This is a genomic window from Rhodococcus sp. Ni2, assembly GCF_021352185.1.
Taxonomy (GTDB): domain Bacteria; phylum Actinomycetota; class Actinomycetes; order Mycobacteriales; family Mycobacteriaceae; genus Rhodococcus_F; species Rhodococcus_F qingshengii.
In genome coordinates, this window is the sequence record NZ_WOXZ01000001.1 from 1,425,612 (window position 1) to 1,476,592 (window position 50,981).

Below are 50,981 nucleotides of genomic sequence, written 5' to 3' on the forward strand. Positions count from 1 at the left end.
GCATGATCAGCCACTGTAGCGTTCCAGCAGACCCGGACAAACGAGCCGCCCAGCGCCGCGGTCGACTCCCCTGCCACCAACAGTTTCGAGTGCATCTCAGGCGTGTTGATGATGCGGTCGAGGCGCTTCGTCGCGTTGTCGGTGACCAGGAGAGTGCCGTCAGCGGTGTTGTCCGGTTTCGCGATCGTGAAACTCGGAGGGTCGGAGAACATCAGCGTCGCGGACGTGTGAGCCAAATCAGCAGCGATCGGAACATGCACCCGCCGCGTCGACTGTCCCTGATTCTGCCGGCGACCCCAGAACATTCGCGCAATCGCCCGAGAAACAATCCCGGAGGACGCCGGCTTCGGGTCGTAATCCCCGCCCCCGTACAACGCTGAAAGCTTCTGAGGGTCGCCTTCCCACCAGGCCGCGCACTCGTTGACGGAGGTGAACACCTTGTCGAACGGTTTCGGGGGCCAATCAGAATTCGGCAGAGGCAAAGCCATGAATGCCTCCTGGGCACTGTCAGCCGCTTGTCAGCGGAATGTATGTCTCCCAGAGTTTTTGGGGAGAGATGAGGCCGTAGCGTCCTGCGTCCATGAAGTGGTCGTCGATCTTGACGACCGTGTCTTTGCCTTTGTCGGACGCTTTGGAGTCCCACACGTATCCGGGGAGTTCGCGTAGAAAATTGGTGCAGCGGTCGGAGATCCTGATTCGGTCCAGCTTGAACAGTGACGCGATGGTCTGGATGCCGTCGTGCGAGTTCGTGGCGTGCGCTGTGCGGCCTACGCCGTCTTGGTAGAACTGGTAGGCGAGAACTTCAGCTGCCGGGTCGATGAAGATCCACTCGGGTTGGATCTTGTGTGGCTTCAGCCAGGCTTTGAACATTTCCGAGTGCTCAGCGGGAGTCGCTTTCGGCGGCGCCCATTCGTCCATCAGGTACAGCCGGTAGAATCCGTCGACAGCGGCAAGCCCTACCATGATTCCCGCTGTCGCGTTAGTCATACCGTGGTCGACGCCGACACCAAAGACACGTTCCATCCGCGGCAGTTCATCGTGAGGGATGACGTGCTTCGGTTCGTCGAAGTCTGAGTAGATGACACCGTCAGCAAGCGCCCACTGACCGAGGATCATGCGCTGGTAGAACAACCCGGAGTACGACGCCTTGCGACCCGCAACGTACTCAGCGGACAGGTTCTTGTTGTCGTCGAGCAGGAATGAGAAGCGGTGCAGGTTGATTGGGCGCTTGGGGTCTTCGTAATCGAGCATCTCGAAGAGGTCGCGCTTATCTTCGATCGTGCCGTCGTGCTTCAGCCACAGCTTCGCGCGGTCAAGCCACTTCTTCTTGAACCAGTGATGCGGCCCTTCGGGGTTGCAGGTGCACCACATGCGCGCCCCGTCGATGGACAGGCGCGAGTACAGCATGTCGAAGAACGATTCAGGCAGAGTCGCCACTTCATCGGCGTAAGCGCCGGCAAGGGTGAGTCCCTGAATTTTGGTTCGGGCTTGCTCGTTGTTCGCGCCGACCAGCAACACTTCTCGTCCACAGATGACCGCGGTACCGGAACCGAACTTGATCTGCACCATCGATTTCCCGAGCATTTCCTGCAAGGGAAGGATGAGGTTGTTGATGACAGTGCGTTGTGTTCGGCCGGCGAGGACGAATAGTCCTTCAGGTCCATCAATGCAGAATTTGGCGAAGTCCCACAATGTGCCAACAGTTTTGCCGGATCGGACGCTGCCGTCGAACGCGTTGATTTCGGCGGTGGATAGTTTCGCGGCTTGAAGGGCTTTGCCTTCGAGCCGGTTGAACTTACTCATCGTCGGTGCCGAGTTTGTCGTTCAGCCAGGCCTTGACATCGGAGACCGTGACATCGGTTTGTGCGTCCTTCGGGTACAGCGCGAGGTACTTGGCCCGCCGGTCCTGAATTTTCAGGGATCGGTCGATGGCTTGGAACATTCGGTTTATGTTCGCGTCGGTACGTTTTACGGTCTTTTCGAGTTCGCGATCGAAATCTTTTGCAGCGAGGTCGTTGTCGATGTTGGCGACGCGGATTGCTTCGCCCTCAATTTCGCGGACGGCGTCAACGGCAGTGATCACTTCGAAGAGTGGGCGCTGCATCAGGTCGAGTCGTTCCAACTCGAATTTGAGTGTGTGCGCTGCTGGTTCGGCTGTGATCTCTTTGATTGCTTCGTCTACGTCTTTGAAGGCTTGGGTGCGGCTGATTCCTAGTTCGCGGGCGATCTCCTGGTATGTCCAGCTGTCGCGGCGGAGGTCGAGTGCTTTGGCCATGCGTTCGCGGCGTTCGATGGTGATCGTGCTGGTTTTGTTGCCGCCTGGTCGTTGTGCCATGTGGTGCCCCTTGCGGGTGATCGACGCTCCTGGCGTCGTGATCCCCGGTTGGGGAAATGCTGGTTCCCTCCCGCACTTCGACCGCCAGCGTGTGTGGTGTGTGCGGGAGTGGGGAGGGAAGTGTGTGGCCTACCGGAAGTAGGTCGTGTGGTGGAGTGCGTAGCCGATGATGGATCGGAGTGGGTCGTGGTTGTCCCAGTCGCAGACGCCATCGGTTGGGATGCAGTGTGTTTCGACGGGGACGACGAATGGATCGCGTTCGCCGGTCATGGTTGCGCCGGGGAGGTTGAACGGGAGTTGCGTTTCGACGCCGGCGCCGGCCTGGCGTGGGTCGGAGTACAGGACTCCGGTTACGCCAACGGTTTCTGGTTCGGCGAGGACATCCCCTGCGATCCTCGCGCCCTGAGAGTAAGCAACGACGACAGTGCCTTCCGGTGCATCTGCGAGCGCCTCACGCAATTTCTGCTTCCCTGCTTCGACTGACTGGTTGTAGCTGGGCCACAACACTGTTGCCGGGTAACGGACGTAGGTGACGGTGTCGCCGGGTTGAATGTCCGGGGCGAGCAGTACTGCGCCACTATTTCCGGTGCCGTCGACCACGATCACGTTGCGGGCCTGGGCGATCCCACTTAACGAAAGCATCACCGCAACAAGCGCGGCCACAACAAGACCGCGCATGGCTGTCCCTACTTCACGATGAGGGGCGAAAAGGCGCCGTCACGACCCATAGCTAGGAGACTCTCGGCTGCCTCGTTCACCAAGTGCTCGATATGCTCTGGCCGGAAAACGCCTGCCTCGTCCAATTCCTTGCGAAACGCGATGAGCTTTTCGGCGGTGGTCTTGCAGGCGTCAGCCACAGTTACTCCCAAGTCGGTTATGGCAATCGGAAGATGAATACGGGGCCAACCGAGAACCCCGGCGTCCGGTAAGGGACACTCGCGGTATGAATTGGTGGCAACAAATGCCGTGGATCATCGCGCTGTCAGTAGCGTTTATTGGCCCCTTCATCGGGGGGATAGCAGCTATGTTCTTCCGGCGAATCGAATCTAGAGATCTACGGTCGCAATTAATCGCAGATGCTGAACTACGTACGGTTTTCACAGATAGCCCAGCGAGTGTGAAACTTCAGAAGTCGCTGGATATTCGGCTAGCCTTGTACATCGATGAGCTGGAGCGACAGAGTTCGGAGCCCGCCGGCTCCGCAGCCTGGCGAAAGATCGTTCGCTGCTTCGGCTTTCTGTCTATTGCTTCATCGGCTCTATTATTCGCGCTGATCATTTCGAATTCACCGCTGGCCGCGGATTCCGACAAGCCTGTGGCTGTCTTCATGCTCTTGGTTGGGTGGGCGTACTTGGGCTTGGCCAGACCAATCAGTCGGGCCCTCGCGAGAACCTTCGCCAGAGTGGACGGCCCGCCAATCTGGGAACTTCTGTTCAAATGGCGGGAAGCGCGAAGGCATCCAGCGCAACCGCCGATTTCCGCACCCACCAGCCCGACGACGCGTTGGGTACATCGACAAGCCGGAACGACGCTTCGCCGTCCGCAGTCAGATAACCCATCGTCGGATCAGTGTGATCGCGACGAGTAGCCACTCAAACACGCGGTGGCCAGATCCAAGTGCGCGGCGCGTTTACTTCGCCAGGCATTGGCTTAATCGAGTCGTGGGGTACTGCATATTCTCGGTAATCACCACCGAGACCCCAGACGAGTAGATCCACAGTGAAATCGTCAGGCAGCTCCGGCACCAAGTCTCCTGGCTTGCCCTTACCCGAGAGTGTGCCGTCTGGCGATGGTCCCCAGCGCCCGATCACGTCGAGGTTGGTGGTTGCACGGGTTCGGAGGACGATGGCGGGCGAGATGATGCCGTCGCCGTTCTTCGATGCATACTGAACGATCCGGCCTACTGAGGGCTGCACGTGTTTTTCCTTAGCTTTTTGTGTCTTCGGTCACCCGGAATGGGACTTTCGGTGGATTGTTTTCGCCACAGAGCTGCAATACGCTAGGTATTAGCTGCTCGGCCACAATCGGCCAAACTGGCCAGCGAGCAGCCCTGGTTGGTGCGTTGCTGGAGGTCATGCCATGGGGTCGTTCGCGACAATGTCCAACGAAGAGTTGGCGGATCTGTACTGCGCAGTGCGTTGCGAATACGTCGACCTGCGGGCGCAGGTGCCGTTTCCCGATCCCGAGTACTTCACAGCGCTAGATGAGCAGTCGAATCAGATTCACGAGGAAATGGCCGAGCGCGGAATGCTTGCCGAAGCAGCCTGAGCCGACGAAATGACATATCGAAGTGCAAACTATCCGACCGGTCGTGCATAATCCGCACATGACCGACACGTGGCTGCCACTAGGCGTTGATGAAGCTGATGAGAACTACTCCGTGCTCAATGAAGAAGTCACCGAGTGGTTGGAACCGTCATTGCTCATGTGGCTCTCAACCGCGCTGATTCGAACAAATCGAATGACGCCATCACCTGTCGACATGCAACTGGTTCAAGCTCTCGAACGCCTACTACACATCAGTTTTCCGACGGTCACAACAGGCACGTCGGCACGTGAGGCAGCAAAAAGGTTGTTCGCAAACATGCGAGGCGCACAACGCGAGTGGCAGCTAATCGATGCTGTAATCGCGTCAGGGTACGGAAATGTAGAGAAGCTCACGACCATTCTGCTTGAGGCTGGTTCGGCCTGGACTGTCGGGGAAAGGGTCGGAAAGCCGGGCCTTATTCGCCGAGTTAACGAAGGAACTGACGCCGCGATACGGGCAACGATCGCCAACCATGGGCATGCCGGCAAGCGACTGGCTCAGGCATACGATGCCGCTTATGGGGTTAGCCCCGACCCGTCCCGCGCCTACTCGTTGGCGGTCAAAGCGGTCGAAGACGCCGGCAAACCCATCGTGAGCCCGAACAATGCCGGGACGACGCTCGGAACAATGATCCGCGACATCGGGAGCACCACCAAGTGGAAGCTTCCACACACTCGCGTCCACAGGGACGCTGAACCACGCAATGTCCTGCTGGGAATGATGCAAATGTTGTGGACCGGCCAGCACGACCGCCATGGTGGAGCGACTCCCCCGCCGCCTCCTGTGTCTCAGGAAGAAGCGGAGACCGCAGTAATGGTGGCAGCTACGTTGGTCGAGCTGTTCTGCTCGGGGAAGGTAGTCAAGGACACGTAGTTTGCTGGCCGAGCATTCGTTTCTCGGTCATGCGTTCCTGACGTAGGAATCCGGTCCGCTCCCAATTGTGTTGGGCTGGAAAAACGATTGCGCCGTCAGCGGGAGTGTCGGTAGCTACCGATAGAATCTGAACCGAGAAGAATATTCTCTGATCGAGACATTCACTCGGTCACGACTTGTTTGGAGACTAATTTGGAAACTCACAGCTTTACGTTGACGCTGCCGACTCGCACGACGTTCGAGGACGTAGAGTCGATCGCCGAGAGGCAGATTGTGTTCCCGCACATGTCGCGGGAGGGCAAGAGTGGTTACGCCGACCTTCACGTCCAGACTCGGCTCAGCACGAATGAGCCTGGATTCTCGAAGTTCAGCGGCTCTTACAAGCTGTAGTCGTCGCTGTCGACCCGCTGGGGCCATCGGGGTTTCCTGCGGGTGACGCGCCTTACCAACTGGAACATGTCAGTATGTGTTAGCTCCCTGGTGCCATGATGTTGCAGCTACGCAGTGGATTTCAGCGGCTACGCCTGCACTCCTGCCGGGGCTTGCCCACCCATCATGCACATTGCGTCCCGTGTCCGTAGACGCACACTCTGTCACCACCAGCACCGGCCGCTAAACCGATGCTTTGCTCCGAATCCTGGGCTCGAACCAGGGACTCACCGGTTAACAACCGGGCACTCTGCCAACTGAGTTAATTCGGATTGTTGACCACTGATTCACGTACGCGGGCTCAGTGTCGAAGCCTCGATAGATTCAGTCGCAGGACTGAACTCGTTCATCTGGCCGGATTCGAACCGACAGCTTCCCAACTCGTAACGCCGAAGCGATTCGGACGGGCGACATGCACCATGCGTCAGCAGATGATCCAGGCAGTTCGTGGCATGCCCAGGCCGAGGCGGACCGCCCACATCCATGGAAGGGCAGCCCGCGTGGCAGTTTCATCCCGGAGGAGCCACTGCCAAGTTTTATCGTCCGTACGACGCCCAGTTTTGGGATTCGATGGACCGCTTCGTCGTCGGGATGCAGTCATGAGAGACACGCATGCCGGTAACGGTCACCGTGGCGGTTCCGGGCATCTTCCCGTTGTAGCCGCCAACGTCGATGGATTCCATCGTCAGTTCGGTGGAGAACGTAGCCTGAACTTCGACGTTGCACGCGGGGCAAGTCATGACAGGCTGCGTGATGGTGGACTTACCGGAGGCCATGTCTCGTCCTATTCATCGGCGCCGTACACCTGGTCTCGTGCGCGGCGTAGCGCTGCGATCATCCGGTTGATGCCGGATCGATCGAACGGGACACCGTTCACGTGAGGGCCGGGATCGGCGCTCTCTCCGGGCCTCGACCACCCGATGGTGACGACCGGGATGTTCGTGTCGCCCTCGACGGTTCGGCTGTCGTAGAACTTTTCTGCTGGCATCGTGCCATCTCATTTCTGTCCATCTCGGACTTCTGTCCAACTTTAGTAGGAAAAAAGTAAGGATTAGGTAATGCGTCCAGCTCGAAGCACCTAACCTATGCCGACATGCGCATACGAGGTGCGCAGCGATCAGGAGGTTAGTTTTGAGAGTCCCGGCTTACCACTCGTCCAACGCCACCGACCCGGACGTGCATCACGTTCACAAGGACTGCCCTCCCGGCGCCCTGATCCCGGCGCACAACAAGAGGAGTGGCACGGGCGGGTATCCGCTCTGTGGCAAGTGCAAGCAGATGAACTAGCGCCGAGCTAGCTAGGAACGCGCCGGATGGATTGGTCCGGCGCGTTCTTGCTGGATTGTGTGCCCCCGAAATTTCGTAAACTCACTGTCGGGGGTCAGTGGCCGGTTTGATACCCCAGCCGCGCAAACTGGACCCACACGAGGATGGGAAGTGAAACGCCCCGCCTCAACCGGTGGCCAGAACCGGGAAGCGGGGCGAGCTTTGGGATGTTTCGCTGCAATCAATCACATAAGAACAACATTACTCAGCGTCATACATTTACGCCGCGACCTGCGCGTTTGCGATCGATTGAATGCGTTCCCGTGCAGCAAGATCCGTCGCACGAACCATCTCAAGCAGCTTCCCCCGGTGATACATCCACGCCGATTCATCACGGCGCGCGAGACCGTCGACCTTGCCCCGCCAGTCCACCAACGTGCGGGGTTTGCGGCCGGTCACACCGATAGCCTCCGCTTCCGTAATCCAAACGCGCTCATAGCCTGTAGGCCACAGCTTGCGGTGCGCATTCCGGATCGGCATCCACCGTTCCAGAATGTTCACTAGATCCCAGTCCGGAATGTCCACACTGTAGAGATGTTCGATGCGTTGCCCGATCGTTCCCCTGCCTCGGAATCCGTAGATCCTTGACCAGTAGACGATTTCAGCGGACTCAGCCTGGATAGCGTCGACTGGATCGATGTTCAGCGGGGGGCGAGATGAAGGCTTCGCATGGGACGAACCGTCTTCGCTCCCCCGCCTGTGCGTCGGCGCGATGTGCTGCTGAATCTCCAACAACTGTCGAGGGGACTCACGAATCAACTCGATTACTGCCTGACGGTCATCGTCAGTCACGAGGCACCACGCACTTCAGGGCCTTGTGGGGAGCCATCTCAGAACGCCCATGCCGGGACACCCTGCACAGTAAAACTGGCACCTTCACGCGCACGCCGTCGCCGAAGACGATTATCTCGGTTTCGGTTTCACTGGGGTAGCCGTATTGCTTGGCATCCCCGATGCGCACATAGTTTTCGCCTGGCTTCTGCCAGAACACCAGATCGCTCACCGGCCACCCTCCACGATTTCCATCACGTACTCGAACACGTACTCGAAATTGGCTTTCAAGTGCTTCGCATCAGCGAGCGCGTTGTGCAGTCCCGCCGGCTGCGCGGGCATCTTCCCGATGCCAAGCCGATGGACTTCCTGCCGTAGATCATTCGTCCACATCGGCACATGCCTGGGGAAGTCCATCATCGTCCCGAACAACTGTGCCAGGCACACATGGTCGTAGGCGCCGAACCACGCCCACAGTTCTACTTGGTCGCGGTTATTGCGTGGCTTCAGGAACTCTGCGACTTCATCACGGATCTGGTTGCGACGCTTACGCATCGACTCTCGTTCGAGTTGCGGCACAACGTTCGCCATCAGCCAGTCATGCTTCACGATCCGATCCCACGGCGCTTCCACGGTCTCCGCATAGTATTCGCGGCCGTCCTCCGCAACGATGCCAATGGAAATCAGGTCGATCGTCTTACCGTCTTCGATGAACTCAGTGTCGTAGAAATAGCGCATGAACAAACCCTATGAGCGGAATGCTGCCGATCCGCAGATCCGTAGAAGTCAACGCCCACAGCTAGATTCCCCGAAGTCAACCCTGTGGGAGTTGAACCATCGACCTCATGTATCCCTCGTAGTAGTGGATCGGCATCATGTCGGTCCGATTATTCCGCTGCTGCTCGCACCACCAGAACGCGTCCTCGAAAGCGTCTGCCCATGATTCGAACTGCCACTGGTGAACAGTCCGCATGTCCCATTCGGCGAGCCCGAAGTAGCGTTGGAACCAATTGGCGCGCTTACGGACCGACCACAACTCACCCTCTTTGCGGACCACATACGTCACGGCCACGCGGTCATCTTCTTCAAGTGTTCGTAGTCTCGACTCATCTCGACTTTGACCTCCGCGCGTCCCGTCCACCGTCGTCCATCCGGTCGGTCGATCTTCAATGGCCGCCACTCCCCTGGCTTCACATACTCCCCGATGAAGTCCTGAAGCGACTGCCCCTCAGGCTTCGTCGCGACAAGATTCCAATCCCGGTCGAACAGCTGAACCGAACCCGAAGGCATTCCGCTGTCCAGCGGAACCAGCTCATTCACAGGACACTCAGATCAGACCAACGGCGCCGGGTGTGCTCCCCCACCAACATTCCCAACATCCCAGGCGGTGACCACACACCATACTGATTCAGCATGTACTCCGACGATCGTTCCGCTTCGAGGGCCGGCATCCCGAACAGAGAACGGCCTTCGAATTCGTTGGTGTAGAAGTGGTGGTAGTGCGCAACAAAATAGAGGGGGACAGCTCCGAGAGTTTCAGTCCGCCCGAGAATTTGGCGTTCGATGGCCGTCTTGGTGCGGATCTCGGTGGATCCACCTTTGCCTTTCTCGATGTAGCCGTGGGAGAAGTAGCTATTAACACCGGACAAGTTCACCAACACGGCAGGGTCGCCACCACCGATGGTCCAGTCGATGTGCGGGCCGCCGAAGGGTTCAGTCTCCTGGAACAGCTTCTGCACCTGGCGGGCGATGTGTGTGGATGCGTTGTCGCCTTGCGTTGTGACGGGTTCCTTCGATCCGTTGCGCGTCATCTCACCGTGGTTGGAAATGACTGACGACGCCGACAGTGGCAGGCCGAACGGAATAAGCTGACGGAACGTCCACACCCGCATGTCATAGTCGAGTTCCAACTGCCGGGACATGTTCAGTTCGATCGTGTGCGGCTGGTTGCCGTAGTTGTTGCACACTCCCTCCGTCTCGTCGCCCATGAACGCGACGTGAATACCGGACGGCTTGCGGCCCTGTGCGATCAGAGCTTCTATGGCCGCGACGTGCCCGAGGACACCGCGCTTCCAGTTCTCGACAGCCTGCTCGGTGTTCTTCTTCCCAAGCTGCGGATCCGCCACGAACACGGTGTACGTCGCCGCGAGGACAGTGGCCGTCTTCCGCTTCCTGGTTGGCCGGTCCTTCACTGACTGCAGGGCCTTGCGCCACGACTCGACCGTCGCCGCGGGGATCATGTCACGAGTGACGCGCCGGAACCGTGCACTGTACGAGTAGAGCTGGATGCTGTCTCGGCTGCCGTCTTTCGCGCGCGCTGACTGCTGCCAGGTGGACATGCGGACGGTGTCGTCGACTACTTCGAATTGTGTGGCGTCGAGGTTGAAGAGGTCGAAGACTCGGGTCCAGTCTCCGTTGAGTTCGCCTTCGATTACGACGTTGTTCACTTTGGCGCCGTCTGCGCTTACGTCGATAGTCCCTTTGCCCACAGGGTTATTCACAGGCTGTGCATCGAGTGTTGCTGCGAGGCTCACGGGGCTTCTTCTCTCAGTTGCAGTTTGATCGGCGCGAACTCCTTGCCGGTTGCGACGCGGAACGGTTCACACGGCCACGTGGCGTGGCATCGGTCGCAGAAGAACGTGGTGTGTGTGCCGACGCTGGTGATGTGCCCGGAGGGATGGAACTTCGAGTGATCCTCCGCGAGTTGATTGATCGTCTCGGTCTGCTCCTCGTAACGCTGCCGCCAGTAGTTGGCGTTTGACTCACCGCGGGCGTTGGCGTGCTTGAGGACTTCTTCGAGCCTGGCGATCCTGTTGCGGAGTTGCTTGCGCGTGAGTCTCACAGTGCGGCCTTTCGGTTTCGGCAGTAGTCGCGGAATGCGGTCGTACGTATTGTTAGGCCCCGCTCTCGGCATGCCGCATGCAGAACGGTCACCGGCCATCCGTGAGGATCGTCGCGGTTTCGGCGCAGGTACTCGTCGAAGTAGCCGCGTTCCTCAGCTGGCTGCTTCGACAGCCACACCTCCACCGACGACGTTGCAGTGTCGGCACGTTCCAATGTCGCTGCGAGGCTCACCGCGTTGCCTCCAGTCGTTTGATCTCGTCGTTGGCGTAGCGCGCTACTTTGCGGAGGTCGTCGATGCGGGTTGCGTAGAGCGCAGCTGTCACATCTTCGACACGCCTCTCAAAGTCCTCCACTGACTCAAGTGGAGGCATGGCTGCCGTCGGCTCGGGTCGCACCGGTTCGAAGGTGGGGTTGTCGCGGAAGAACTGCGCGTGAGGATGCTGCCGTAGATCGGTGGTTGCTCGCTGAACGTCAGTGGGCATGGGGTGTCCGTTCGTGGATGTCGATGGTGTGGGGTGCGCGTTCGGGGGTGTGCGCTGGTTCGAGAATGACTTCGGGATTGTCGGGGTCACCGATGCAGTACCGTCCGTCAGGCATGGCCTGGATGCGGTCGTAGTCGAGGTACCGCAGGTCTGTTGGTTCCGATTGCTGCAGCGGGTCCGGCATCGCGACCGCCGGCGGTTTGGGTTTCGGTTTCATCCGCAGGCTGCGGGAGGACTTAAACGGCGTCACCATGTGGAACTGCCTATCCGGCAAAGCTCCCAATCCACGCGCTCGACTGCCGCTTGCCATGTCCCGGTCCAGTTCAGGCGAACTTGCCACGACTCGTCTCCTTCTGTGGCAACAACTTGAACGCTCCACCGCGTGCCGTACTTACGGATGTGCCAACGAATGGTTCTCACGCTGCGCCGCCCCAGTCGTCGTCTTTGAAGATCGCGTAGGCGAGGATGGCGATCACGAATGCCGCGAAGATCCACGCGAACAGTTCCATCAGTTCCTCCAGCTGATTTCGAGCCACATGCGGCCCTTCTCGCCTTTGATGGCGGGATGGATGACGGGCATCCATTTGGACATCAGGTCGGGGGTGTCGTCGGCGGTGAGTCCGTAGTCCACCAAGCCGTCGCAACATGCTTTGAGGACGGGGACGAGGTTGTCGGCGTCACGTTTGCGATTGTTGATTGGCCGGTAGTGCAGACCGACAGTGACGTGCTCATGCCCGGTCGGCACACGGTGGGATCGCGCTTGCAGTTGTGCTGTCTTCCGCACTGCTGCTGTGATGCGGGCTTTCTCGGCCCAGTGCATCCTGTCGTTCATTGACAGTGGCGGCTTGTCGTACGGCAGGTGGACAACGTATTTCGTCCACCCCGGATTGAACGGAATGCTCATGGTTCGACTGTCACTTCGTCGGATGGTGCGTAGCTGATGGTGAGTCCGTTGCCGACGACCACCCGAACGTGTGAGTTCCCGACGTGCTGAACGTCTTTGATCAGGTATCGGCGCCGGTTCCACACCAACATCTGCCCACGATGCCCTCGACCCAACTCCGCCGCGGTCACTTGTACCCCTTAGGCGCCCAACCCGAATGCATCGGCCGGTTCGCTGCTGCTGCACGGTTCTCGTCGCCAAGGCCCTTGTAGTAGTCGCGTTGGAATCGCATCGGGTTCGCCTTGAAGTGTTCGAGGATCTTCGGTCCGGGCCATCCGTTGCGGTTCATGCGGATGATGGCGGGCAGTTCGTGTGGCGCTGTTTCGTCGTAGCCTGTGCGGCTGCCGTCGAGGCTGGGGTGGTTCGGATCCCATGCGCGCGGCTTGTCGGGGCTGAACTCGGCCGGATCATCGAAGGCGGTTGTCATTTCGTCACTTCCAGTTCGGTGAGGTAGCCGTCCGCCTGCAGCCGTTCGATGACGGCGTGCGCTTCGTCGAACTGGCTGTAGTCGGCTGCAGCGGTGCCGTCGCGGTATGCGCGTGCGGCTTGCATCGTCGCGAGAATGGCGTCACCGCGAGTCTTGGGATTGATCACTGGTCTTCCTCTTCAGATAGTTCGGGGTAGAACGTTCCGGCTTCGTAGAACAGCGGGCTCATTTGCTCGCCCTCGTCGTCGCGATTGAATGACAGCCAAGCTCTGACGTTTTCGGCTCTGCTGATGTACACGCAAATCGAGCCGCCGAGGCTTCCGTCTTCGATCACCTCACTGCGGAACGCTTCCGCCTCCGCGAGATACTTCTGCGCATGGTCAGGCCACTGTGTCCGGTCGTAAATGGCTTTGCGCATGGGTTCTCCTAGAAGAGTGCTGGCATTCCAGCGGTGAGGTTTTGGTGGTAGCGGTGTTTCTGGTAGCAGAGGGTGCAGATCCCGTTGGAGTGGTGCGGCGCATCGTATTTGCCGGGGGCTGTTTTCTGGGAGCAGAGTTTCCGCCGACAGGTTTTGCAGTTCTCTGGGATCGGTTGGCGTGGTTTGTATTCGCGGGATTCGATGACCGCAGTGAGCGCTCGGGCGGTTTTGTCGTCGCCTTCGCAGATGACGCCGGCTGCGATTACGTCGTCGGCGGGTGTTGTGGCGATCGCATCCAGCGTGGTTCCGGAAGTTAAGGCTGCGGTGGCGCATTCACGTTTGACTGGGCATATTGCGCAGAGGAGTCGTGGTTCTTCGGTCGCCCATTCGCCGGTCGCTGGTCGTTCGAATCCGTCAACACCTTTGCAGGCGGCTAGGTTACGCCAGGTTTCGGTGTTGAATGCCATGCATGTGATTCTGGCAGACTGCGCAACGCCGCGCAAGCAATGTGGTGCCGGCACGCACAAACTGTCGGCACCACATCACGGATTCAGGCGGCTCGGAGGGTTTGAGCAGCCCACTCCGACAACGCTTTCCCTGCAGCCAAACCGGCTGCCACATCCTTGTCGGTGTTCGCGATCGCGGTCAGCCAACCCATTACTTGCGCGTTCTCCGACTGCTTCCCGTTCAACACGGCAAGCTCGCTGCGCTGATTGAAGATCCGCGTTTCGAGATTCGCGATCTGGTCGTTCTTCTTCGCCAACTCGGCGTTCTGCCGCAACGTCAGTTCCCCGACCAGCGCCCCGAACCTCGTTGCCTCCGTCACCCCAGGGCCGGCGGCAGTCGACGGGCCAACAACGCCGCCGTCTGCGAACTTGATCCGCGCCACTGTCGGATGCTCCACTTCCACGCGGGATTTCGTGACCTCGGCACCGACAGTCGAACCGGAACCTTGCGCCTGCCACCATGGACCACGCTCCCAGTAGTGAACCTTCGACACCGCTGCGCCTGGTTCCGGGTCGGGTTCGGGCAGTAGCGTTTCCACTACCTTTAACAGCTCAGTCATCGCGAGCTGCAAGTGCGTAATCTCCCGATCGACTGTGCGCGCCCTGTAAGACGTGTCCAGGTAATCCGTCGCGATCTGCAGTCGAGGGTCCACAGGATTGCTCATGGTCGGCTCACATTCGGAATGATCGTTTCGGGTTTGAAGATCACCCGGTAGTGGTCGGTGCTCACGCTCGCACCTTCGAGCTGCTCCACGAAGTACGACACGTTGTCCGACAGGCCAAGGAAGTGCTTCTTGAACCCGCCGGCCGTTTTGCAGGTCACGTCGAGCTTCCCGCCATCGGGTTCGATGGAGCAGCGCCCCTCGATCGTCAGGAGATACTTGTCCGTGATCCCGTTGAAGAACACGATCCGACGGTCAATCTCGAACTGGTCGGCGGCTTTTGACAGGTTCTTCGATGCCACTTCAGCATCGGTGGAGCAAGCTGTGACCGTTCCGATTGCGAGTGCGGCGATGGCTGCGGCTGCAGCGACCCGCGCCTTCACTTGCCACCCCGCATAACGGTAAACTGCAGGCCACCGAGGTCGTACGTTTCGCCGTCCTTCCACCATGGGTCGGACTTGATGAACGGAATCAGAAACGGACACACCTCATCGGCGGCCTTGCGGGCTTCCTCGTCGGCGGCGATCTTCGCGTCGACACGCTCGTTGATTCGGTTGACTACCTCATCAGGCACACGCAGCACCGGGCCGATAACGAACGGCCACACTTCATCGACGATTCCATGCAGCGGCTCTTCGTCGTCTTCGTATGCAGTGACGGTTGCGCCAGCATCGTCTATTGCTGCGAGGAGTCGCGCGGCGGCCACGTCATGGTCGGAGTGCAGGGTCAGGATCCCGAGGTCTTCGAGGGTGTCCAACGCGTGGAACAGGACCTCGTGTGGCCGGAATGCGGTTTCCAAAGTTGCTTCAGCACAACAGGTATCAGTCATACAAAAACAGTAAGCCCGCACTTTCCCGAATCATCAGATCCGTAGAAAGCGCGGGCCACGCTGTGCGACTTCAGATCAGGGCTTGTATCCGTCTCGAATTGCCCCGATGGCGTTCGTTGTGACTCCAGCAAATTTCTGTATATCGAACTGGAACCCATCGGTCATCGCTTTTCGGCAAACGTTCGAGAATTCCATCACTTGCAGGTACGCGGTTTCCTGGCCGATGAGCAGAAGTGCCGCCCCCTTCGCTGTCACATCGTCGACCGCCTGTTGCGCACTCTCCAGACGGCCGGCATGCGTACGCAGATCAGGAGTAGTTCCGCCACGCAACGGCGACTGCGGGTCTCGCTCATCAATCCGCCCTAGAAGCTGGATGATCGCATCACGTGCGTCCATCACGGCGGGCAACGCAGCGCTCAACGCCTCATATTCGACCTGTCGTCGATGCTTCGACCTTTCAAGCTCTGCTGTGGCCTCCAGTTGCGCCTCGTGCTGACGCTGCTGCCTCAACGCGAGAACCGACTGGAGTCGCAGTTGCGCCCGTGTCGCACGAGCAGTTCGCCTTTGTGTGTAAACCACACCGAGGAACGCAATGCTGGCAGCAACGATCGCTAACACGCCAGCGGCGAGAGTTGCCAAGGGCTGTGTCAGGAACGCGTCGGAGGGCGGATCGGGCAGATTGTTGACGACGATCGACATTGGATCAGCTGGAAGATTCTCCGGACTAGGAACAACGGCCGGAGGATCCTGCACAAGAGACGGTTTCATTGGGGCTGGCTACGACCCGAAGCTGAGGCTGCCGGTTCCGCCTGGTTCGGGCTGGGTCACGGGGTCGCCGATCGTGAAGGGTGTTTCGGACAGTGAGAATGCGAGTCCGTCGTTGCTGGAGTTGGGGCCAGCGCACAGGACACCTGCGACGTACTTGCCGTCTGGCAGGTCGTTGATGATCGCTGTGCGGGTGTCGCCGGGGTAGACGTGAACGAAGTCGCCTTCCTCGTACGCTTCTGGGTTTGCGGGCGATACGGGTGTTCCGGTGAACCAGTTTTCGGGGTGGTTCGCGACATCGAGCGTCGGGTCGTTCCGCACTGCTGCGGCGGCGGCTTCGGTATGGACCCACGGTCCGACGCACTGTAATGAAATGGTGCTCTCGGGAGTTGCGATGGAGACGGAGGTTGTGGTTCCTACCGTCTCGATGGTGACCGCGGCAAGCGCCGGCGCCGCGGTCGCGGTAGCGGGAATGGCGAGGGCAGCGGCCGCGGTGAGTGCGCCGGCGATGGTGAGGCGTTTGAGTGCGTTGATCATGTGTCCTACTCTGTCGGTTCCAGAGAGAATACCAATCAGTTGGTAAATTAGGACACAGGTCGCACTATTCAGTGAGGATCGGCCGCTTGCCGTCTGCGATGCATTCGGCGAACTGTTCGATTCGTTCTCGGGCGAAGCTGCCTCGGCCCGCGTGCTTCAGTGTTGCTTCGACGATGGGTTGAGGCATGCGTCGGTGGGAGCGGTAGATGCTGTCGAGTACTGGTTGTAGTGCCCGGCGTGTGAGGTCTGAGATTTCAGGATCGGAGCCCCGGAATTCTACGGTGACCGTCTTCATGGTTGCCCCTCTGCTTGTTGGTCGAATGTCCAAAGCCTATCTAACGGTTTTCGGAAATGCACCCACGACCAGGGCATTAGGGCGTTAAGTCCCGTTTTGGGCTCTAATTCACTACTTCCGGCGGATGCGCCATCGTTCTTTGGGTTGATGGAAACAGCCGGAACGCATACCGCGTTCCGGCTGTTTGGGTTTCACGAGCTAGAACGGTGGCTCCTCGGCGCCGCCGAAGTTCCCGGACTGTTGTGGCGCAGTGCCCCACGGGTCGTCGCTGCTCTGCTGGGACCGCTGCTGCCCGCCGCCGTTGCGGTTGGCTTTGTTGACCTTGGCGGTGGCGTACTTCAGTGAAGGGCCGATCTCGTCGACTTCGAGTTCGACGACGGTCCGCTTCTCACCTTCACGTGTCTCGTATGAACGCTGCTTGAGCCGTCCGGACACGATCACGCGACAGCCACGCGTCAGCGATTCGGCGACGTTCTCAGCTGCTTCCTTCCAGATGTTGCAGCGCAAGAACAGTGCATCGCCGTCCTTCCACTCGTTCGCGTTCCGATCGAACGTGCGCGGAGTCGAAGCGACGGTGAAGTTAGCGACTGCGGCGCCGGCGGGCGTGTACCGCAGTTCCGGATCGGCGGTCAGGTTGCCGATCACGGTGATGATGGTGTCTCCGGCCATGGTCAGTTCTCCTCGGGTAGGTGTGTGATGTGTTGGGGTGGGTATTCGGCGAGGACTCCGGCGCCGTCGAGGTTGTGTTGTTGGCCGCCGGGTTGGCGCACCTGGAATCCGTGCTCGGTTTGCATCCAGTTGGTCCCGTCAGCGTCGGCCACGAGTGTTCCGATGGGGAGCGCTCGGAGTTCTTCCACAGTCCAAGCTCGGGGCAGGAAATAGGCAGTAGCTTCGCGGATGGCTACCTGGGTGAGGTCTGCCATCTGGTCGTCATAGTCGCCTTTAGGGGTTGCCTCCCAGGCTTTCTCGATGCGATCAGTCAACGCGTCGGTCATGGCTTCACTTCCTCTACGTCGTAGATTTCCCAGTCGTTGCTCATTTCGACTTTGTCCGCGCAGTGGTGGCAGAGGCTGCTCGGCGCGTCGGCATACGCTTTGTCGATGGCGTCGTCCAGGTTGTCGGCTTCGACATCGATTACTGCACTGACTGATTGATTCAGCACGGCATGGTAGGTCGCCATCAGTAGTCGCCTTCGTAGTTGATGGTGCGGCCGGTGGATTCGATGGTGTTGCAGATGGATTCGAGGAGTCCGTCAGCGTCGGACCATCCGGGAGCATCATTGGGCGTGGCGTACTCGGCAATCTTGTCGAGCGCTGCGTTCGCTTCGTCGAGCTTGCGTGTGTTGTGGACGGCGGCGAGTGTCGCGTGAACCTGAGCCTGTGCGACAAGGAAGTCTCGGTCCTGGAAGTACCGTTCTGCGCATTCGTCGATCACTGCGTGAGAGAGGAGTTCTTCGGCGCGGGCGTAGTGCTCGTCGGGGGTCATAGTTCTCCGCCTTGGGGGTTGGTTTGGTCGCCGCATTCGACGCAGGCTTTGTAGTCGCCGTATGCGTCGTTGGTGAGGTTCCAGAAGTCGCTGCACTTGTGTGTTTCACGTGGCGCGGCAGGGAGTTTCACGCCGCCCGCGAGGATTGCGCGTGCAATGTCGATGGGTTCCTGTTCCTGCAAGAGGGCGTCGTCGATCAGCTCGGCAAGGTCGAACTCGGTGAGGATCATCTGCATTCTCCGCATTCCGTCATTTGTTCTTCAAGCACTTCGATGCGGGCAAGTGCCGCCTTATGGAGCGCGCTCGGTGTCTGCTCGGCCGACTTCGCCGCGGCGATCACGAAGGCCCTGTTGGTTTCCGGGTCGTGCACTGTCATTTCGATGTAGTTGATCGCGGCTTCGTTGTCCTCGAAGGCCGCCCGTGCTGCGGCGCCCATCGTGCGACCTAGATAGGCGGTGGCATCAGCGCGCATCGATCCGTCTTTGTGAAATCCCCGCACGCACGCTTCGATTTCGGATTCGAGGTATGTCTTGGCGGCGCGAATCTTGGTTGCGGCGCGCTTCGTCTCACAGCGGTCGTCATGCGGGATTCGCATGGTGAGGTATCCGCTGTTGCTGGCTTTGGTTTCGATGACTGCGTTCGGCCAGAGGCATCCGAAGGCGCTGGTGATGGATGCAGCGACATCGAGCGGCAATGGTAGGCGCACTTCGATTTTGGTGTCGTTCACATCGATCTCAGTCATGCGAGGTGTCCTGCTGCCCATAGTGCCCACCCGCAAATGTTGAGGGTGACACAGTTGTCGGTGTCGAGGTTGTCGAATGCGAGGTAATGCGAGAGCGTTTCGGCCAGTTCGGAGAGTACACCGGCCTCTTCGAATGTGATTGTGGCAGCGACTTCGTCGGGGCCGTGCTCAATCGCCTTCACACCCCACATGTTGGTGACTTCGTTGACGGTGCACGGAACGTCGAGTGTCCACTGGTGGGGGGTGTTGGTAAGGAAGCCGGTTCCGATGGTGCGCCAACTTTCGTCCCATGTGATAGTGATCGTGAGGTTCGGATCATCCAATGGCACACCCAATGATTCGAGGGCTGCGCGTTCCTTGTGATCCAACTGCGGATGCCTGAGAGCTGTTGTCATGTTCCCTCTTTCAGAGAGGTGGTTGGTTCCAAAAATGTGGGGTGCCACTCTGGCAAGTGACACCCCAAGTATTGCGCAACGCCACGCACAAGTCAACGGTCCATGAGTTCCACCTCCACGAGTCTGTAGGTGCGTTCCATCCGCGCCAATGATTGCGCTTCACGGACTTTGTTGGGGTCGCCGGCGTTGAGGGCGCGCGCCGCGATGGCTTCGAGCTGTGTGAGCGCGGCCCGCTCCCCCACGCTGGTTGCCTCCTGGTTGGCGTCTGACGCCGCGAGCTCGATTGTCGCTGCAGTTCTCAAATCCATCGGAATCAAGTCACTTTCTGATTGATTGAATTAAGGTTCGATCATGAACTGGGCGGTGGTAATTCAGGTCGGTCTCTCTGCGGCCGTTGCACTGTGGGGAATTCCCGTGGCTTGGCAACATTGGTCACTCGAACGGCGCCTTTCGAATCAGATCGAACGGAATGGCAAGGTTCTCGCGCAATCCACCGGAGACCCCGATCTTCGATACAGTGTGGAACTCCTTCAACGCGAGATGAACGAGCTGATCATCCGGAGAGCGTCACTCGTCGTCTATCCCCCGGCACGAATTCCGTCTTTGACAGTGGTAGTCCTGGCTATCGTTGGTGGTTCTGTCGCATGGTGGGGAACCGTTACCACGGCATTCATTGGTTGGTTTGGGTTCATCGTCGTTGCGCCGACCTTGATGCTGTCGATTCTGGTCGCGCTGAGCATTCGCGATGATGCGCAAGAGCGAAAAGAATGGATTAAATCTGGAGGTCCTCTTCGTAGTTCTCATGCCACGCGAACTAGGACAAGATTCCTCAATCGACACGAGTGATGCCCACAGCTGCTAGCTCCGTCCATTCCAAAACTTCGAGGATGCGATCGGAGTAGGTGACTGAGATCCCGTGTGGCGAGCACCATCCCCGCATGTCGTGGGCGAGCTTCTCCACCCTGGCGATCGTGGCCTCAGCCTTCTCGGCGCGGTCGATTGCAGCGAGGCCGGCTTCGATTGCGTTGTCTCGCTGCTCGTACAGTTCCGCTATCCGCCCGTTGGTGTGCTGCTCCACCACCAACGCCACACGGTCAGCGATCGCGCCAATAGCCCTGCGACAGATCTTGCAGCCGCCGTCGAATGAATGCTCTTCGTGTGCCGCGTTCTCGTACTCGTTACCCCAGGTGTGCGAATTGAGATCCGCTGCGATGAGGTCGGTCAACCCCGGATCAGGCGCGGTCACGACGACACCTCGGATGTGTCAGCAGCGGCAGCCGCGGCGATCAACCCGGCCCCAATCTCGCGTGCATCGTCGGAAGTCATACGACCGTCTTCGAGGTAGCAGCGGACTTTGCCGGACCCGATGTGCGCGGTGATGATTCCGTCAGCCCATTCGGCGTCGCTACCCTCCATCCACGGCTTCGGCAGTTCAATGACGGCATGAGTTGCGGCGATCAGAACCGCGAGGTGCGCCGCGAACTCGACATACGGATCTGTCGTCTTGCAGTCATGGCTTATCCATGAGCATCCGAGGCAAGCAATGTGATTGAGGCATTCGGCTTTCAGGCTTGCGGGCACAACTCCACCCGGTCGGTGAGCTGCAAGGATCTCGATCAGGTTGCTCATGGTGTCTCCAATGCTTCGGGCTTGAGTGCGGCAGTGAGGTCGCGATACAGCCGCCAGCGATCCTCAGTCGCACACTGGTGGAAGCCTTCTTCTTCGGAGATGTCGTACTCTTCGAGGATTTTGAGGGCCTTGTCGACTTGTGCTTGGACTCGCTCGACAGCCACAACCAGGGCAGCAAGTTCCTGTAGCGCCTCAACTGTCCGACTCGCTGTCGTGACAACGTCTGGCGCGGATGCACCCATGACGTGTGCCCGACCGTAAAACTTGATCAGGTGCTCAACATCCACCCCAGTCACGCCGCCACCTGCGCCCATTCCCTCCGGAATGTTGCTCCTCAGGACGACCTCGTGGGTCTTGGACAGCACCTCCAGAACATGTTCGGCGTGGGACTCTGTGAGAGATGCATGAATGTCTCCTTCGTCCAACCTGAAATCGAACTCACCGCAATAGCAGCCGCCATCCATGTCGGTTTGATGCGCAGCCAAAACCTTGATCGCAGTTCTGGCATTGCGGTCCCTGATCATGCGACGCTCTTGACTGTCTCGAATAGCTCGTACTGAACGGCACATGAACTGCACATCGCTCCAGACTTCGAAGGCTTCCCCTCGCCATGCCCCCACGTGTCAAACGGCGGCTGATGCCCAGCAGCACGAACATCCCTCTGTAGCTCGTCGATCTGAGCCGCCACATCCGGGAACCAGATCCTGATCTCCTCCAACTCATCCGGTTTCGCGAACGCCCCACACAGGCACTCCCCCGACATGTGGATCAGGTCGGAGACTTCGTTCACCGGCACCGGGTTTCCTGCTTCGCGTTGCATTAGCCGGTAGGTGTTCATGTCCGGTTTCGTCCACATCGCCAGTGGGGACGCCCAGATCGTTGACCCTTTCCGCTCGTGCAGTGGGATCTCCGAGCGCCGTTCCGATTCCTGACGACGCCGGCCGGCGATGAATACGACTCGCTGTCTGCGTCCGTCGGTGACGAGTTCCCGCCTCGCCGCTTCGAGGCATCGCTCTTTGAGGCGGGTGTACATCTTGAAGTGCATTGCTGGGCCGGGGAATCCGCGTTCCAGCACGAGATCGCGGTACGAGGTGGGTGCGATCTTCTCGATCAGCGGCAACCCCATGTTCTGGCAGGTGTCGCGTACGAATTGGCGTGTCTGTTCGATGCCGATGGTGGTGTTGGCGTGGATGGCGTGTGTGGCTTGTCCTCGCATGATGTGGGCGAGGACTGTGCTGTCGTTGCCGCCGGAGAACAGTACGCATTTCGCTGCGATAGTTTTGCCGTTGCCGTGAATACGGATGGCTTCGTTGAGGATGTGGTCGGCTTGCAGGACGAGCCGCATCACACGTTCTTCTCGTTGAGGTTTGTTGAGTGTGGCGACGATGCTGGCTGGGGTTGGGATGTCGAGGTCGGGGTTGAGTGGGTCACCTTGGTAGGCGAGTTTCACGTCGAAGAGTCCTTCGCTCATGCTCACCCCTCCTCGGCCGCAACGAACGGGGCGAGGTTGGGATGGCCCGCTCGGCAAGCGCTCGTAATTCCACCCTCTGCGCAGCCGAACCACTCGATGTCTGATCGACGCAACCATCCATCGCCGTTCGCATCCCACACCTCGGACACCTCGGCGGGTACGTCGTTCAGGCTCGGCCACGTTCCGGTTTCGGTGGGGGCAATGGTTTCGGCTCGATTGGCGCAGTCTTCGAGGTCTTCGACGGTGCGCCAAGCATGTTCCCAGTCGCCGTCTTCGAGTGGATCGACCACAGCGAGCGCGGCACGGAGAGCGACTGCAGCGCCGCCGATCACGGACGCTTCGGTGGGGGCAGCTTTCTTCTCGTTCAACCTGGCCCGTAGATCGGCAGCGAGTTCCGGGTAATCGGTCTCGCACGATGCCGCATAAGCGGCGAGAGCGGCTCGGGCATGGGGATCACTGTCGTACGAGAGGACGAAGTATCTGCGCCCAAAGTTGCGGCCACCCTCTGCGTCTGAACCGTCAACCCTGCGAACGATGTACTTGTCGGTGAGGCCAGCAGAGTTGGTGCCGGTTTCGGTGGGGGCAGGGACAACCGGAGAGGAGGCGGGCCAAACGTAAGCCGGTCCGTCCTGGTCGTGTGCAGTGTGATCGCCGTCGTGACCGCTCGTCAGCGAGCATCCCCAGCCTTCGATCTCAGACGGGCAACGCTCCGCTTTCGTCTCCTCCTCGGCGGGTTCGGCTTTCACGAGCTGCGTTGCGCGGTGATTGATTACAGACAATGACCAAGTTTTTCCGCCGATGATTTGGGTAATGCGCATCGGCCAGTAGGCGCGAAACGGACGCTGATCGTCGAGGGCCACCATCGCGAGTCGTGTGCTGGTGTTCGGCAGGTATTCGCGGACGCTCATTGTTGGTTCCTTAGTTCGGTGTTGGTCTGCTGGCACAGACTGTGGAGGTACGAATGGATTTGGTTGCGGGCCTGGATTTCTTCGATGTCAGGCTGCATTGGATTCGTCTGTCATGTTGGTTCCTTTGGTTGCTCTGACAAGCTCGTTCAGGTTAGCAGAATGCGCGGCGTTGCGCAGTGTTATGCGGCTGCTAACTGTGGGTGTTTGATGGGCCATTCGGTGGTGACCGACGCAGCGCGAGCGAGGAGTTCGGCCTGTTCGTCGCCGGTTAGCTCCTCCGCTTCCTCACGCCAGTAGTTAGCGAGGCTGGTCTGCTGTTCCGCGTACCAGCCGGCCTGCTGATGCATGAGTTGTTCGGCGGGTTTCCCGGCAAGGTTGTAGCGGCGCAACAGTTTGTACGCCAACCGTGCGGCAGCGAGCGCGTCGGCTGCTGCCTCATGCGCGTTGTCGAGTGTGATGCCGTAGTGCGCGCACACGTCACCGAGCTTGCGGGAACCCTTGCGGTACTTGTCATGCCGCTTGTCGATGACAAACGGGTCGACGACGGGGCCGAGCGGTAGACCGCCAATGCTGAGACGTTCCGCCTCGGCGTGGACCATGGTGAGGTCGAAGCAGCCGTTGAACGCGACGACGATGTGGCCGGATGCCCACGCGGCGACGAGTGCCGTGGCGATTTCTTCGACTCCGGGTGCGTATTCGGCGCCGTGCTCGGCTGCGTGTTCGGTGGTGATGCCGTGGACTGCTGTGGCGCCGGCGGGGATGTCGATTTCGGGGTTGAGGAGCCAGTCGCGGGGTTGGATCTCCCCGGTTGCGGGGTTGATGAGTGATAGGTGCGCTGTCACAATCCGATCCGATAGCGGGTTCGGGCCTGTGGTTTCGAGGTCGAATGCGGCGATCGGCATATCCCCAATAGCGGTCATGCGGCTGCCTGCTGTTTGGTTCGGGCGGTGGGCATGGGGATTCCGAGCTTGAGGGCGACGCGGTTTCGGGCGTTGGTGACGTTGGCGGGGTGGTCGGGGAATGCGATGCCGCACATGACCATTCCGATTGGGGTGTTTTCGAGTGCGGCGAGTCCGCATCCTCGTTGGGATGGGCATCCTTGGCAGGCTCGTTCGGCTGCTTCGGCGCGGAGGGTGGGTGCTGTGGGGAGGTTGCGGGTTTCGTATTGGTAGGCGGGTTTGTTGCGGCATTTGGCGAGTTGCCGCCAGGTGTTGTTGGTCATGTGGGGTGTCCTATCGGGTGGGGTCGATGCGCCAGAGTTGGTCGGCGGTGACGTAGAGGTGGTGTGGAAGGCGTACGAGTGTGATGTCGCCGTTGGGCCAACGGGAGTCGACGATCCAGCGGCGCGGGTCGCCTGCGATGTGCACGCTGGTTCCGGGCGGGAAGTCGTCGGCGGTCTGCGTGTTACGTTGATACGCTTCGTCTTCGAGCCGGCATTCTGTCCCGACGTGGACTATGGCGTCGAGGATCCGTTCGGCCTCCGCGATGTTGTCGACGCTCATTCGATGACTCGTACGTCGAAGCTGTTGCTGCCGTTGGGTTCGATGGACAATTTCCCGATGCGGTGGCCGGATCCGTGGATGGTGAGGCAGTTTCGGTCTGGGTCTTCGCGGATGGTGATCTTGTCGCCGTTGTCGAACACGTAAACCTTCGGGACACGGATCATGCCGCCACCAACTTCTCTGCCGCTGCTTCCCGGTACTTCTGGATGCCCCACGCGATCGCGTAGCAGGCCATCAAGTAGTGGTAGTCCCACTCGTGGAGATCCCACTCCCAGGTGTCTGAGAACTCCCACACCTCCAACGAGCCCACGTCGGTGAAACTCCAGCGAGCGAGCGCATCACGAATCAGGGACTCGTCACCGAGGGTGAACTCGTCGAGCACCTCTTCGCGTAGTGATCGCCAGGCAGGGCTGGCCGGGTCCGACATCCAGTGGCGCTGTTCGAGGAAAGCCTCGATTATCCGAGCCTTGGCCTTGTCGGGCTCGTAGACGCGGGTCTGGACACTGCGGTTGGTGATCTTCTCCGCCCAGTAATGCGGGTTGATCCGCCCGCGGTCCATCGCGAAGAACCCGAACATGTCGTGCTCACGGGAGAACGTGAACGATTCGAGGTCACCGTCGATGCACAGGTGCCCTGGCCAGGTGACGAGGTCCCAGTGCATCATCGAGGTTCCGGGCTGAGCGAACCGAACGTGCCGGTACACGCCGTCATCGTGCAGGATCGTCATCTGATGCTCGGCGGTATCGCGATCGAACCATTCCTTGGGCGTCATGGCGCGTGTCATGCTGCGTCCTTTGCTGCGTTGCGTAGTGCTGCAATGACTTCTGTCGCGGTGCGGCCTAATGCGTCATTCCAGAGGGGGATGTTGTCGAAGCCGATTTCGGCGCTGAGTGCGTCTTCAGCTGCTGTCCAAACCTCGTATGCCCTGGGCGCTGCTGGCCCTTTCATGCAGTCGTTGGTGGCATCGTTGATCGCTCCGAGGGCACACCTGCATCCGGTCGCGCTGTTGCGGAGCTTCCCTTGGCCCCATCCGTCTTGTTCGAGGATGTCGGCGGCACGATTGAGAACTGCTGCTACTTCAGACATGGTTGGTTCCCTTTCGAGAGGTTGGGGTGCCCTGGCAGACACCCCAACCCGGATGGTTAAGCGTTGGAGGGGATTTCGAGGCCGCGTGCGATGCGCTCCGAGTGGAGCTGGGCGAGTTCCTTGGAGCTTTCCTGCGCTAGCTTCAGAGCGCGGGTCAAATCGTCGACGCGGCCTTCACTGGATGTGCGTTTCGCGCTGGCAGTAAACCGATCTCGCACAGCCCTAACGTCCTCGATCTTCGCGAGGAGTGCTTCGTTGGTCATGGTGATCAGCTCGCCGCGGCCAGTGTTTCGAGTGCCGCAAGGAGAGCATCAGGATCGCCGGTGCAGATGAAGCGTGCAGCTTCAGTTCGCGCGCTGTCGTATGCGTGCGCCTCATTCTCGATCTGGTGCAGCAGAATTACGTCGTTCATGTTGGTTCCTTTCGTTGTGCCGGACTGGCATCCGACACGACGATCATATGCGCAACGTTGCGCACTTAGCAATAGGCAAAACGCACTTCCCTCGAACCCTGTGAGCATCGAACTCGGCCGGCGTCTCAAACCGCACATGACAAGCCGCACAATGACACACACGCAAACCGAACCAGCTCGCACCACAACCACGACACACAGTCACGCAACATCACCCCACAACGTGAACTGCGCACTCTCCGCCTGCAACGTCACGCGACGAGTGTCCGCGTGATGCTCACGGTCGTAATGCAGATGACAGCCCTGACACATCGCTCTCAGGTTGTCGTCACCGCAGTCTTCCGGGGTGTGATTCAGATGCGCTGTTGTCAGGATGACCTTCGAGCCCGTGCCGTACGCCGCCCCACCGTGGACGTTCGGACATCGACCTTCGTGGGTGTTTCGACCGCATTCGCCGGCGCATTCGCAGCGCCCGCTAGCTCGGTCGAATCGGATGCGTTGGGAGATGGCTTTCCAGTCTTTCGGGTATCGATGTCGGTTCTCAGGTCTGATCGGCATGCTCGCACTGCTCGCTTTCCTGGCTGGTTTGGACGGTGACGAATGTTCGGGGCGTGTTGCGGGTATCGACATGCCGGAACCGTCAGAATCGATTTGCGGGCCGAATGTTCACCACTCCTACGTTCACCCCCAAATTCAGGCTGAACGGGATTCACGTACCTGCTCGGCCGCTTTCTTCATCGACTCCGATTCGCCTGTTCGCATCACTTTCCCGACGCCGGGGACGTGCCATGGCCACACTTTTCGGGCTGCTGCGTACTTCGAGAATCCCTCGCGCACATACTGTTCGAACTTCGGTTCGTCTGCCTGGTCGTATTGGCACGTTTTGCGGAACCAGGTGAGTGCGTCGGAGAGGGATTGCTTCTCGTAGTCACTGGGTTGCGTGTTCGCTTGCAGTTCTCGGAATGCCTGGTTTGCGATCGCGGCGACTGCGGGCCTGTCGGAAACTGTTCCGTTGGAGCGTAGTTCGTCCATGGATGGTTGCGTGGGTTTGAACGTTTTGATGATGGCGGTGACGTGTCCGGGCATGATTCGCTCGGTCGATGTCGCGAAGTGGATGCGGATCGCTTCTTCGGCTTGATCCATGTCCCAGCGCGCAATGTCCGCGGCGTGGTGCCAACTGTTTTCCATGATTCCGTCGATGTACCGGTTGTCGTAGGACTGGCACATCTGCAGCAAGGTCGTTATGTCGTCGGCGTGGAGTGTGGTCATGGTTGGTTCCTTCGGTTATGCGGTTGCCCTGGCAGGCGGTGCAAGTAGTCGGCTGACTGGGGGTTCGGCTTCGATGACGAGGTTGTCGCTGGCGGGGATCATTCCGAGGTTGCGGCGCTGCTTGTCGCTGAGCGGAATGCCTGCGAGTTGGAGAAGTTGGGCATTGGGAAAGTCCTTGCGTGATTCGCCTTGCGCGAACTTGATTTCGGCGGGAGTGAGCGGAACGCCGTTCGGGTGGCACGGGATCGATGAGTTTCCGTAACGGGAATCTCGGGCCTGACTGCGTGGCGCGAGCGGTCCATCTGCGTAGCGCTGTTCGTTCAACCATTTCTGGGCGTACGGGATGAATGTCTGCTCAGGGAGGTTCGGGTCGGCGGCGTATCCGCGGACGGCTTCGAGGAGCCTCTGTGTGCCGACTTGTCGGCGGGCGTTCTCGTAGGCTTTGAACGCTGCGCCCTTCGCTTCGCCGCGGGGGTAGATCTTCCACCACTCTTCGAATTCGGGGGTGTAGCCGTTGCGTTTCGGCTTCGCATTCGCCGGAGAATCCGGCAAGTCTTTTGATCTACTTACGTTAGTAAGTAGATCTATCTCTATCTCTGCTTGATTCTGCTTGAGGTCCTGCTTAGCAGCTGCTACACGTTCTGCTTCTACTTCTGCTTGCGCTGCCCTGTTCGCCGCCCGAGCCTGTCCGCCCTTCTGGCCTGCGGTTATCTTCGATTCTCGGGCCTTTTCGATCTCTGCGATCGTCTGATTGTGCTCGCAATAATCGTGAACTATCGCGACATTTTTTGCTTCGTCAATCGTAATCGCGCCGCAAGATTCCACCGAAATTCTGTTGCGCTTCGTTCCCATCTTGATCCAAACGGGCAGCGGAAGGAACCCGTCGTTGGGGTACTCGCGGCAGTGCATGATTGCCTTCACGATCAACCATTTCTGGCCGTCGGTAAGGTTCACATACTTCGGGTTGCGGTCCATATCGACGGCAAGGTTGATGAAGATCCGCTTGTCTTTCGGCACGGTTGGTTCCTATCGGCAGTGCTGGGGTGAGGTGGTGGCTGGTCCTGGCAAACCGGCCACCACCTCGGAGGGTTAGAGGCGGCGCAGATACCGGAAATAGTCTTCCCAGTGGGTGAACGGTTTCCCACACATCCGGCACAGCATGGGTGCGCGGAGGCTGCGTGCGAGTTCTGCGTGCTGGTCGCAGATTTGGGCGGTGATGTAGCCGGTCACGTCTTGCCCGATGCCTTGGCATCCGTGGGCGCACATTTCCCAGGTGGCGTTGTTGTTGCAGGGTGGCCATTGGGTGTCGTGGAAGACGCCGACCGTGCAGGCTGGCTGGTGCTCGTCTTGGCCGGCTTCGGCGGGGGCGACGGCGGTTTTGGACGTTCGTTCAACTGTTGTCATGCCACGTCACCATAATGCTCATGCCGCGTGGTGTCCCCGGCTTTCACCGCGGTGGGGATCCGGCCGAAGTGCCAACCGGAACCGGACTCGCAGAGGTACACGCCGCGCGGAGCATCACGAACCTGTTTGCGTGCCAGCTTCGCATGAGCCTTCTTCTCGAACGTCCGCTTCCCGCAGTGCTCGCAGTTCGACCACAGTCGGTGTCCGGGAGCGTATTCCATTCGCCGCCTGTGACGAATTCCCGGCCCCGCGGCCATCAACTCGCCTCCGATGCTGCAGCCCGCGCGGTCATGTCCGCCTTCAACTCTCGGATGAGACTGTAGACCGATTCACGTTCCGGCTCAGGCAGGAACTTCACCTGACCCCACAGCTCCCCCAACGCCTTGATGCTTTCCGCTGCGCGAGCCTTCGTAGCCAGTTCCTCCGCTGTCACCTGAGTGGCCTGCGACTGCTGCGCGCCAAACCGATCAGCAGCCGACTGCGACTGCTGCGCAGGCTGTTCCGGCGCAGCATCAGGCGTCGAATCCAGCGCCTGCAGCTCCCGCACCTTCGCAGTCTTCGGATCACACTTCAGTGCATCGAACACCAGCCACTCCAAAGTGAACTGCGGAGCCGGCTTCGGCTTATCGACGCCAGGACGCAAACCGTGATTCACCGAGCGGATACCCACGATCTTCGGGGCCTCGTCACGCGAAAGGCGCACCCATGCCGACACATCGAACGCGAGCGTCTTGTGTCCTTCGACCTTGTATTCCTTCTCATTCGGAATCGGCCGACCGTTGTTGTCGAGAGCGGCGACCATCTTCCCACGAGCCGTGACGACAACGATGCCGGGGAAAGTCATCAGCAGATGCATCAACCGGCCATGGCGATCGTTCGCGTCATTCCACAAATTCATCGCGGGCTTGATCTCCGCGTCCGGGTCTTCCTTGAGTTGCTTCATGGCGTACTTCGACTGGCGTGCCCGACCGCCGACCCAGTCCTTGAGCATGTCCCACTCGGCGGTCATTGAGTCGATGAGCAAGACGACAGGCTTCTCCCCTGCGTCGTGAGCTCGCTGCGCTTCCTGCCTCACGGCGGCGATCTGGCCGTGAATGTCGCGCCACGTTCCGTCGTGTTCGAGGACGAGGTAGTCCGCCCCTTCGATGGCCGCGTACTCGTCGGCCGCACCTTCGCCGAGGTCGAGCCAATAAGCTTGGCCGACCTTGTCGGATGCGGTGAACTCTGCGAGCGCCCAGGACTTCCCGGTCTTTTCGCCACCTTCCACGAGAATGAGCGGCCACGGTACAGCGCCGGTCGGCTTGCGTGTCTTGATCGATGTCATGCTGCTGTCCCGCTTTCGAAGTCGATGAGATGTGCGTGGAGTTTGTCGAGGTCCACCTCTTTGCGTGCCGGGTAGAGGGCGACACCCTTTTTCGTGGGTTGGCGTTGGGCGATCTTCTGCCCTCCGCACCACACTTCTTTCGCGTTGCCGACGCGGTCGAGGATGTTGGACTTCGCCTTATTTATCCGCGAGTCAACCGTTTTCGCATCGGCCTGCGCCGTGACCAGATCGATTGCGAGTTGCGGGTGGATCTCCCACTTACTGTCCGCTTCGATCTCGGGATGCTGTCGACGAATGATGTCGTAGTCGCCCTTCGACCCGTCGGCCGCCGGCGGGACACCTGCGAGCACGTTGTTGACGTAGAAGTCGAGGCAAACCGCTTCGAGCGCTGCGGCCTGCTCCGCGTTGTAGTGGACGATGTACACCGCAATGCCGTAGTAGGGAGTCCCCACGACGACGAATGCGCGGGCAATCGTCGGATCCGTCTGGCGGGCAACGTGCAATTCCCACAAGACTTGCACGTAGTAGACGAGTGGAATCTCGTCGGTGCCCGGTTTTCCGAATTTGAACCCGTGGCGGTCGGTCTTCAACTGGACGGTGACGTGCTCGCCGTCAGGAAGAGTTGCTAGATCGTCGGGCGTTGCCATTGCAGGGAATCCGAATGCGTCGGTGACGAACTGGATTTCCTCGCCGTGAAGGATCAGCTCGGGGTTGCGGTCATGCCACATCGCCCGGACGGCCGGTTCGAGGAAGTGCCCATCGCGCTGGATCTGCGAGGACGGTTCATCGTCGAACGGTTCGTCCATGAGTGCAGCGCGCATCGGTTCATAGACGCTTCGGGGTCCGCCCCAGTCTCCCGCGACGCCGTAAATCTTGGGGACTTTTGACGCGGATACGGTGAGCTGCCACGGTTTGGTTCCGGGCGTGATGATGGCGGTCATGCGTGCCACCCCATCGCGACTGCGATGTAAAGAGTGTTGTAGACGGTGGCATACAGGGCGCCGAGGCCGACGACCACCAGTACCGTGAGTGCCCACGTGGGGATCTCGTCGTAGTCCTGTTCTAGATCCTTCTCAGTCAATCCGAGTGCGGTATTGTCGAGGGGCATGTTTGGTTGGTTCCTTTCGTGCACGCCCGGCCCTGATTTCCTCCTGGCAGAGGTGGGTCGGGCACTTTTGGTTTGGGTGGGCTAGCTGGGTTCGCGGTACTTCGCTGGGACGTACGGGGTGGTGAATGCGGCGTCCACGTCGCGTGGCCGGAATCGTGGGGACTTTCCCACCATGACCGCGGGGATCACTCCGTCTGACACCAACGTCTTAACGGTGCGCGGGCTGAGTCTGAGTTTCGCGGCGAGCATCTCGTAATCCCAGAACTCACCGAGCGTGCATTCATGTGCGTGCGTTTCGATCTGTTCGGTCTGCATTGACTGGTTCCTTCCGTAGCTGGCACTGCGCATCACTATATGCGCAACGCTACGCAGTAGCAAGCAAAACAATGAAGAACGTCAACGCAATTCGTGCATCGACGCGTATCTGCAGGTCTGCGCAGTGAAACGCGCGTTAGACATGCGCAATATTGCGCCGCATACTGTTGCGCATGGGAAGACCGAAGGACGAATCGAGCGAAGAAAGCCTCGCGCTAGAGCTGTCCGCCTACGTGAGATCGGCCCGCGAAGCCGCCGGAATTAAGTCCATCCGCGAGGGCGCGCGTATCGCACAGATGGCCGAAGCGTCTTGGCGGAACGTGGAGAGCGGTCAAGCAGTCAAAGGTCATCCAGGGCAACGTAAATGGCTCAAGCCGACAGTCGACACCCTCAATCGGATAGCCGATGCACTCGACATTTCGCGCGAGGAAATCCTGAAAATTGCCGGAAGTCACGTCACGTACGTCAACAGACCGGATACCATCAGAGCTGCCGCGACCCGAACCATCGACGTGAGCGATCTATCTGATGCAGATATCGAGCTGTTAGAACAGTACGCAAATAGAATGCGGCCGAACAAAGGCAAGAGGAAACGAGCATGAGCGCACTACGTGAAGCAGACCCCGGCGGTGTACCCAAAGTGTGCACGGTCCCGATCAGTGGCCGCCACGGCACGCTCGACGCAGGAAGGAACCTGATCCTGCTCAGCGACAAGCTGTCTGTTCGCGAAGCTGCATTCGGTGAGGCCCACCTCAGGTTTCATGCGTCGACGCGTGGTGCGGGTGATTGCGAGGAGGCTAACCAGGTCGCCGCGATTCACCTGATCCCATCCGTGCGGTTGATGGAAGTCGCGTTGCGCGAGTCCGGTACCGCGGTTGGCGCTGCGGATGAGCTTGGCGTTGCGGTGCACGTACTGTCTCATCGCATTGAGGGCCTTGCGGTGATCGACAGCATTCTTGCGGCGAGCTTGTGGTGCGAGGTCGATTGGCCCGCAGATGGGGAGATGCAGGGATTTGAATGCGTTGTTGCCGATATCAGCGTCGAACACGCGTCGAGGGTCAGATCGAGCCGTAGGGCAGCTTAGTCAGAGAAACAAAAGTGGCCCCGAACCCTTAACTCAGAGTTAAAGGTTCGGGGCTGTTTTTGTATGTCAGGCGATCTGAACGAGGTTGTCGAGCTTTCCGAGGGCGGCACGGGCCGTGTCCTGGTTGAGGTGTGCATATCCGGCCGTGATGAGGACCGACGAATGCCCAAGGATCTGTGCGATCACTTCGATGGGGACGCCAGCTTCGAGGAGCAGTGACGCGGTGGTGTGCCGCGCGGCATGCAGAGGCACCTTGGGTGCGTTCGCTGCTGCGAGCGCGTCCGCCCAAGCCTCGGAGTCTTCAGCCGCTCCGACTGGTCGGCCGTTCTCCCCAACCCAGACGAGATTGTAAGGGTTTGGTGCAGATCGGAGCTTGTGTTCCTTCAGCGCTGCCGCGAGCGGCGCGATCATCGGAATGTAGCGGATGGAGCGCGTAGTTTTCGGTCGTGTGAGCGCTCGCACGGGATCGCCTATGTCGATCATCATGAATCCTGGGGCCACATCCCACTTGCGCTGTGGGCAGGTGGACGTTCGGCTGGCAGCTTTACCGCACGGGAATTTGCCCTCCGCTGACTTAGGGCCGCAACCGTGAACGCTGGGGACACGCTGCAATTGCCACGAGATATCGATGAGATTGTTCTCGAAGTCGACGCGGTCCCAGGTAAGGCCGAGGCATTCCCCTTGCCTAGATCCGGTAAGTAGCGCCATTGCCCACCGTGCCGCCCAGGGAATGTTGTATTTCGCGGCATTGGTGAGAACTTCGCGTGCTTCGTCGGAGGTGAGTGAGCCGCGCGACTTCATGATGACTTTCGGCTTGTCTACGATCTCGCACACATTCTCTTTGATGAGGCCTTCACTTTTGGCGTCTCTCAGTGCGCGGCCGAGGATGTTGTGCGCTATTTCTGCGGTTCGGGTGGATTTACCGGCTTCGATGATCGCTTTGTGCATTGCTCTAACGTCGGCCGGTTTCAGGTCTTTGAGTGATCTTCCGCCGACGTGTGGGGTGACGTTGTTTTTGATTGCCGATTTGTAGACTTCCCAGACTCGGGGTCGCACGCGCGGTTTAGCGATGGTGTCGACCCAGTGGTCGAGCCATGCGCTGACTTTCATTCGGCTTTCGTCTTCGAGGTTGCCGGCGGCGATATCGTCCCGAAGTGTTTCGGCCTTTTTGATGCATGTTCCGTAGTCTTTGGAGGAGACGGTTCGGGCGAGCCGCTTGCCGTTCGCTGCGGTGCCGACGTAGAAGCGGCAGACCCAGACGCCGTCTTTCGTCTTGTGTGGTTTGGGGACTCCGCGGGGTAGTTTCGCCATGTGGTTGGCTCCTGTTTTGGGCGCTCTGGCTGTGCGCATTTCTGTGCTCAATGACTTCGCATCGACGTGCTTGATGATTGCACGGATAGAGTACGTTGCGCATCGTTTTGCTGCCACTATAGCGCGTAACCACTGCGCAATGTCGCGCATATTTCAGATGATGAAGCTGAACCGCGGGTTCGGATTGGTGATGGTGAAGGTGATCGCATTGTCCGCTGCGCTCACCGACACCGGAGGCGGGAGAATCGCCGGTGATGCCGACGCCGACGCCGGAGTCATGACAACCAGTCCCACGACGGCGGCCGACGCCGCGACAATGCTTCCGAGAACGCGTTTGAATCCACGACTTCGCATTTCCGAACCTCCAGGCAAGTCGGTCAGATCACCAGATGCCTGAAGAATAGACCGCTCAGTCGGAAAATTGGGGAGACAGACGGTGAGCTACCCGAAAAGTCCTTCGAGGCTGCCGCTGCCGAACAGGTCGCTCAGGCTTCCGGTATTGATGCCGCTGAACGGTCCACCGATGACAACGAGGCTCGGCACGCCAGGAACAGGCTTACCCAACGTCTCCAGATCGAGAAGATCGGAGCAGGCACCGAGCACGGCGTAGGTTCCGTCCGGAACATCGGTCACGGTGTTGGTGACCGTCTGCCCCTTACCGACGGCGAACAGTGAGGACGGGTCGGTGATCTTGGGGTACACCACAAGGTTCGGATCGAGCAGCTTGAGCGGATCATCAAGCACGGCAGCAGAATCCGCGGCGTTGACGACAAACGCCTGGCACAACGGGGCAATGCCCGTGTTGTTGTTCGTGATCGTCAGTGCCAGATCGTTTCCGGTCACCTTGTACGAGACGACCGGTGGGACCACCTCGGCCGACGCAGTTGCAGGATTGACCATCGCGACGCCTGCCGCGGTTGCAGCGGCGACTGCCACGGTTCCCACGACGCGACGTACTCCACTCGTGCCCAGCTTCATCGAGGATCCTTTCGTACTGCGCCTTGAGTTCGGCAACAGTGCGCAGCCTAGATCGGATCTACTGACCGAATTGCGTGAATAGTCCCGGAGGGAGGCCGTGCCCGAAAGATCGGGACAAACGTCCCCTTCTCGAAGAGCTCGCTGTTCGACTCAGTTCCCACTGGAGACGAAGGGCGTTCGCACCGGTCCGCCGACCGAACCGTGCGGTGCTACCAATCCACGCTTTTCGAGGATCGGACGCACACCCTCACCGAACTGATACGCCTCTTCGAGATGGGGATAGCCCGACAATACGAAGTGATCCAGGCCGATCGCCGCGTACTCGGCAATCCGATCAGCCACTTCTTGGTGCGAACCGACCAATGCGGTGCCTGCACCCCCTCGCACCAATCCGACGCCGGTCCACAGGTTCGGCGCAATCTCCAGCGACCTCGCTCCGACGCCCTCCTTGTAAGCCGAACCGCCGCCGTGCAATTCGAGCATCCGACGCTGACCTTCGGAGCCGGATCGCGCAAGACTCGCCTGAGCCTGCTCGACGGTCGCCGGATCGAGCGCACTGAGCAGCCGATCCGCTTCTGCCCATGCCTGTTCCGAGGTGTCCCGGCTGATGACATGCAGACGGATTCCGTAGTCGAGGTGACGACCTTGAACTTCCGCGAGGTCGCGAATCCAGGCGATCTTGGCGGCAACAGCGGACGGCGTCTCACCCCAGGTGAGATACGTATCCGCGTAACGCGATGCGACGGTTCCGGCCGCCGGCGACGATCCACCGAAGAAGATGGGCGGTACCGGATCCGGAATGCGCTGCAGCGTAGCCTTTTCCACGTTGACGTACTCGCCGGAGAAATCAACCGGACCGTTACCGGACCACAACTGGCGGATCACGTCGAGGAACTCGCCGCATCGTGCGTACCGTTGGTTCTTGTCGAGGAAGTCACCGAACGTGCGCTGCTCGTGGTCCTCCCCGCCGGTCACGACGTTGAGCAGCAGACGACCACCCGACTGCCATTGGAAGGTAGCGGCCATCTGAGCGGCCAGCGTCGGGCTGAGCAATCCCGGTCGCAGAGCAACCAGAAACTTGAGCGTCTCGGTGGTCTCGACCATCATCGCTGTCGTCAGCCATGCGTCTTCGCACCACGCGCCGGTGGGTGTGAGAACGGCCTCGAAGCCGTTCGTCTCGGCGGCCGCGCCGATCTGATTGAGGTACTTCAGCGTCGCCGGACGATCACCGGACATCGAGCTGCCGTGTCCACCCGCCATCAGATTCCGGGAATCACCGTAAGTAGGCAAGAACCAGTGGAAGCGCAGTGACACGGTGATTCCTTTCGTCGACGAACAGGCAGAACTCTTCTGTCATTACAACCACAGTCCACCTCGAAGAACAGGGTTGAAATCACCCTGATCGCTGGGGGTGCCCACTTTCGGCTCCGGCGATACCTTCGTGAATTTGCACCGCGACCCGGGGGCTCCGATGACCACGTTTGCCGAAGTCGAGCACAATTCACCGTTCTCGAACGAGACCGACGACGAGCGGCGATCCAGATTGAGAACCGTCGTCGCCGCGAGCCTGCTCGGCACAACGGTCGAGTGGTACGACTTCTTCCTCTATGCGACGGCCGCGAGCCTCGTCTTCAACCAACTGTTCTTCCCCAACCAGAGTTCCTTTGTCGGGACCATGCTTTCTTTTGCGACCTTCGCAGTCGGCTTTCTCGTTCGCCCCATCGGTGGAGTGGCGTTCGGTCACATCGGCGATCGCATCGGGCGCAAGAAGACGCTTGCTCTCACGATGTTCATCATGGGTATCGCGACGGCGATGATGGGCGTTCTTCCGACCGCCGCTCAGATCGGAGTCGTTGCGCCGATTCTGCTTCTGCTGCTTCGTATCCTGCAGGGATTTGCTCTCGGTGGTGAGTGGGCCGGAGCTGTTCTCTTGGCGGTCGAACACAGTCCGGAGAAGAAGCGTGGACTGTTCGGCAGCATCCCGCAGATCGGATTGGCTCTCGGGTTGGCATTGGGCACAGGAATGTTCGCGCTGCTTCAAACAGTCTTCGACGACGACCAGTTTCTCCGTTTCGGCTGGCGCATCGCCTTCGTCCTGAGCCTGGTGCTCGTGATCGTGGGGTTGGTGGTCCGTTTGAAGGTCGACGAGACGCCGGCATTTCAGGCCGTTCGCGACCTCGAACAGCGCTCGTCCGCCCCGCTCAGGGAAGTCTTTCAAGGAAAAGCCGCGCGAAACACCGTACTGGGCATGTTGTCTCGCTGGGGCGAGGGCGCCGCGTTCAACACCTGGGGCGTCTTTGCAATCACGTATGCAACCAAGACGCTGCATTTCGAAAAGGTTCCCGTACTTCTTGTGGTCACCGTGGCCGCAGTAGTGATGGCGATCTTGCTGCCGTTTTCCGGTTTACTCACCGATCGGTTCGGCCCGCAACGGGTCTACATCGTGGGCATCGCCGCGTACGGCCTCGCGATCTTCCCCGCCTTCGCACTGTTCGGTACCGAGAATCTCCTGCTCTTCGGAGTCGCGATGGTCGTGGTCTTCGGAGTGATTCATGCCTTGTTCTACGGTGCCCAGGGAACCCTGTATGCGAGCCTTTACCCTACAGAAATCCGGTACACCGGGTTGTCGGTCGTCTACCAGTTCTCGGGTATCTACGCCTCCGGCGTCACACCTCTGATTCTGACGGCACTGATCGGCGCCAGCGGCGGTTCACCGTGGCTGGCTTGTGGATATCTGGTGGCCACCTCGGCGATCAGCGTCGTCGCCACTGCGGCGATCAGGAAGCGTGATCTGCATCTGTAGCGATCACACCTGAATATTCACTTCTCTTGGACATTTACTAGATACGCATAGAAATACCTGCGAAGAAGAACAGATCGAGATACGCCTACGCATCGGATACATCGGTGTATCGTTTGGGGTCCCACCCTGACGGAGGCGCCGATGACGACTGGAACGGACAACTCGCCGGCCAAGCGTGTCACCAAACGCCGTGGTCAGACCCGGCAGCGCCTGCTCGACGCGGCTGCAGATGTCTTCTCCGAAGCCGGGTTCGGGCACGCCACGGTCGAGCAGATCTGCGAACGCGCCGGATACTCCCGAGGCGCGTTCTACTCCAACTTCGATTCACTCGACGAATTGTTCTTCGCGATGTGGGAGCAGCGATCCGCAGCAATGCTCGCCGATCTGCGGTTGGCGACGGAGTCGATCACCGCCGGTAACACCGTCGACATCCATGCCGCTGTCGCCCGGATCGTGGCGGTGGTTCCGGTCGACCCGCAGTGGTACCGGATCAACGCGGAATTCACAGCCCACGCGCTCCGCAACCCGGCACTTCGCAAAGCCCTTGCCGACCGTGAAGACGCGATCCTTCGCACCCTGTTGCCCATCATGGAGTCCGCACTCAGCGACGTCGGGCGAACAATCGTCGGCGACCCGACGGCGTTGGGACGGGCATTGGTTGCAGTGCACGACGGCACCAGCGTGCAGTGCCTCGTCGATACCGACACCAACGCCGCCTTTGCACTGCGCCGCGATATCTTCACTCGAATTCTGCTGTCCTACAGCGAAATAATCCAGAACAACCAATCGGAAGAGGAGTTGTCGTGAGCGAACAAGCTGACGTCATCGTTGTCGGGGCAGGGCTGGCGGGACTGGTCGCCACCTACGAACTGACGCGCGCGGGCCGCAAAGTCCTTGTCGTGGAACAGGAGAACGCTGCCAACCTCGGCGCGCAGGCATTTTGGTCTCTCGGCGGACTCTTCCTCGTGAACAGCCCCGAACAACGCCGACTCGGCATCAAGGACTCCCTCGAGTTGGCGATGCAGGACTGGATGGGCACAGCGGGATTCGACCGCGACCGCGAAGATCACTGGCCGCGTCAGTGGGCCAAGGCGTACGTCGAGTTCGCGGCCGGCGACAAGCGTCAGTACCTGCACGATCTGGGGCTTCGCCTGATGCCGAATGTCGGCTGGGCCGAACGCGGCCGCGGAATGGCTCTTGGACACGGCAATTCGGTGCCGCGCTTCCACCTCACCTGGGGAACCGGCCCCGGCGTGGTCGATGTCTTTCTGACCAAGGTGATTGCGGCCCAGAAGCGCGGACTGGTCACGTTCAAGCACCGCCACCAGGTGGATCAGTTGGTGGTCACCGACGGCGCGGTCACCGGTGTACGCGGAACCGTCCTCGAACCTTCCAGTGATCTGCGCGGCGTGAAGAGCTCGCGCACCCCCATCGGCGAATTCGAGTTCGCCGCACAGGCCGTCGTGGTCACATCCGGTGGAATCGGCGGCAACTACGAACTGGTGAAGAAAAACTGGCCCGAGCGACTCGGCAAGGCACCCAAGCACATGCTGACGGGAGTACCGGCGCACGTCGACGGGCGCATGCTCGAAATCACCGAATCCGCGGGCGGAAACATCGTGAACCGCGACCGCATGTGGCACTACACCGAAGGCATCCAGAACTGGAATCCCATCTGGCCGAACCACGGAATCCGAATCATTCCCGGACCGTCCTCGATGTGGTTCGACGCCACCGGCAAGCGTCTGCCGGTCCCCAACTTCCCGGGCTTCGACACGATGGGAACTTTCAAGTACATCCTGGACAGCGGCCACGAGTACACGTGGTTCATCCTCGACCAGAAGATCATCGAGAAGGAGTTCGCACTCTCGGGATCGGAACAGAACCCGGACTTCACCAACCGCGACTTCAAGCTCCTCCTCGAACGAATCAAGAAGGGCGCGCCGGGACCGGTCGAGGCGTTCAAGCAGAAGGGCGCCGACTTCGTTGTGCGCAACAACCTTCGTGATCTGGTCGACGGCATGAACGCCCTCACCGACGAACCGCTCCTCGACTACGAGGACATCGAGCGCGAGATGATCGCCCGCGACCGCGAAGTCGACAACAAGTACAGCAAGGACTTCCAGGTCACCGCCATCCACGGTGCCCGTAATCTGTTGGCAGACAAGATCGTGCGCGTCGTTGCACCGCACAAGATCCTGGACCCCAAGAACGGCCCACTGATCGCGGTCCGGTTGCACCTGCTCACACGCAAGACTCTCGGCGGCTTGGAAACCAACCTGGATTCGCAGGTCATCAAGGCCGACGGCAGTGTCTTCGACGGCCTGTACGCAGCCGGTGAAGTCGCGGGCTTCGGCGGCGGCGGAGTCCACGGTTACAGCGCACTCGAGGGGACCTTCCTCGGCGGCTGCATCTTCTCGGGCCGCGCAGCCGGACGAGCATTGGCGCGCGACCTGTAGCCCCGAAATCAGGCGAGCGAATGCGTGACCAGAATGTGGTGGGCACGTATTCGCCGCGCCTCGTGCACGGATTGATGGTGGTGATGGTGCGTCGGCCCGCGCGCGTGGCGGACCAGATCGTGAACAGTTCGGATGACGGTCGGCATTGCGACCCTCCCTCAGGAGATTGTGACTGCTGCTCTTGCCTGTGGAATCACTGTCTGGACACCGCCACTCGCGCCACCTCCTCCGGATCGATGAGGTGGGTATGGTCGTCGTCACCGACATCGATCTGCACGACGTCGATACGTGCGTTGAATGTGGTTGCGCCACTGTAATCGACACTGACAGGCATGCCGTAGTCATCCCCGATGTCGGTGGTCTCGTCCGCGGAGAACACCATCGGTTGCGTCTGCTCGACGCGACCTGAGCCCACTTCGCGACCGTCGTGATAGATCGTGACCCCACCGCCTCTCGCGAGACCACCTCCGTCGTAAGTGAACTCAGCTCTGATCTGGTGTGATCCTGCCGGAATGTCAACGTCGGAAGCGATGACGAACTCGGTCATGCCCAATAGGTTGTAGACGAATTTGGCGCGGCCTTCCCGCGCGTAAAGTGCCCAGCCACCAAATCTGCCTCCCTGCGCGATCATCACACCGTTGGCAGTAATGCCATCCGCGACGTCGACTGCTGCCGTGACACTGAATGATCGGTTCTTGATACTCAGCACGCTGTGCTCGCTCAGCCGTTTCATTCCGGGAAACAGAACCTGTCGATTCCCGGACACCAACTGCGGACGCCCCGCGATGTGAGGGTTGAACCTCTCGAATCTTCGGTCGTCGATCGGAAGCACGTTGTACTTGACTGCTTCGATCAACCACAAGCGTTGCAGTGCAGCGAGTTTCTCCGGCAACTCGGCCGCCAAATCTTTGGACTGCGTCCAATCCTGAGACCCGTCGTAGAGCTCCCACACGTCGTCGTCGAGAGCGGGGAGTGCCTCCGCGAAAAGCCACGGAGTGCTGTGCCTGGTGACCGCACTCCAACCCTTGTAATAGATTCCACGGTTGCCGGCCATCTCGAAGTACTGCAGATCGTGACGTTCGGCGACTTCGGCGTCGTCGAAGGTGTAGACCATGCTGGTCCCCTCGATGGGTGATTGCTGGACGCCGTTGACAAAGGTCGGTTCCGGTAGTTTCGCGACTTCGAGGATCGTCGGTGCAACGTCGATGACGTGGGTGAACTGCGACCGCGTCTCCCCCTTGGTCCGAATCCCTGCAGGCCAGTGCACGATCGTCCCGTTACGGGTGCCACCCCAGTGTGACGCAACCTGTTTCGTCCACTGATACGGCGTACACATTGCCCACGCCCACCCCACGGAATAGTGGTTGTATGCGTCCTTGGTACCGAATTTGTCTTTCACTTCCGCCATGAACTCGGGCGTCTCGATGGCGGCGAGTCCGTTGAAGTTGGCCATCTCGTTGAAAGCGCCGTTGATCGTCCCCTCTGCGGATGCTCCGTTGTCTCCGATGATGTAGTACACGAGGGTGTTGTCGAGAGCTCCGAGTTCTTCGATCGCATCGACAAGCCGGCCGACATGGAAATCGGTGTGTTCGAGAAATCCTGCATAGACTTCCATTTGGCGTTCGAGGACGGGCTTCATCTCCTCACTCATGTCCTCCCACGCCGGAATGGCCTCGGGACGCGGGGTGAGGACCGCATCCGCGGGGTGAGGACCGCATCCGCGGGAACGACCCCCCGCTGCTTCTGCTGCTCGAGAATCGATTCGCGTTGAGCGTCCCAACCTCCTGCGAACCGGCCCTCGTACTTGTCGGCCCACTCCTTCGGAACATGGTGCGGTGCATGTGTGGCGCCGGGTGCAAAGTAGACGAAGAACGGCTTGTCCGGAGCCAAGGACTTCTGCATCCGAACCCAGTCGATCGCGTGATCGGCAAGGTCTTCGGTGAGGTGGTAACCCTCCTCCGGTGTCTTGTCCGGCTCGACAGGCGCGACGCCCTCGTACAGCGCCGGGTAATACTGGTTGTTCTCCCCGCCGATGAATCCGTAGAAATGCTCGAATCCGCCTTCTCCCGTTGGCCACGACGTGAACGGTCCCACCGGGGATGTTTGCCACGGCGGAACCTCGTGACACTTGCCGAACTGCGCCGTCGAGTATCCGTTGAGTTTCAACGTCATCGGCAGTGCGGCTTTGGTATTCGGCCGCAGGCCGGAAAGACCAGGAGCCGAGGTAGCGGTTTCGGTGATCGATCCCATGCCGACCGAATGATGGTTGCGCCCGCTCAGAAGAGCGGCGCGGGTCGGAGCACACAGTGCCGTCGTGTGAAACCGCGTGTACGTGAGCCCATTACTTTGCAATCGCTCAGCAGTCGGTGTGTCCGCTGGTCCGCCGAAGGCACTGCTCGCGCCATATCCCACGTCGTCCAACAGGACCACCAGAACGTTGGGTGCGCCGGCCGGCGGTAGTAGCGGAGTGATCGGCGGAAACTCGGTGTCCGGATCCTTCGCGTCGTACGTCACCAGACCAAGATGTTGTCGATCCGGAATCGGTAGTACGGCGCGGCTCTGGTCTGTCGGATCCGTCATGACGTCTCGCCTTCTGTCTCTCACGTGGCTCTTTCAAGCGTTTCAGGATCACGACGACGTCGACATCATCCGTTTCGGGTGAAGGCGCACCATTGCCGCAGCGTGGAGGCTTGAAGTGTGGATCAGCCCGGACGTTTCGCTCCCACCCCGATCGGGCATGCCTTCCTCGTCCCCCAGCGCCGTGTACGTGCCGGCCTGACCCAGATCCTGTGCGTCGTCGTGGGACTGGCTGCCGGACTGGGGATGCCGTACGTCCGGAGCGGCCCGATGATTCCTGCCCGTCAGGTCAGCGAGATGCTCGTTGCCCTCGGACTGGGGCTATTGGGTGTAGTGGCAGTGATCTTCTCGCTGCTGTTCCTCGTCGTCCAATGGGCCGCGACCACCTTCACCCCTCGCTTGTTGTTGTTCCGCGACGACCCCATCGTGTGGCGGACGTTTGCCTTCGCGATAGGCCAGTCGGTTTTCGACATCACGGCGGCGCTCGCCATCAGCAACGAAACGGATGTGTCCGTGGTTGTGCCAAGTCTCGCAGTGCTGGCGCTCTTGGCCACGCTGACGCTGATCAGGCTGCTCCAGCTGCGCGCATTCTCGGCCATCCAGTTGGCTCCTGTACTGACCACGATCTCGAGTCGTGGCCGAGCAGTCTTCGCCGCCGTGTACCCCACCACCGATCTGGAGTTGCCTCCTCTACCAACACTTCCGGTGATCACGACAATCGAGTGGCATCGACCGCCGGCCGTTCTGCAGCAGATCCTCGTCGAAGATCTGCTGCAGAACGCCCGGAACTGCCGATCCATGGTGGTCCTCCGAGTGTCGCCGGGTAGCACGCTGCGAGACGGATTGCCGCTCGCCGACGTCTACGGCGGACCCATGCCCGCCAACACGATCCTTGACGCCTTGGTCAGTGGGAGTGAGCGGACCTTCACCCAGGACCCCCTACTCGCGATTCGGTTGTTGGCTGACATCGCGCTCAGAGCGCTCTCACCCGCTATCAACGATCCTGCGACGGCCGTGCAGGCTCTGGACGAGATCGAGGACCTCCTCTCTCTGGTGGCCTCCGTACGCGCAGATTCGATCCGGGCCGTCGACGAGCGTGGTGATCTGCGTGTGGTGATTCCACTGCCCGACTTCACGAGCTTCGTCAGAACCGGACTGGACGACGTCATAGCCTCGGCATCGAACTCGCCACTCGTTCTGGGCCGACTTCGCGACCTACTTTCGCACGTCGCCGCCCAATCGGAGTCTCGGAACCGCGATATTCTCGCCAAGCGCGCTCGCTGGATTGATCAGCTGTCACAAGGCTTCCCGCGACTCGAACCCCCGTTGTGAACCCGTACAGATTTGCGGGCCATCGCGTCAAAGCATCGTCAAGATCAGTCTCAGAGCTACGGGAAATGACGATACTGACTCGGTGAGACATGCAGTGATACTCGGACACCGTGGAGTCATATCGTCGACCATCCGCGCCGGCGGCGAACCTGAGAAGCAAAAGCTCTCCGTCGCAACCGGACTGGCGGGTCTGTCGCTCGACGCGATGGCCTCGGTGTCGTACGGTCCAGAGGCCATCGTGTTGGTGTTGGCCCTCGCAGGCGGCGCGGGGATCGGCTTCACCGTGCCGGTGACGATCGCCATCGCAGTGCTGCTTGTGGTCCTGGTGGCGTCGTACCGCCAAGTGATCGCCGCATTTCCCGAAGGCGGTGGCGCCTACGCCGTCGCAAAGAAGCATCTGAGCCCGCGGGCAAGTTTGACCGCCGCCGCGTCGTTGATCGTCGACTACACCCTCAACGTCGCGGTATCGATCGCAGCCGGTGTCGCGGCTCTGACCTCCGCCTTCCCCGCACTTCTCCCCCACACGGTCTGGATCGCACTGGCGATACTCGGCGGCATCACGGCACTGAATCTGCGGGGTATCGCAGATTCCGCGCGGGTATTCATGTTGCCCACCGTGATCTTTGTCGTCAGCATCTTCACGGTGATCGGTGCCGGACTGCTTCGGGAAAACCCTGCCGCCGCAACAGCTCCCTTTATCGTCGACAATGCACACACGATCGGCATTCTCCTTCTGCTCAAGGCATTTTCGAGTGGTTGCGCCGCATTGACCGGTGTCGAAGCCATCGCCAATGCCGTACCCAGTTTCAAGAAGCCTCGCGTGCGTAGCGCTCAGCGCGCCGAAGTAGCTCTGGGAATCCTTTTGGGCACCATGTTGATCGGCCTTGCCGTGTTGATCGAGAAGTTCTCACTGGCCCCAGTCCCTGGAACAACGGTCCTGTCGCAACTCACTTCCGCTGCCCTCGGAAATGGTGTGGGCTACTACGTCGTCCAATTCTCCACTGTGATTCTGTTGGCGTTGGCCGCGAATACCTCGTACGGCGGACTCCCCAATCTGATGCGAATCCTCGCCGACGACAACGTGCTCCCACACCGCTTCAGCCGAAAGTCGACGCGCGACGTCTTCACGTACGGCGTCTTGTCGCTCGGCGGCGTCGGCGCTCTCCTGCTAGTCGGATCGGGCGGAAACATGAACACCTTGGTGCCGCTGTTCGCCATCGGTGTGTTCATCGGATTCACGCTCGCGCAGTTCGGCATGGTGCGGCACTGGCTCGCCGAACGGACACCGGGCTGGGAATGGCGATTGGCGCTCAACGGTTTCGGCGCAGTGTTGACCTCGATCGCAGCAGTGGTGACCACCGCCATGAAGTTCACCGAGGGAGCCTGGCTGATCGCTCTCGCCCTCCCTGCGCTCGTCCTCGGTATGGAACGCATCCGGGGCGCATACACGCATATCGGTACACGGCTGACCGTTCAGAGTGAGAGCGATTCTCCGTCAATCGGATACAAACCAGCGGTGCTCGTGCCCGTATCCGAAGTTACGTCACTCTCCACCCGCGCGATGGCCGCAGCAACAGCGATGTCTTCGCAGCCCATCGCAATTCGAGTCTGCCTTGCCCACGAATCGACGACGGACTTCACCCGCCGATGGCAAGCCCGACATCCGAATTCGCGTTTGATCGTCATCGAGGACACCGAGAATTCGGTGGGGAACACTCTCGCTCGATACGTCCGTATGCACTTCCCCCACCGAGAGACCTTTGTCGTAGTCGCCACCATCGACCCGGCAACCAGATGGCACCGGTTCCTCCCGAGCCAACGGACCGACGAGATCGCTCATGCACTGCGCAAACACACCGAGGCCGTGGTGTGCCAAATTCCGGTCCGGATCGATCCGGCTCACCGCGATCCCGCCCTACGCGCGTAAGCAGACGCTCAGAGCGAAGTCCCGAACAGCATGCCGAGCAGATACGTCGCGCCGGCAGCGCCGTAGCCGATCGCAAGTTGGCGTAGAGCCCTCTTGAACGGCGGCCCGCCCGAGAGCAACCCGACCACAACGCCCGTCGTCAGCAACGCGATCCCCACGAGAACAGATGCGACGATCAGAGCCGTCATGCCTTCCAGGCCGAACAGATACGGCAGCACCGGAATGATTGCGCCCGAGGCGAAGAAGCAGAAACTTGCCGCCGCTGCGCCCAACCCGGTTCCGACGGCTTCATGGTCGTCGACAACGTCCGCGGCGCCGAAGGTGCTGTTCGCGAGGACCTCGGCGGCGCGCTGGTCCGCTTCCTCGGCGGACATACCGCGGGCCCGGTAGACCAGGGCCAATTCGTTCGCGTCGACGTCGAGCAGGCCGACAGCTTCGCTGGCAGCCGGACCAGGATTGGACGCTTCCAACAACTCTCGCTGCGAGCGGACTGAAACGTACTCGCCGGCGCCCATCGACAGGGCGCCGGCCAGAAGCCCGGCCATGCCGGTGATCAGAACGATCTGGTTGGAGACGCCGCTACCGCTGATGCCGAGTACAAGGGCGAGATTGCTGACCAGGCCGTCGTTGGCTCCGAAGACGGCGGCACGAAACGTCCCCGAAAGTCTGTTCCGACCCCGAGTGGCCAAGGCCCGCACCACTTCTTCGTGGATCTTCTCGTCCGCGCCCATCGATGCAGTCGCGTCGGCGTCGTTGGGATACGGGGATCGCGTCTCCGCGCGCTGCGCAAGAGCGAGCACGAAGACGGAGCCGAAGCGCCTGGCCAGAAAGCCCAGTATCCGAGTGCGGATATCGCCGCGAAGTGGTTTGCCGACGTGATCGCCGAGTAGCGCTCGCCAGTGCGCCTCGTGTCGCCCCTCCGCGTCGGCCAGTGCGAGAAGGATTTCGCGCTCCTCGCCGCTGCGCCTACTCGCGAGGTCTCGGTAGACGGCGGCCTCGGCTTGTTCGTCGGCGAGGTATCGTCTCCAGCGCTTGACATCTCGCGGGTCTGGATCGGGTCGTGCGGCCGGAACTGTGGACATCGTGTTCCCCTTTCCGGTGAGGCGGTCACGCTTCGAGTACGCGGTCCATCCACGTCGTCAGATCGTTGATGACGTCGTCGCGGTTGGTCTCGTTGAAGATCTCGTGCCTGGCGCCCGGATAGGTGTAATAGGTGACGTCTTCGATCCCCGCCGAGTTGTACCGTTCGACTGCGACGTCGGTACGGCTCAGCGCGGCGTTGAGAGGATCCGAGGTGCCGACGAAGACCAGGATCGGAAGGTCTTGTCGCACGCCCTCGACGTCGACGAACCTCGGTCCCGCTGCGATAAGTCCACCCATGCCGGCGTCGTCCAGGCTGAAACCGCACAGCGGATCGTTGATGTACAAATCCACCTGCGCTTCGTCACGGCTGAGCCAGTCGTGCGGAGTACGGGCCGGTTCGAATTCCGCATTGAACTGGGCGAGGACGTCCGGGCCCTCGTTGACGAGGCTCTCGATCAGTTGATCGACCGCGGTGGTCCCCGACAGTGCGACGGCGTCGATCAGGTGCGAATGATCGAGGATGTACTGCTGCGAAGCGAACGAACCGAGGCTGTGGCTGAGCAGTACGACGGGCAGGCCGGGGTGTTTGTCGCGGATGATGCCCGTGAGGGTCACCATGTCTGCAACCAAGCGGTTCCAGCCGTCGTCGCCGATGTTGCCTGGGCCGGCGTGCATGCTCTCACCGTGGCCGCGGTGGTCCGCCGCGTAGACGTGGAAACCGCGAGCATTCAGGGCTTCGGCAACGTGTGCGTAGCGTTTTGCGTGCTCACCCATACCGTGCGCGAGTTGAACAACCCCTCGAGGTTCCTGCTCGGTGGGCCATTCGTGGACATGAATGACCACTCCGTCGTCGCTGGTGAAGGTGAACATGCGCTACTCCCGGTGATCGCGATCCGGACAGGTCATTTCTCATGCTAGATCCGCAACGGCAATCCATCCGGGAAGTAGGTCCTGATCACCGGCGAGCCTGATTCGTTTCTGCACATCCGGCTTCAAACTCGGATATACCGGACACGGATGTTCGGAAACAGTTGTCGACCAGCCTGAGGAGTACAGAGCGATGAATTCGAACCGCATGCGCAACGTCGGCTTGTTGGCGGCTCCACTTGCTGCTCTCGCCCTTCTCAGCGGTTGCGGCTCGGATGAAACGGGAACGGCCGAGAGTTCACCGGCACCCGCCTCAACGACGACCGCCTCTGCGCCGACGACCCAGACCGGCACCGCTTCACCTTCGACGACCCATACCGATCACACCCAAACCACAACCTCGACGGCACCCAATCCCGAAGGCTGCGCGATCGGGGAACTGAACGTCACCCTCGGCGAGTCGAGTGGCGCCGCCGGTTCTGTGGAGCTTCCGGTGGTCTTCACCAACACGGGCGGCCGCACGTGCACGCTCGACGGTTTCCCCGGCGTCTCGTATGTCACGGGAGCGTCCGGAAGCGAAGTGGGTGCTGCAGCCGGCCGCTCCGGATCCGGTTCACTCGTCTCCCTTGCCCCTGGCTCTGCCGCAACGTCTTTGGTGCGAGCTACGAACGTCGAGAACTACCCGGCAGATCAGTGCGGCCTGACCGACGTTGCGGGACTGAGGGTTTACCCACCCAACAGCTACGACTCGGTCTTCCTCGCCTACCCCACCAAGGGTTGCTCGATGACCGGCGCGAACATCAACCAGCTGACGGTCGCGCCGGTCGCCCGCTGAGTCACGGCTTGAGGCGTCGTAGACCCCAGAGCGCCGGCAGGAGGAACAATCCCGAAAGGAACAGGACGAGTGCAGCTTCCGTGAATTGGAAACGCCAGAACCGATCATCCGAGTGGTAGCGAACTTCGTAGTGGTCGACCCCGTGCTGCCGCAAACAAATCTCCATCTCTCTGTTCTGCTGCGCTGAGAGCACATCCATGCGGAGGCTGTACTCGGCGCCGGTCTCCTCCGGGCGCTGGTCGTACGGGTCCTCATCGCCTGATCCACCCCACGTGCACTCGTCGTATTTGACGTCGACCCAGTTACCTCGGAGGTCGACATATCCCTGCGCGAGTTCCCAATTGACCGCGGGGATACTGGTATCGCTCGAATAGTAGGAACTGAATCCGGCGACGGGTGACGTTCGGACACTCGGCTCGGCGTAATCGGGTCGTGCAACCAACTGAAATGCTGCCAGGATCGCAACAACACCGACCATCGTGATCGCCATTGCGCCGATCGAACTACGCACCAGCAAAGCCAGTGCTGCTCCGAGCATGAGTGCCATGAATGTGTATGCACCCAAGACCAGTCCGCTGGATTGAAAGAGCGGATACGACAGGTTCGATATCTCGACGAAAGTCGAACGCCCGGCAACAAATGCATACCGGGAGTTGTCCGGGAGAGATCGAGCCCATTGCAGTGCAAATCCGAGCAATGACGAAGCCACAGAAATCGGCAGGAAGACGATTAACACCCGGGTCCAGAACCAACGAGTCCGACTGACCGATTGAGTAAGCCCCAGTACGTGTGTTCCTTGTTCGACATCCCGCGAAAACACGGTGACACCGATCAACACGCCGAGGAACACCGGCAGAGCAGTAGCAACCACTGTCGTCAGTGTGAGAGCAGTCTCTGCCGTGCAGATAGCGGTGATGTCATCGAAGCAACTGAGAGGCGATCCGAAGAGTTGGGCTTGTCCGCCGCTCTTGATGATCGCACCACTCGACAAGACAATGACTGCTAATGCCGCGAGGAATCCCAACGACACAACGAGCGATGTCCGGTGATGCCGCCACGTAACCCAGATCATGCCGCCACCATCGTTTCTGCGCTCAGGTGCCCGAGCACCACGTCGTCGAGAGTTGCGTCGTCGATCACCCAGCCGTCCCGAGGGCTCGGACGCATTCCCTCCACCACGTGAGAATTCGACCGCATCCCCTTCTCGGTATGAATGACCGCACCGGCGCCGACCACGTCCGAGGGATCGCCGTCCCCGATCAATACGTAATGGGCAGCGATCAATTCATCCAACGGACCGGACAATCTCGCGTTTCCGCCGCCCAGCAGAAGAAGTCGATCCGAGACGTCTGCCAATTCGGAGACGATGTGTGAAGACAACAGAACCGTGGTGCCGTACTCGGCAACGTCTTCGAGCAGAGTGGTCGCCACAGACCGCCGCGCCACGGGATCGAGATCTGCCAGAGGCTCGTCGAGTAGAAGCAACTGCGGCCTGCGTCCGAGCGCCAAAGCCAGTGCAACCCTGGTTCGTTGACCTGGTGACAGAGTCTTCGCCTTCGCATCGAGAGAAATTCCAGCGCGCTCCACCAGATCCAGAGCGTACTTCGCATCCCACTCGTCGTTGGTGTATGCGCCGAATCGAAGAAGTTCTGCCACAGTGAATTTGGGGTACAGGGGCTTGTGCTGAGCGAGGTACGACAGGCCTGGGCAGATGCCGTCCTGATCCGGCGTGCTGCCCAGGACGGTGATCGAACCGTGGTCAGGCATCGTCAACCCGACCGCCAAGGACATCAGTGTGGACTTGCCCGCTCCGTTCACCCCGACCAGGGCAGTGATGCTTCCTGTCGCGACCTCGAATGTGCAGGCGTCGAGCACCTTCTTCTTGCCGAAGCGCTTGTCCACGTCCTGCATTGTCAGTGCCGATT

At 60.2% G+C, this 50,981-nt stretch carries 80 protein-coding genes, 1 tRNA gene and 1 pseudogene (2 of these 82 cut by a window edge); 10 read left to right on the forward strand and 72 right to left on the reverse strand.

Translation table 11 applies throughout. From position 1 onward, the window contains the following. The 7 genes from GN300_RS06875 to GN300_RS06905 form a co-directional block, all read right to left on the reverse strand. On the reverse strand, positions 1-488 hold the 5' end (the start) of the coding sequence (locus GN300_RS06875) for a phage portal protein (protein ID WP_082845725.1). Its footprint begins 1,114 nt before the window's first position; 488 of the gene's 1,602 nt are visible here — the first part of the coding sequence; the start codon lies at positions 486-488; its stop codon lies off the left edge, out of view. Positions 489-507: 19 nt separating this feature from the next. Continuing rightward, the gene (locus GN300_RS06880; protein WP_063315687.1) at positions 508-1,803 is read right to left on the reverse strand and encodes a PBSX family phage terminase large subunit; all 1,296 of its coding nucleotides are present in this window, start codon (positions 1,801-1,803) and stop codon (positions 508-510) included. After that, positions 1,796-2,335: a hypothetical protein gene (locus GN300_RS06885; protein ID WP_063315686.1), complete on the reverse strand. Its 540-nt coding sequence runs from the start codon at positions 2,333-2,335 to the stop codon at positions 1,796-1,798. Before GN300_RS06885 ends, GN300_RS06880 begins: the two co-directional genes overlap by 8 nt. 129 nt (positions 2,336-2,464) lie before the next feature. Beyond that, entirely contained in the window at positions 2,465-3,013 is a 549-nt protein-coding gene (locus GN300_RS06890; RefSeq protein ID WP_063315685.1) for a PE-PPE domain-containing protein, read from the reverse strand. 8 nt (positions 3,014-3,021) lie between these two features. Beyond that, a complete protein-coding gene (locus tag GN300_RS06895; protein WP_156511724.1) occupies positions 3,022-3,192 on the reverse strand; it encodes a hypothetical protein in 171 nt (56 codons plus the stop codon). Between the two features lie 576 nt (positions 3,193-3,768). Next, positions 3,769-3,927 (reverse strand): hypothetical protein, encoded by a 159-nt coding sequence (locus tag GN300_RS06900; RefSeq protein ID WP_156511723.1) that lies wholly within the window; start codon positions 3,925-3,927, stop codon positions 3,769-3,771. Then, positions 3,928-4,251 (reverse strand): hypothetical protein, encoded by a 324-nt coding sequence (locus GN300_RS06905; RefSeq protein ID WP_197487717.1) that lies wholly within the window; start codon positions 4,249-4,251, stop codon positions 3,928-3,930. A gap of 163 nt (positions 4,252-4,414) precedes the next feature. Here GN300_RS06905 and GN300_RS06910 point away from each other — a divergent pair, with 163 nt between their 5' ends. Further along, positions 4,415-4,603 carry a hypothetical protein gene (locus GN300_RS06910; protein WP_063315683.1) on the forward strand — a complete coding sequence of 63 codons (189 nt, stop codon included), beginning with the start codon at positions 4,415-4,417 and terminating at the stop codon, positions 4,601-4,603. Between the two features lie 58 nt (positions 4,604-4,661). Further along, positions 4,662-5,516 (forward strand): hypothetical protein, encoded by an 855-nt coding sequence (locus tag GN300_RS06915; RefSeq protein WP_156511722.1) that lies wholly within the window; start codon positions 4,662-4,664, stop codon positions 5,514-5,516. 628 nt (positions 5,517-6,144) lie between these two features. Here GN300_RS06915 and GN300_RS06920 read toward each other — a convergent pair. From GN300_RS06920 to GN300_RS07075, 32 genes are all read right to left on the reverse strand, one after another. Further along, positions 6,145-6,217, reverse strand: a tRNA-Asn gene (locus GN300_RS06920). A 264-nt stretch (positions 6,218-6,481) separates the two neighbouring features. Next, entirely contained in the window at positions 6,482-6,721 is a 240-nt protein-coding gene (locus tag GN300_RS06925; protein WP_063315680.1) for a hypothetical protein, read from the reverse strand. Between the two features lie 8 nt (positions 6,722-6,729). Beyond that, positions 6,730-6,933 carry a hypothetical protein gene (locus GN300_RS06930; protein WP_063315679.1) on the reverse strand — a complete coding sequence of 68 codons (204 nt, stop codon included), beginning with the start codon at positions 6,931-6,933 and terminating at the stop codon, positions 6,730-6,732. 557 nt (positions 6,934-7,490) lie between these two features. Then, on the reverse strand, positions 7,491-8,063 hold the full coding sequence (locus tag GN300_RS06935) for a hypothetical protein (protein ID WP_063315678.1): 573 nt from the start codon (positions 8,061-8,063) through the stop codon (positions 7,491-7,493). Next, positions 8,056-8,274, reverse strand: coding sequence for a hypothetical protein (locus GN300_RS06940; RefSeq protein WP_063315677.1), 219 nt, complete (start codon positions 8,272-8,274; stop codon positions 8,056-8,058). The genes GN300_RS06935 and GN300_RS06940 overlap by 8 nt, the downstream gene beginning before the upstream one ends. Next, positions 8,271-8,780, reverse strand: coding sequence for a 3'-5' exoribonuclease domain-containing protein (locus GN300_RS06945; RefSeq protein WP_063315676.1), 510 nt, complete (start codon positions 8,778-8,780; stop codon positions 8,271-8,273). Before GN300_RS06945 ends, GN300_RS06940 begins: the two co-directional genes overlap by 4 nt. 76 nt (positions 8,781-8,856) lie before the next feature. Continuing rightward, on the reverse strand, positions 8,857-9,114 hold the full coding sequence (locus tag GN300_RS06950) for a hypothetical protein (RefSeq protein WP_063315675.1): 258 nt from the start codon (positions 9,112-9,114) through the stop codon (positions 8,857-8,859). Then, the gene (locus tag GN300_RS06955) at positions 9,105-9,362 is read right to left on the reverse strand and encodes a hypothetical protein (RefSeq protein ID WP_063315674.1); all 258 of its coding nucleotides are present in this window, start codon (positions 9,360-9,362) and stop codon (positions 9,105-9,107) included. The genes GN300_RS06950 and GN300_RS06955 overlap by 10 nt, the downstream gene beginning before the upstream one ends. Then, on the reverse strand, positions 9,359-10,576 hold the full coding sequence (locus tag GN300_RS06960) for a hypothetical protein (protein ID WP_233405584.1): 1,218 nt from the start codon (positions 10,574-10,576) through the stop codon (positions 9,359-9,361). Before GN300_RS06960 ends, GN300_RS06955 begins: the two co-directional genes overlap by 4 nt. Beyond that, complete coding sequence (locus GN300_RS06965) at positions 10,573-10,884, reverse strand: hypothetical protein (RefSeq protein WP_063315673.1); 312 nt, start codon at positions 10,882-10,884, stop codon at positions 10,573-10,575. The genes GN300_RS06960 and GN300_RS06965 overlap by 4 nt, the downstream gene beginning before the upstream one ends. After that, positions 10,881-11,117: a hypothetical protein gene (locus GN300_RS06970; RefSeq protein ID WP_063315672.1), complete on the reverse strand. Its 237-nt coding sequence runs from the start codon at positions 11,115-11,117 to the stop codon at positions 10,881-10,883. Before GN300_RS06970 ends, GN300_RS06965 begins: the two co-directional genes overlap by 4 nt. Next, complete coding sequence (locus GN300_RS06975; RefSeq protein WP_063315671.1) at positions 11,114-11,368, reverse strand: hypothetical protein; 255 nt, start codon at positions 11,366-11,368, stop codon at positions 11,114-11,116. Before GN300_RS06975 ends, GN300_RS06970 begins: the two co-directional genes overlap by 4 nt. Beyond that, the gene (locus GN300_RS06980) at positions 11,358-11,708 is read right to left on the reverse strand and encodes a hypothetical protein (RefSeq protein WP_156511720.1); all 351 of its coding nucleotides are present in this window, start codon (positions 11,706-11,708) and stop codon (positions 11,358-11,360) included. The genes GN300_RS06975 and GN300_RS06980 overlap by 11 nt, the downstream gene beginning before the upstream one ends. A gap of 168 nt (positions 11,709-11,876) precedes the next feature. Beyond that, positions 11,877-12,272 (reverse strand): hypothetical protein, encoded by a 396-nt coding sequence (locus GN300_RS06985; RefSeq protein ID WP_063315669.1) that lies wholly within the window; start codon positions 12,270-12,272, stop codon positions 11,877-11,879. Beyond that, complete coding sequence (locus GN300_RS06990) at positions 12,269-12,442, reverse strand: hypothetical protein (RefSeq protein ID WP_156511719.1); 174 nt, start codon at positions 12,440-12,442, stop codon at positions 12,269-12,271. Before GN300_RS06990 ends, GN300_RS06985 begins: the two co-directional genes overlap by 4 nt. After that, positions 12,439-12,738, reverse strand: coding sequence for a hypothetical protein (locus tag GN300_RS06995; RefSeq protein ID WP_063315668.1), 300 nt, complete (start codon positions 12,736-12,738; stop codon positions 12,439-12,441). Before GN300_RS06995 ends, GN300_RS06990 begins: the two co-directional genes overlap by 4 nt. Further along, positions 12,735-12,905, reverse strand: coding sequence for a hypothetical protein (locus tag GN300_RS07000; RefSeq protein WP_156511718.1), 171 nt, complete (start codon positions 12,903-12,905; stop codon positions 12,735-12,737). Before GN300_RS07000 ends, GN300_RS06995 begins: the two co-directional genes overlap by 4 nt. After that, positions 12,902-13,156, reverse strand: a complete 255-nt coding sequence (locus GN300_RS07005) for a hypothetical protein (protein WP_063315667.1) — start codon at positions 13,154-13,156, stop codon at positions 12,902-12,904. Before GN300_RS07005 ends, GN300_RS07000 begins: the two co-directional genes overlap by 4 nt. Positions 13,157-13,164: 8 nt before the next feature. Beyond that, positions 13,165-13,623 (reverse strand): WhiB family transcriptional regulator, encoded by a 459-nt coding sequence (locus tag GN300_RS07010; protein WP_082845724.1) that lies wholly within the window; start codon positions 13,621-13,623, stop codon positions 13,165-13,167. 83 nt (positions 13,624-13,706) lie between these two features. Beyond that, positions 13,707-14,222 carry a hypothetical protein gene (locus GN300_RS07015; RefSeq protein WP_156511717.1) on the reverse strand — a complete coding sequence of 172 codons (516 nt, stop codon included), beginning with the start codon at positions 14,220-14,222 and terminating at the stop codon, positions 13,707-13,709. Between the two features lie 101 nt (positions 14,223-14,323). Continuing rightward, a complete protein-coding gene (locus GN300_RS07020; protein ID WP_063315664.1) occupies positions 14,324-14,707 on the reverse strand; it encodes a hypothetical protein in 384 nt (127 codons plus the stop codon). After that, positions 14,704-15,153, reverse strand: a complete 450-nt coding sequence (locus tag GN300_RS07025) for a hypothetical protein (protein ID WP_156511716.1) — start codon at positions 15,151-15,153, stop codon at positions 14,704-14,706. Before GN300_RS07025 ends, GN300_RS07020 begins: the two co-directional genes overlap by 4 nt. Positions 15,154-15,228: 75 nt before the next feature. Continuing rightward, positions 15,229-15,852: a hypothetical protein gene (locus GN300_RS07030; RefSeq protein WP_063315662.1), complete on the reverse strand. Its 624-nt coding sequence runs from the start codon at positions 15,850-15,852 to the stop codon at positions 15,229-15,231. Positions 15,853-15,930: 78 nt separating this feature from the next. Then, positions 15,931-16,455, reverse strand: a complete 525-nt coding sequence (locus GN300_RS07035) for a hypothetical protein (protein ID WP_063315661.1) — start codon at positions 16,453-16,455, stop codon at positions 15,931-15,933. Between the two features lie 493 nt (positions 16,456-16,948). Continuing rightward, entirely contained in the window at positions 16,949-17,419 is a 471-nt protein-coding gene (locus GN300_RS07040) for a single-stranded DNA-binding protein (RefSeq protein ID WP_063315659.1), read from the reverse strand. A gap of 2 nt (positions 17,420-17,421) precedes the next feature. Further along, a complete protein-coding gene (locus tag GN300_RS07045; RefSeq protein ID WP_063315658.1) occupies positions 17,422-17,745 on the reverse strand; it encodes a hypothetical protein in 324 nt (107 codons plus the stop codon). Beyond that, a complete protein-coding gene (locus tag GN300_RS07050; RefSeq protein WP_063315657.1) occupies positions 17,742-17,930 on the reverse strand; it encodes a hypothetical protein in 189 nt (62 codons plus the stop codon). The genes GN300_RS07045 and GN300_RS07050 overlap by 4 nt, the downstream gene beginning before the upstream one ends. Next, entirely contained in the window at positions 17,930-18,235 is a 306-nt protein-coding gene (locus GN300_RS07055) for a hypothetical protein (RefSeq protein ID WP_063315656.1), read from the reverse strand. The genes GN300_RS07050 and GN300_RS07055 overlap by 1 nt, the downstream gene beginning before the upstream one ends. Then, positions 18,232-18,465: a hypothetical protein gene (locus tag GN300_RS07060; protein WP_156511715.1), complete on the reverse strand. Its 234-nt coding sequence runs from the start codon at positions 18,463-18,465 to the stop codon at positions 18,232-18,234. The genes GN300_RS07055 and GN300_RS07060 overlap by 4 nt, the downstream gene beginning before the upstream one ends. Further along, the gene (locus tag GN300_RS07065) at positions 18,462-18,998 is read right to left on the reverse strand and encodes a hypothetical protein (RefSeq protein WP_233405585.1); all 537 of its coding nucleotides are present in this window, start codon (positions 18,996-18,998) and stop codon (positions 18,462-18,464) included. Before GN300_RS07065 ends, GN300_RS07060 begins: the two co-directional genes overlap by 4 nt. After that, the gene (locus GN300_RS07070; protein ID WP_063315653.1) at positions 18,974-19,372 is read right to left on the reverse strand and encodes a hypothetical protein; all 399 of its coding nucleotides are present in this window, start codon (positions 19,370-19,372) and stop codon (positions 18,974-18,976) included. Before GN300_RS07070 ends, GN300_RS07065 begins: the two co-directional genes overlap by 25 nt. Before the next feature lie 92 nt (positions 19,373-19,464). After that, positions 19,465-19,680, reverse strand: a complete 216-nt coding sequence (locus tag GN300_RS07075) for a hypothetical protein (RefSeq protein ID WP_156511713.1) — start codon at positions 19,678-19,680, stop codon at positions 19,465-19,467. Positions 19,681-19,723: 43 nt separating this feature from the next. Here GN300_RS07075 and GN300_RS07080 point away from each other — a divergent pair, with 43 nt between their 5' ends. Continuing rightward, positions 19,724-20,218 carry a hypothetical protein gene (locus GN300_RS07080; protein ID WP_063315651.1) on the forward strand — a complete coding sequence of 165 codons (495 nt, stop codon included), beginning with the start codon at positions 19,724-19,726 and terminating at the stop codon, positions 20,216-20,218. On the opposite strand, the gene GN300_RS07085 is transcribed toward GN300_RS07080, so the two are convergent. From GN300_RS07085 to GN300_RS07190, 22 genes are all read right to left on the reverse strand, one after another. Further along, complete coding sequence (locus GN300_RS07085; protein WP_063315650.1) at positions 20,202-20,618, reverse strand: hypothetical protein; 417 nt, start codon at positions 20,616-20,618, stop codon at positions 20,202-20,204. The genes GN300_RS07080 and GN300_RS07085 overlap by 17 nt on opposite strands. Further along, the gene (locus GN300_RS07090; RefSeq protein ID WP_063315649.1) at positions 20,615-21,001 is read right to left on the reverse strand and encodes a hypothetical protein; all 387 of its coding nucleotides are present in this window, start codon (positions 20,999-21,001) and stop codon (positions 20,615-20,617) included. The genes GN300_RS07085 and GN300_RS07090 overlap by 4 nt, the downstream gene beginning before the upstream one ends. Beyond that, positions 20,998-21,525 carry a hypothetical protein gene (locus GN300_RS07095; protein ID WP_063315648.1) on the reverse strand — a complete coding sequence of 176 codons (528 nt, stop codon included), beginning with the start codon at positions 21,523-21,525 and terminating at the stop codon, positions 20,998-21,000. Before GN300_RS07095 ends, GN300_RS07090 begins: the two co-directional genes overlap by 4 nt. Then, positions 21,522-22,472, reverse strand: coding sequence for a phosphoadenosine phosphosulfate reductase family protein (locus GN300_RS07100; protein WP_063315647.1), 951 nt, complete (start codon positions 22,470-22,472; stop codon positions 21,522-21,524). The genes GN300_RS07095 and GN300_RS07100 overlap by 4 nt, the downstream gene beginning before the upstream one ends. 2 nt (positions 22,473-22,474) lie before the next feature. Next, positions 22,475-23,380: a hypothetical protein gene (locus GN300_RS07105; protein WP_063315646.1), complete on the reverse strand. Its 906-nt coding sequence runs from the start codon at positions 23,378-23,380 to the stop codon at positions 22,475-22,477. A gap of 179 nt (positions 23,381-23,559) precedes the next feature. Further along, complete coding sequence (locus GN300_RS07110) at positions 23,560-24,300, reverse strand: exonuclease domain-containing protein (RefSeq protein ID WP_082845723.1); 741 nt, start codon at positions 24,298-24,300, stop codon at positions 23,560-23,562. Further along, on the reverse strand, positions 24,297-24,602 hold the full coding sequence (locus GN300_RS07115; RefSeq protein ID WP_063315644.1) for a WhiB family transcriptional regulator: 306 nt from the start codon (positions 24,600-24,602) through the stop codon (positions 24,297-24,299). The genes GN300_RS07110 and GN300_RS07115 overlap by 4 nt, the downstream gene beginning before the upstream one ends. A 10-nt stretch (positions 24,603-24,612) precedes the next feature. After that, positions 24,613-24,882, reverse strand: a complete 270-nt coding sequence (locus GN300_RS07120) for a hypothetical protein (RefSeq protein ID WP_063315643.1) — start codon at positions 24,880-24,882, stop codon at positions 24,613-24,615. Beyond that, on the reverse strand, positions 24,879-25,046 hold the full coding sequence (locus GN300_RS07125; RefSeq protein ID WP_156511712.1) for a hypothetical protein: 168 nt from the start codon (positions 25,044-25,046) through the stop codon (positions 24,879-24,881). The genes GN300_RS07120 and GN300_RS07125 overlap by 4 nt, the downstream gene beginning before the upstream one ends. Continuing rightward, entirely contained in the window at positions 25,043-25,666 is a 624-nt protein-coding gene (locus GN300_RS07130) for a hypothetical protein (protein WP_063315642.1), read from the reverse strand. The genes GN300_RS07125 and GN300_RS07130 overlap by 4 nt, the downstream gene beginning before the upstream one ends. Continuing rightward, positions 25,663-25,968: a hypothetical protein gene (locus GN300_RS07135; RefSeq protein WP_063315641.1), complete on the reverse strand. Its 306-nt coding sequence runs from the start codon at positions 25,966-25,968 to the stop codon at positions 25,663-25,665. Before GN300_RS07135 ends, GN300_RS07130 begins: the two co-directional genes overlap by 4 nt. Before the next feature lie 56 nt (positions 25,969-26,024). Further along, the gene (locus GN300_RS07140) at positions 26,025-26,231 is read right to left on the reverse strand and encodes a hypothetical protein (protein WP_063315640.1); all 207 of its coding nucleotides are present in this window, start codon (positions 26,229-26,231) and stop codon (positions 26,025-26,027) included. A gap of 5 nt (positions 26,232-26,236) precedes the next feature. Further along, on the reverse strand, positions 26,237-26,380 hold the full coding sequence (locus tag GN300_RS07145; RefSeq protein WP_156511711.1) for a hypothetical protein: 144 nt from the start codon (positions 26,378-26,380) through the stop codon (positions 26,237-26,239). Between the two features lie 201 nt (positions 26,381-26,581). Further along, positions 26,582-26,938, reverse strand: a complete 357-nt coding sequence (locus GN300_RS07150; RefSeq protein WP_063316030.1) for a hypothetical protein — start codon at positions 26,936-26,938, stop codon at positions 26,582-26,584. A gap of 135 nt (positions 26,939-27,073) precedes the next feature. Then, on the reverse strand, positions 27,074-27,649 hold the full coding sequence (locus tag GN300_RS07155; RefSeq protein ID WP_063315639.1) for a hypothetical protein: 576 nt from the start codon (positions 27,647-27,649) through the stop codon (positions 27,074-27,076). A gap of 15 nt (positions 27,650-27,664) precedes the next feature. After that, positions 27,665-28,666, reverse strand: coding sequence for a hypothetical protein (locus tag GN300_RS07160; RefSeq protein ID WP_063315638.1), 1,002 nt, complete (start codon positions 28,664-28,666; stop codon positions 27,665-27,667). Positions 28,667-28,738: 72 nt separating this feature from the next. Beyond that, positions 28,739-29,053, reverse strand: a complete 315-nt coding sequence (locus tag GN300_RS07165; RefSeq protein WP_063315637.1) for a hypothetical protein — start codon at positions 29,051-29,053, stop codon at positions 28,739-28,741. Continuing rightward, on the reverse strand, positions 29,050-29,274 hold the full coding sequence (locus GN300_RS07170; protein WP_063315636.1) for a hypothetical protein: 225 nt from the start codon (positions 29,272-29,274) through the stop codon (positions 29,050-29,052). The genes GN300_RS07165 and GN300_RS07170 overlap by 4 nt, the downstream gene beginning before the upstream one ends. A gap of 35 nt (positions 29,275-29,309) precedes the next feature. Further along, complete coding sequence (locus tag GN300_RS07175) at positions 29,310-30,377, reverse strand: AAA family ATPase (RefSeq protein WP_063315635.1); 1,068 nt, start codon at positions 30,375-30,377, stop codon at positions 29,310-29,312. Further along, complete coding sequence (locus tag GN300_RS07180) at positions 30,374-31,318, reverse strand: hypothetical protein (protein ID WP_063315634.1); 945 nt, start codon at positions 31,316-31,318, stop codon at positions 30,374-30,376. The genes GN300_RS07175 and GN300_RS07180 overlap by 4 nt, the downstream gene beginning before the upstream one ends. Continuing rightward, the gene (locus tag GN300_RS07185; RefSeq protein ID WP_156511710.1) at positions 31,315-31,485 is read right to left on the reverse strand and encodes a hypothetical protein; all 171 of its coding nucleotides are present in this window, start codon (positions 31,483-31,485) and stop codon (positions 31,315-31,317) included. Before GN300_RS07185 ends, GN300_RS07180 begins: the two co-directional genes overlap by 4 nt. A gap of 81 nt (positions 31,486-31,566) precedes the next feature. Beyond that, positions 31,567-31,800 (reverse strand): helix-turn-helix domain-containing protein, encoded by a 234-nt coding sequence (locus tag GN300_RS07190; protein ID WP_156511709.1) that lies wholly within the window; start codon positions 31,798-31,800, stop codon positions 31,567-31,569. Positions 31,801-31,973: 173 nt separating this feature from the next. Here GN300_RS07190 and GN300_RS07195 point away from each other — a divergent pair, with 173 nt between their 5' ends. Then, entirely contained in the window at positions 31,974-32,402 is a 429-nt protein-coding gene (locus GN300_RS07195; RefSeq protein ID WP_063315632.1) for a helix-turn-helix domain-containing protein, read from the forward strand. Between the two features lie 5 nt (positions 32,403-32,407). On the opposite strand, the gene GN300_RS07200 is transcribed toward GN300_RS07195, so the two are convergent. The 5 genes from GN300_RS07200 to GN300_RS07220 all read right to left on the reverse strand — a co-directional run bounded on the left by GN300_RS07200 (position 32,408) and on the right by GN300_RS07220 (position 36,487). Continuing rightward, positions 32,408-32,848 carry a hypothetical protein gene (locus tag GN300_RS07200; protein WP_063315631.1) on the reverse strand — a complete coding sequence of 147 codons (441 nt, stop codon included), beginning with the start codon at positions 32,846-32,848 and terminating at the stop codon, positions 32,408-32,410. Between the two features lie 102 nt (positions 32,849-32,950). After that, positions 32,951-34,345 (reverse strand): site-specific integrase, encoded by a 1,395-nt coding sequence (locus GN300_RS07205; protein ID WP_082845722.1) that lies wholly within the window; start codon positions 34,343-34,345, stop codon positions 32,951-32,953. A gap of 3 nt (positions 34,346-34,348) precedes the next feature. Continuing rightward, positions 34,349-34,549, reverse strand: a complete 201-nt coding sequence (locus GN300_RS07210; protein ID WP_233405586.1) for a hypothetical protein — start codon at positions 34,547-34,549, stop codon at positions 34,349-34,351. An 87-nt stretch (positions 34,550-34,636) separates the two neighbouring features. Further along, positions 34,637-35,173 carry a hypothetical protein gene (locus GN300_RS07215; protein WP_007729952.1) on the reverse strand — a complete coding sequence of 179 codons (537 nt, stop codon included), beginning with the start codon at positions 35,171-35,173 and terminating at the stop codon, positions 34,637-34,639. Between the two features lie 150 nt (positions 35,174-35,323). Then, positions 35,324-36,487, reverse strand: a complete 1,164-nt coding sequence (locus GN300_RS07220; RefSeq protein WP_042447073.1) for an LLM class flavin-dependent oxidoreductase — start codon at positions 36,485-36,487, stop codon at positions 35,324-35,326. Positions 36,488-36,644: 157 nt separating this feature from the next. On the opposite strand from GN300_RS07220, the gene GN300_RS07225 reads away from it, so the two are divergent. The 3 genes from GN300_RS07225 (at position 36,645) to GN300_RS07235 (ending at position 40,435) form a co-directional block, all read left to right on the forward strand. Continuing rightward, positions 36,645-37,976 (forward strand): MFS transporter, encoded by a 1,332-nt coding sequence (locus tag GN300_RS07225; protein WP_063316029.1) that lies wholly within the window; start codon positions 36,645-36,647, stop codon positions 37,974-37,976. Between the two features lie 141 nt (positions 37,977-38,117). Then, on the forward strand, positions 38,118-38,783 hold the full coding sequence (locus tag GN300_RS07230; RefSeq protein ID WP_063315629.1) for a TetR/AcrR family transcriptional regulator: 666 nt from the start codon (positions 38,118-38,120) through the stop codon (positions 38,781-38,783). Then, a complete protein-coding gene (locus GN300_RS07235; protein WP_003940084.1) occupies positions 38,780-40,435 on the forward strand; it encodes an FAD-binding dehydrogenase in 1,656 nt (551 codons plus the stop codon). Before GN300_RS07230 ends, GN300_RS07235 begins: the two co-directional genes overlap by 4 nt. A gap of 8 nt (positions 40,436-40,443) precedes the next feature. Here GN300_RS07235 and GN300_RS07240 read toward each other — a convergent pair whose 3' ends face one another. Both GN300_RS07240 and GN300_RS07245 read right to left on the reverse strand, forming a co-directional pair. Next, positions 40,444-40,581: a hypothetical protein gene (locus tag GN300_RS07240; protein WP_156511708.1), complete on the reverse strand. Its 138-nt coding sequence runs from the start codon at positions 40,579-40,581 to the stop codon at positions 40,444-40,446. 47 nt (positions 40,582-40,628) lie between these two features. Then, positions 40,629-43,015 (reverse strand): annotated as a pseudogene (locus tag GN300_RS07245) (arylsulfatase). Between the two features lie 117 nt (positions 43,016-43,132). Between GN300_RS07245 and GN300_RS07250 the strand changes: the two are divergent. Both GN300_RS07250 and GN300_RS07255 read left to right on the forward strand, forming a co-directional pair. Beyond that, entirely contained in the window at positions 43,133-44,344 is a 1,212-nt protein-coding gene (locus tag GN300_RS07250) for a DUF2254 family protein (RefSeq protein ID WP_063315628.1), read from the forward strand. 94 nt (positions 44,345-44,438) lie between these two features. Further along, positions 44,439-46,271, forward strand: a complete 1,833-nt coding sequence (locus GN300_RS07255) for an APC family permease (RefSeq protein ID WP_063315627.1) — start codon at positions 44,439-44,441, stop codon at positions 46,269-46,271. An 8-nt stretch (positions 46,272-46,279) separates the two neighbouring features. On the opposite strand, the gene GN300_RS07260 is transcribed toward GN300_RS07255, so the two are convergent. Both GN300_RS07260 and GN300_RS07265 read right to left on the reverse strand, forming a co-directional pair. Then, positions 46,280-47,353 (reverse strand): VIT1/CCC1 family protein, encoded by a 1,074-nt coding sequence (locus GN300_RS07260; RefSeq protein ID WP_007729922.1) that lies wholly within the window; start codon positions 47,351-47,353, stop codon positions 46,280-46,282. 25 nt (positions 47,354-47,378) lie between these two features. Continuing rightward, positions 47,379-48,224 (reverse strand): alpha/beta hydrolase, encoded by an 846-nt coding sequence (locus GN300_RS07265; protein WP_054780970.1) that lies wholly within the window; start codon positions 48,222-48,224, stop codon positions 47,379-47,381. A 190-nt stretch (positions 48,225-48,414) separates the two neighbouring features. Between GN300_RS07265 and GN300_RS07270 the strand changes: the two genes are divergently transcribed. Next, entirely contained in the window at positions 48,415-49,056 is a 642-nt protein-coding gene (locus tag GN300_RS07270; protein ID WP_063315626.1) for a DUF4232 domain-containing protein, read from the forward strand. 1 nt (position 49,057) lies between these two features. Here the strand turns inward: GN300_RS07270 and GN300_RS07275 are convergent, their stop codons facing one another. After that, positions 49,058-50,128, reverse strand: a complete 1,071-nt coding sequence (locus GN300_RS07275; protein ID WP_064687790.1) for a hypothetical protein — start codon at positions 50,126-50,128, stop codon at positions 49,058-49,060. Next, on the reverse strand, positions 50,125-50,981 hold the 3' portion of the coding sequence (locus tag GN300_RS07280; RefSeq protein WP_063315624.1) for an ABC transporter ATP-binding protein. Its footprint extends 13 nt past the window's final position; the window shows 857 of its 870 coding nt (coding positions 14-870); its start codon lies beyond the right edge, outside the window; its stop codon occupies positions 50,125-50,127. Before GN300_RS07280 ends, GN300_RS07275 begins: the two co-directional genes overlap by 4 nt.

What these genes read in the sequence shown, in the direction of transcription:
- GN300_RS06880 (WP_063315687.1), bottom strand. Translation starts at nt 1,803, where the DNA reads ATGAGTAAGTTCAACCGGCTCGAAGGCAAAGCCCTTCAAGCCGCGAAA.
- GN300_RS06885 (WP_063315686.1), bottom strand. Translation starts at nt 2,335, where the DNA reads ATGGCACAACGACCAGGCGGCAACAAAACCAGCACGATCACCATCGAA.
- GN300_RS06890 (WP_063315685.1), bottom strand. Translation starts at nt 3,013, where the DNA reads ATGCGCGGTCTTGTTGTGGCCGCGCTTGTTGCGGTGATGCTTTCGTTA.
- GN300_RS06910 (WP_063315683.1), top strand. Translation starts at nt 4,415, where the DNA reads ATGGGGTCGTTCGCGACAATGTCCAACGAAGAGTTGGCGGATCTGTAC.
- GN300_RS06915 (WP_156511722.1), top strand. Translation starts at nt 4,662, where the DNA reads ATGACCGACACGTGGCTGCCACTAGGCGTTGATGAAGCTGATGAGAAC.
- GN300_RS06925 (WP_063315680.1), bottom strand. Translation starts at nt 6,721, where the DNA reads ATGGCCTCCGGTAAGTCCACCATCACGCAGCCTGTCATGACTTGCCCC.
- GN300_RS06930 (WP_063315679.1), bottom strand. Translation starts at nt 6,933, where the DNA reads ATGCCAGCAGAAAAGTTCTACGACAGCCGAACCGTCGAGGGCGACACG.
- GN300_RS06945 (WP_063315676.1), bottom strand. Translation starts at nt 8,780, where the DNA reads ATGCGCTATTTCTACGACACTGAGTTCATCGAAGACGGTAAGACGATC.
- GN300_RS06975 (WP_063315671.1), bottom strand. Translation starts at nt 11,368, where the DNA reads ATGCCCACTGACGTTCAGCGAGCAACCACCGATCTACGGCAGCATCCT.
- GN300_RS06985 (WP_063315669.1), bottom strand. Translation starts at nt 12,272, where the DNA reads ATGAGCATTCCGTTCAATCCGGGGTGGACGAAATACGTTGTCCACCTG.
- GN300_RS06995 (WP_063315668.1), bottom strand. Translation starts at nt 12,738, where the DNA reads ATGACAACCGCCTTCGATGATCCGGCCGAGTTCAGCCCCGACAAGCCG.
- GN300_RS07005 (WP_063315667.1), bottom strand. Translation starts at nt 13,156, where the DNA reads ATGCGCAAAGCCATTTACGACCGGACACAGTGGCCTGACCATGCGCAG.
- GN300_RS07010 (WP_082845724.1), bottom strand. Translation starts at nt 13,623, where the DNA reads ATGGCATTCAACACCGAAACCTGGCGTAACCTAGCCGCCTGCAAAGGT.
- GN300_RS07015 (WP_156511717.1), bottom strand. Translation starts at nt 14,222, where the DNA reads ATGACTGAGCTGTTAAAGGTAGTGGAAACGCTACTGCCCGAACCCGAC.
- GN300_RS07025 (WP_156511716.1), bottom strand. Translation starts at nt 15,153, where the DNA reads ATGACTGATACCTGTTGTGCTGAAGCAACTTTGGAAACCGCATTCCGG.
- GN300_RS07030 (WP_063315662.1), bottom strand. Translation starts at nt 15,852, where the DNA reads ATGTCGATCGTCGTCAACAATCTGCCCGATCCGCCCTCCGACGCGTTC.
- GN300_RS07035 (WP_063315661.1), bottom strand. Translation starts at nt 16,455, where the DNA reads ATGATCAACGCACTCAAACGCCTCACCATCGCCGGCGCACTCACCGCG.
- GN300_RS07040 (WP_063315659.1), bottom strand. Translation starts at nt 17,419, where the DNA reads ATGGCCGGAGACACCATCATCACCGTGATCGGCAACCTGACCGCCGAT.
- GN300_RS07045 (WP_063315658.1), bottom strand. Translation starts at nt 17,745, where the DNA reads ATGACCGACGCGTTGACTGATCGCATCGAGAAAGCCTGGGAGGCAACC.
- GN300_RS07050 (WP_063315657.1), bottom strand. Translation starts at nt 17,930, where the DNA reads ATGGCGACCTACCATGCCGTGCTGAATCAATCAGTCAGTGCAGTAATC.
- GN300_RS07055 (WP_063315656.1), bottom strand. Translation starts at nt 18,235, where the DNA reads ATGACCCCCGACGAGCACTACGCCCGCGCCGAAGAACTCCTCTCTCAC.
- GN300_RS07060 (WP_156511715.1), bottom strand. Translation starts at nt 18,465, where the DNA reads ATGATCCTCACCGAGTTCGACCTTGCCGAGCTGATCGACGACGCCCTC.
- GN300_RS07065 (WP_233405585.1), bottom strand. Translation starts at nt 18,998, where the DNA reads ATGGGCAGCAGGACACCTCGCATGACTGAGATCGATGTGAACGACACC.
- GN300_RS07070 (WP_063315653.1), bottom strand. Translation starts at nt 19,372, where the DNA reads ATGACAACAGCTCTCAGGCATCCGCAGTTGGATCACAAGGAACGCGCA.
- GN300_RS07075 (WP_156511713.1), bottom strand. Translation starts at nt 19,680, where the DNA reads ATGGATTTGAGAACTGCAGCGACAATCGAGCTCGCGGCGTCAGACGCC.
- GN300_RS07080 (WP_063315651.1), top strand. Translation starts at nt 19,724, where the DNA reads ATGAACTGGGCGGTGGTAATTCAGGTCGGTCTCTCTGCGGCCGTTGCA.
- GN300_RS07090 (WP_063315649.1), bottom strand. Translation starts at nt 21,001, where the DNA reads ATGAGCAACCTGATCGAGATCCTTGCAGCTCACCGACCGGGTGGAGTT.
- GN300_RS07095 (WP_063315648.1), bottom strand. Translation starts at nt 21,525, where the DNA reads ATGATCAGGGACCGCAATGCCAGAACTGCGATCAAGGTTTTGGCTGCG.
- GN300_RS07100 (WP_063315647.1), bottom strand. Translation starts at nt 22,472, where the DNA reads ATGAGCGAAGGACTCTTCGACGTGAAACTCGCCTACCAAGGTGACCCA.
- GN300_RS07105 (WP_063315646.1), bottom strand. Translation starts at nt 23,380, where the DNA reads ATGAGCGTCCGCGAATACCTGCCGAACACCAGCACACGACTCGCGATG.
- GN300_RS07110 (WP_082845723.1), bottom strand. Translation starts at nt 24,300, where the DNA reads ATGACCGCTATTGGGGATATGCCGATCGCCGCATTCGACCTCGAAACC.
- GN300_RS07115 (WP_063315644.1), bottom strand. Translation starts at nt 24,602, where the DNA reads ATGACCAACAACACCTGGCGGCAACTCGCCAAATGCCGCAACAAACCC.
- GN300_RS07120 (WP_063315643.1), bottom strand. Translation starts at nt 24,882, where the DNA reads ATGAGCGTCGACAACATCGCGGAGGCCGAACGGATCCTCGACGCCATA.
- GN300_RS07125 (WP_156511712.1), bottom strand. Translation starts at nt 25,046, where the DNA reads ATGATCCGTGTCCCGAAGGTTTACGTGTTCGACAACGGCGACAAGATC.
- GN300_RS07130 (WP_063315642.1), bottom strand. Translation starts at nt 25,666, where the DNA reads ATGACACGCGCCATGACGCCCAAGGAATGGTTCGATCGCGATACCGCC.
- GN300_RS07135 (WP_063315641.1), bottom strand. Translation starts at nt 25,968, where the DNA reads ATGTCTGAAGTAGCAGCAGTTCTCAATCGTGCCGCCGACATCCTCGAA.
- GN300_RS07140 (WP_063315640.1), bottom strand. Translation starts at nt 26,231, where the DNA reads ATGACCAACGAAGCACTCCTCGCGAAGATCGAGGACGTTAGGGCTGTG.
- GN300_RS07145 (WP_156511711.1), bottom strand. Translation starts at nt 26,380, where the DNA reads ATGAACGACGTAATTCTGCTGCACCAGATCGAGAATGAGGCGCACGCA.
- GN300_RS07150 (WP_063316030.1), bottom strand. Translation starts at nt 26,938, where the DNA reads ATGCCGATCAGACCTGAGAACCGACATCGATACCCGAAAGACTGGAAA.
- GN300_RS07155 (WP_063315639.1), bottom strand. Translation starts at nt 27,649, where the DNA reads ATGACCACACTCCACGCCGACGACATAACGACCTTGCTGCAGATGTGC.
- GN300_RS07165 (WP_063315637.1), bottom strand. Translation starts at nt 29,053, where the DNA reads ATGACAACAGTTGAACGAACGTCCAAAACCGCCGTCGCCCCCGCCGAA.
- GN300_RS07170 (WP_063315636.1), bottom strand. Translation starts at nt 29,274, where the DNA reads ATGGAATACGCTCCCGGACACCGACTGTGGTCGAACTGCGAGCACTGC.
- GN300_RS07175 (WP_063315635.1), bottom strand. Translation starts at nt 30,377, where the DNA reads ATGACATCGATCAAGACACGCAAGCCGACCGGCGCTGTACCGTGGCCG.
- GN300_RS07180 (WP_063315634.1), bottom strand. Translation starts at nt 31,318, where the DNA reads ATGACCGCCATCATCACGCCCGGAACCAAACCGTGGCAGCTCACCGTA.
- GN300_RS07185 (WP_156511710.1), bottom strand. Translation starts at nt 31,485, where the DNA reads ATGCCCCTCGACAATACCGCACTCGGATTGACTGAGAAGGATCTAGAA.
- GN300_RS07190 (WP_156511709.1), bottom strand. Translation starts at nt 31,800, where the DNA reads ATGCAGACCGAACAGATCGAAACGCACGCACATGAATGCACGCTCGGT.
- GN300_RS07195 (WP_063315632.1), top strand. Translation starts at nt 31,974, where the DNA reads ATGGGAAGACCGAAGGACGAATCGAGCGAAGAAAGCCTCGCGCTAGAG.
- GN300_RS07205 (WP_082845722.1), bottom strand. Translation starts at nt 34,345, where the DNA reads ATGCGCGACATTGCGCAGTGGTTACGCGCTATAGTGGCAGCAAAACGA.
- GN300_RS07210 (WP_233405586.1), bottom strand. Translation starts at nt 34,549, where the DNA reads ATGCGAAGTCGTGGATTCAAACGCGTTCTCGGAAGCATTGTCGCGGCG.
- GN300_RS07215 (WP_007729952.1), bottom strand. Translation starts at nt 35,173, where the DNA reads ATGAAGCTGGGCACGAGTGGAGTACGTCGCGTCGTGGGAACCGTGGCA.
- GN300_RS07225 (WP_063316029.1), top strand. Translation starts at nt 36,645, where the DNA reads ATGACCACGTTTGCCGAAGTCGAGCACAATTCACCGTTCTCGAACGAG.
- GN300_RS07230 (WP_063315629.1), top strand. Translation starts at nt 38,118, where the DNA reads ATGACGACTGGAACGGACAACTCGCCGGCCAAGCGTGTCACCAAACGC.
- GN300_RS07240 (WP_156511708.1), bottom strand. Translation starts at nt 40,581, where the DNA reads ATGCCGACCGTCATCCGAACTGTTCACGATCTGGTCCGCCACGCGCGC.
- GN300_RS07260 (WP_007729922.1), bottom strand. Translation starts at nt 47,353, where the DNA reads ATGTCCACAGTTCCGGCCGCACGACCCGATCCAGACCCGCGAGATGTC.
- GN300_RS07265 (WP_054780970.1), bottom strand. Translation starts at nt 48,224, where the DNA reads ATGTTCACCTTCACCAGCGACGACGGAGTGGTCATTCATGTCCACGAA.
- GN300_RS07270 (WP_063315626.1), top strand. Translation starts at nt 48,415, where the DNA reads ATGAATTCGAACCGCATGCGCAACGTCGGCTTGTTGGCGGCTCCACTT.
- GN300_RS07275 (WP_064687790.1), bottom strand. Translation starts at nt 50,128, where the DNA reads ATGATCTGGGTTACGTGGCGGCATCACCGGACATCGCTCGTTGTGTCG.